A 45,888-nucleotide genomic window follows, 5' to 3' on the forward strand; every position below is an offset into this window, starting at 1 on the left:
GTCGTCTCAAGCGCCTGAAGCAGCGGGGATGCGCTGTTCTCAAGCAGCACTGCCGCCAGCAGTTCAGCCTCGAGATTCTGCTCCAGATCAAAGCTTTCACCGAGCAGCCAACCCATAACCACGTGGGTGCGGTTTTCAGTGCCTTCACCGGGATCCACACCGTAATGCTCCTGAACCCTTACCGGCGCGTAGTAGCGCTTCTCATTGCGCACACGCAGATCAATCTCTGCCGCCGAGAATCGGTTCAATGCCAGCGATTCGAAACGCTGCTGGTGCTCGTGCGCGGGAATATCACCGAAGGTGGCAAAAATGGCGTTGCTGGGGTGGTAATGGCGCCGGTAGAACTCAACCAGCTGCTCATAGGTCAGGTCGACGATGTGGTCCGGCTCACCACCACTGTTATAGTGATAGGTGGTAGTCGGGAAAAGATGCTTGGACAACGTCTGCCAAAGCTGGGATACGGGAGAACTCATAGCTCCCTTCATCTCATTATAGACCACGCCCCGGTGCACCAGAGGGGTGCTCGGGTCATCCGGCGTTTCAAACTCAAGCCGATGCCCTTCCTGTGCAAAGTCGAGAGGATCCAGATTTGAAAAGAAGACGGAGTCCAAGTAGACCGACAACAGGTTATCAAAATCTTTCCGGTTACGGCTGGCGAAGGGATATGCGGTCCAGTCACTGCTGGTCAGGGCGTTCATGAAGGTATTCAGCGAACGCTGAATCATCATGAAGAACGGATCACGCGTGGGGTAGTTTTCGCTACCACACAGTGCCGTGTGCTCCAGAATATGCGCAACGCCTGTGGAGTCCATGGGAAAAGTTCGAAGCGCCACCAGGAAAACATTCTCGTCGTTATCCGAAGCAAGATGCAGATGACATGCTCCGGTGGCCCGATGACGATACTCCTCCACCTCAAGGTGAAGTGTCTCGATCCGGTGATTGCGTACCCACTCGAAAGCCGGGTGAACCTGCGGTTCCGCCTGATCCAGCATGCCCTCATCCTGTCTGTTAAATGTGTGGCCATTCTAGCGGTTGCAGCCCTGTGTTCCCACAGCCCGAGCCAGCTCACTCTGGCAACCACGCACATCTTGTTTATAGTAAGGGGACACTGGACAGCTATAGAATGGACTATCCTTGACCAGCCAAAACCAGCACACCGACACTTCCGGGTCCCGTCCCCGGGTTGAAGCCTACTGGGTTGAGCGCAAGCGCTATCTTGAGGAGATTCGAAGCATACCGGAGCTGCGACGACGTTACGTCAACGCCCTGATGGTCTACCTGCTCCGCCGTATCCTGTGGTCCTTCGGGTTCTTCCCGATATTTCTTGGGTTCTGGATCCCGCTGGTGTTTGCCCGGTTCAACCCCGTCGCACTGGTGGACAATGCGCTGCCCCATCTTGAGCGTTTTGTGGATGCAACCGCCGAGGTTCAGGCCACCACTCTGGAAACACTGGTACTTTCCTGGGTTTCTGTAGGCCTGCTTTTCGCGGTTTTTGACCTTGTTCTCACCCCTTTTAAGTCACCCTATGAATACGAAGCAGACGTTCACATGCGCGCCTGGGAGGAACTGCAGCAGCACAGCCGCACGGGAAACCACTGAAAAGTGCGTCACTTCACGCAGCCATCACGCGTTCTCAGATAATATGAGACCAGATTGACGGGTTAGCCTCCGCGCCGGCCTGTCACTACAGACCCGGCGTACCGGAACGAACGGAGTGGCCTACAATGATCGACTATAAACCACTGCTGTTTGCGAACTTTCTCGCAATCATGCTGCTGGTCACGGCCGGCTTTGCCACCATCCAGCGCTCTCCGGAACTGGTGGGTTCACGTATCCCGCCCGTTTCCCAGCCCAACACTGATGCCACTGAGAGCAACAGCGACAGCAACGCTGAGCTCGCTACTGAAGCGATACCCCGGGTCATACCGACCGTTCGTATCCCCGAAACCGGCACAAGCGCACTGAGACAGGAGCCCCGGAGTTCGAACACGGAGCCGACCCGGGCCTCTGCCGAGGCCGCAGTGGAACAAAAACCGACACAGGCACAGCTGACGCTGCGATCCAATGTCTACAATGACCAGGTGCGGATCAACGGCGAACCCAGGGGCTCGACAGCAATGGATCTGGAGCTGGAGCCGGGAACCTATACCGTAGAGATCAGTAAGCCCAAGCACAGCACGTGGCGGGAACAGATCCATCTAGACGCCGGTGATTCCCCCACCCTGATGGCGCGTCTTGACCGCTATACCACTGTGCGTTACCGCAACGGCACCTGGAAACATGGTGTAAAAACCGGCGAAGGTACCTACCGGGACAGCGACGGCCTAACCTATGAGGGCGAGTTCCGTAGCGGCGAATTCCACGGCCAGGGGACGGCCCACTTTCCGGACGGGCGTATCTACGAGGGCGAATGGAAAGACGGCACGATGCATGGAGAAGGCAAGCTGCAGCGGCCCAATGGGGATGTCTATGAAGGCCAATTCCAGGATGGCGAATACCACGGGCGGGGCACCCTCACCGCGAGCAACGGCGACACCTTCACGGGTAACTGGGAAGATGGGGAACTCAACGGTCATGGTACCCTGACCACCGCTGATGGACTCATGTACGTGGGTGATTTCCGTGACGGTGAGCTCCATGGTGAGGGGCGCCTGACCTACCCTGATGGCAGCTATTATCGTGGTGATTTCGCCAACAACCGGTTTCACGGTGACGGCGTCCGGACGTTCGCCAGTGGCCGCCAATACCAGGGAGAGTTCGTCGATGGCCGTTTCCACGGCAAGGGCGAGATCCGTCATCCCAGCGGAGCGCGCATTGAAAGCACTTTCCGGGACGGTGAGCCCTATGGCGAAGTCCGTATGACGACACCAGAAGGCGAAATCTTTACCGCACGGACCTCAGAGCCAGGGGTGTGCTATCGCGAGGGCAGCTACCGGGCAACCCAATGTCCATCAATGGAGGCGTGGTGAATCATGGCAGCCGATCCGGCAACAACGCAGTACGCAAGAGGAGATCAGATGGCTATCAATACCGCCCTGCTGGTGGACGACTCCAAGGTCGCCCGCTTCGCTCTGAGCAAGCTCCTTGAGAGCCGGAACATGGACGTAGGCATGGCCGGTTCAGCTGAGGAAGCACTGGATCTGCTCAACAGTGAGCAGCAACCAGACGTTATCTTCATGGATCACCTGATGCCGGGCATGAACGGTGTTGAGGCTGCCAAGGCGATTAAGCGCAATCCTGCCACAGCGCACATCCCCGTGATCATGTGCACTTCGAAGAAGTCGGATGATTTCATCCAGGATGCGCAGAACTACGGTGTCTACAAAATCCTGACCAAGCCGCCCCAGGCTGATGGACTCGACAGCATCCTTACCGCTCTGACCGAGGACCTTAATCAGGGAACACTGCCAGAACCACCAGCTCCGGAAGACGTGGCTGAGACACCGGATGAGTCAGAGCCGCTTGAAACCCAGGCCAATGTGCGCCTTACGGACGACGCCCAGAGTGCTGAAAGCGGGGACGAAACCGTTCCTCTAACCACAGAGCTGATCGAACAGATCGCGCGCTCGGCAGTGAAAACCCATATCCATAACCGGCTGCATGAACTGCTTTCAAGCCTCTTCGATGAACAGCATGACCATGTCCGCCGCCTGATCGAGGATAGTGAGCGACGACGCGAGGAGGTCATTGAAAAGCAGACAGCGGATTTCCGCGAACTGGTGGAAGGCCGACTGGAGTCACTCCAGAATGAAGTGGCGGCTGAGGTCACACTCAACCTGGGCAATGAACTCAACGAGTTGCGAAGGGAGATCCGTGAACAGAGCCGCCAGGGCCTTACGGAAAGCGACCTCAACGCACTCAAGGATCACCTCACCGCAGCACAGACTGTGGACACGGAATTCTGGCAGTCGCTGCAATCTGAAGCAGTTCAGCAAGCTCATGACATCGCGCGGGATACGTCAGAGGAAGTAGCCCAGCGCACTCTGGACCTGTACCGGCGTGAGCAGAAGACCACAACCGCACGGCTTTACACCGTGGCACTGGCTGTGAGCCTCGGCATCTTCAGCCTCGGTATCGCCTGGCTGGGGGGCCTGATTGGCTGAGCGTCTGCCCGTAGAATGCGGTGATCTGCTATCATTGTGACGTTTAACGCCACAGGCAGCCACCGCATCATGAATCGTCTCTTCGTGGACAACCTCACCGTCATTGACTTTGCCTACCTGGACCGCCACCGGGGCCTGGTAGGCGAAAGCTGGATCGTGGATATCGAGCTTGCCGGCGACCTCAATGAGGCCGGTATGGTCTTTGACTTCGGACATGTCAAAAGTACCATCAAAGCGCATATTGACCATCAGGTGGATCACCGGCTGCTGGTTCCAGCGGACTACCCCGGCCTGCGATGGCCGGATCCCCAGAAACCGGCCGATCTCCGTTGGCGCCTAGATGACGGCACTTGGATCGAACACCGAGCACCTGCCCAGGCAGTCGCCGCAGTCCCCGGCGAGACGATTGACCGCCATACGATCGCTGAGCAGCTTTCTCAAAGCCTGGAACGCATCCTTCCGGACAACGTACAAAGCGTGGCCGTCACCCTGCGTCTCGAGGCTATTGAAGGCGCCTGGTACCACTACGCCCATGGGCTGAAAAAACACGATGGCAACTGTCAGCGCATCGCCCATGGCCACCGTTCCCGTATCCGGATCCTGCGCAACGGCCAGCGAGCTCCAGATCTGGAGCACTACTGGGGCAATCGCTGGTGTGATATCTATCTGGCAAGCGCGGCGGATCGCGTTGAGACCTTTGAGGACGACGGTTTGACCTACCATCGGTTCAGCTACGATTCGGACCAGGGGCATTTTGAAATCGCCCTGCCCGCCGCGCGCACCGAAATCATGGAGACGGATACCACGGTGGAGTGGATTGCCTGTTATCTACGGGATGAAACACACAAGCTTGAGCCAGAAAACCGCTTCGAAGTTTACGCCTTTGAAGGCGTGAACAAGGGCGCCATCGCGGAGACCTGACTGCTATTCTCAGGAATCAGGCATAAAAAAAGCCGGCCTTATGGCCGGCTTTTTTGAATCTGGCGTCCCGTAGGGGACTCGAACCCCTGTTACCGCCGTGAAAGGGCGGTGTCCTAGGCCTCTAGACGAACGGGACGGAAAGAAGTGGTGGAGCCAGGGAGGCTCGAACTCCCGACCTCGGCGCTGCCAGCGCCGCGCTCTCCCAACTGAGCTATGGCCCCACTGCGTCCAACGAGTGCGAATATTAGAGACGTTCCGGGCACGCGTCAACCCCTGATTTCCGTCTTTATTCATGCGCCGCCAGCGCAGCGTATTCTTTCTCAATTTTCTTCGTCTGTTTTTTCGAAAAGCCGCCCAGCACATTCAGCGCATGGCGCAGGCGCGCTCGGCTCACATCCGGTCCAAGAAGCGCCATGGAGTCCACCACCGACCAGGAGTTCGGAGTACCCGCAACAGCTACAAAGATCGGGAACATGAACTCGCCCACTTTGATCCCCATGGCGCCCGCGAGGGTCTTGAGATCGGCAAAAACCGTTTCACGGCTCCAATGGCGCTCGGCTTCAAGCCGCCACAAGGCAAACTGCAGGATCCGGCGCACCGTTTCCTGTTCCAGCTTGCGATGCGCGAAGTCTTCCGGTCGCACATCCAACATACCTGAGAACATGAAATTGGCCATGGGAGCAATGTCTGAAAAGGTCTCGATTCTACTCTTCAGATGCGGCACCAGTGGTGCCAGCTGCTCCGGATTGAACCACCAGTTGCCGACCCGCTCCATGAAGGCGTCATCGCTCAGCGTCTCGCGGATCCACAGACCATTGAGCCACCGCAGCTTGGCCTGATCGAATACCGGACCGCCGAGGGAAACGCGATAAATATCAAACGCCGCCTGCATCTGCGCCAATGTAAACCGCTCCCGCTCGTCCGGCATGGACCACCCCATACGCCCGAGAAAGTTCAACACGGCCTCGGGCATGAATCCGAGGCGCTCATACAGACTGATGCTCGTGGGGTTCTTACGCTTGCTGAGCTTTGTGCCATCCTCATTACGCAGAAGCGGCATATGGCAAAGCTGTGGCATTTGCCAGCCGAAATACTCATAGAGCAGCTTGTGCTTGGGCGCTGAATTGATCCATTCTTCACCACGGATCACATGCGTGATGCCCATACGGTGATCATCCACCACGTTCGCCAGGTGATAGGTGGGCATACCGTCAGACTTAAGCAGGACCTGGCAGTCAATCTGGGCCCAGTCGATCGTGACAGTCCCCCGCAGCATGTCATCAATCTCGCATACTCCCTGATCCGGCACTTTCATCCGGATCACACAGGGCTCACCAGCCTCCCTACGGCGCTTTACTTCCTCCGCTGGCAGCTCCAGCTCGCCCTTGATGCCTGGATTGAGCCCCTGCTCCTTGCGAGCATCACGGATGGCATCCAGCTCCTCAGGCGTCCGGAAGCAATAGAACGCATAGCCCGTTTCCACCAGCTGCTCCGCGTAAGCCCGGTACTCGTCAGACCGCTCAGACTGGCGGTAGGGGCCGTACTCACCACCTACATCGGGCCCCTCGTCCCATTCCAGTCCGAGCCAGCGCAGGGAATCCAGTATGGCCTGCTCGGACTCAACTGTGCTCCGTACCTGATCAGTATCCTCAATACGCAGAATGAACTGCCCTCCGTGTTGGCGGGCGAAACACTGATTGAACAGTGCAATGTAAGCGGTCCCCACATGGGGGTCGCCGGTGGGCGAAGGGGCGATTCGGGTTCTGACGGTCATGTCTGTTTCCTGGCTCCTGGAATCGGTCGGCATCGGCTGCATGAAAGCGCGTATTATAACGCTTCCACCGGTATGGGTCGTCCTTTCGTATCCTCCCCTATAGCCTGCTCCGTTTTGATTGGATAAAATGCCATTTTTCCGAATACGTTATGTTATAACACATTTATGATGAAGCGCTGCCTGCACCATGTCCTCATCCTGCTCCTGAGCCTGGCGAGTACGCCTGCCTGGGCGCAGCGCCCGCTGATTGCTACCAGCATCCACCCTCTCGCCTTGATCGTGAAAGAAGTTGCTGGCGATGAGGCTGACGTCCAGTCGCTGGTTCCGGCCGACGTCAGCCCTCATCATTACAGTATGCGCCCCTCCGAGCGCCGGCTGCTTGCGGAGGCGGATCGGATCTACTGGCTGAGCCCGGAGCTAGAACCCTTTCTGCAGGGCATCATGAGCGATCAAGCACTTTCACAGAAAGCACTCGCGCTGGCAGAAGCACCTGAAAGCAGCACCGCAGGCAACGGCCATGAGGCACATCATCACGGTACTGGTATGGATCCGCACATCTGGTTAGCTCCGGACCGTGCCCAGGCCATGGCAAAGCGTGTCAGGGAAAGCCTAGCGGGCGTGAAAGATCTCGACCAGGAGCAGATCGCACGCAATCACAACCAGTTCAGACAACGTCTCGCCGACACCGAGAGCGACATTGAAAAACGCCTTGCCCCCCTCGCTCGGATCAGCCTGTTCACTTATCACGATGCATTTCACTATTTTGCGGACCACTTCGGCCTCACTATTGCGGCAACGCTGACAAACAACCCAGAACGCAGTCCCAGCGCCAGACACATTGCTGACTTGCAGCAGGCTCTTGAAGAGGCCCGTTTCCCCTGTATCATGACTGAATCGCAGCTTGGCGGAAACTGGTGGCGCGGTCTGGACTTACCGCAATCACTTAATGTGAGCCGCTGGGATCCGCTGGGCGGGGAGATCCGTATCAAAGTTGGTGGTTACACAGCTTTCCTGGAATCGCTGACGGACGCCGTAAGCCGCTGTCAACCCGACAATTCCAAGAAGGAGTAGAACCGGCATGCAGAACCTGGAACCGGATCGTCGCTTCAGTATTGCTCCTATGATGGATCACACCACTCGGGACTATCGCCGGTTTGCCCGCAACCTGACGCGTCATGCCCTTCTCTACACCGAGATGGTCACCACAGGCGCGCTTATCCATGGCGATCGGGCACGCTTTCTGGACTATGATGCGCAGGAACACCCGATTGCCCTTCAGCTTGGTGGCGCCGACCCTGCTGAACTCGCAGAGTGCGCCGCCATGGCGCAAGCTTGGGGCTACGATGAAGTCAACCTGAACGTGGGTTGCCCCAGCGACCGGGTTCAGAACAACCGCATCGGCGCATGTCTTATGGCCGAGCCGGAAACCGTTGCCCAGGCGGTTGCCGCCATGGCGGACAATACCCGATTACCGGTTACTGTTAAGCACCGCATCGGCATCGATGGCCACGAACAGTGGCAGGACCTTGTCCGGTTCATTGAACGGGTTGCAGAAGCTGGTTGCCAGACTTTCATCGTGCATGCACGAGTCGCTATTCTCCAGGGGCTCAGCCCAAAGGAAAACCGCGATATACCGCCACTGAAGTACGACTGGGTTCATGCCCTGCGGGAACAGTTTCCACAGCTAGAAATCATCATCAACGGTGGATTCTGGCAAGTGGATGCCATCCGTGAGCAACTCAACCATGTGGATGGGGTTATGGTGGGCCGTGCGGCCTACCAGCAACCCTGGCTGCTCAGCCAGGTGGATCCGGAAATTTACGGCGTTGGGGCCCCCTGCACCACTCGCAGTGAGGTGATCGAGCGGTTTATGCCCTATCTGGAATGGCGCCTTGCCGAAGGCGTGCCATTGCAGGCCATGACCCGTCATATCATGAACCTGTTTCATGGCTGCGCAGGAGGCCGCCGGTTCCGCCGCCACCTCAGTGAAAATGCGCATCGCCCAGGAGCCGGCATTGAGGTTGTCCGAGATGCGCTTGCACAAGTCCAGGAACCAGCGGACGTCGCCTGAGAGGCGGACACCGCGCTTGTGACGCCGGCGACAGCGCGCTATCGTGACTCGGGCTACTTTCTATAGTTCCAGAAACCCGGATGCACAATGGACGCGACCAGCCGATGACTTCCAAACTTGATCAGCTCCGCCACATGACAACCGTGGTCGCCGACACTGGTGACCTGGACGCCATCCGCCAGTGGCAGCCCAGGGATGCCACCACCAATCCGTCGCTGCTGCTCAAGGCGGTGGCCTCAAACGCCTATCGCCATCTTATCGAACAGGCCCTGGCTTGGGCACAGGAACGCGCGAAGACCGATTCACCAGACCCGGTGGCGGTGGGCGACTGCCTCGCAGTTCTGGCAGGCGCGCAGATCCTTCAAAGCGTTCCCGGCATGGTTTCCACCGAGGTGGATGCCCGGCTTTCGTTCGACCGTGACGCCACCATTGCCCGAGCACGCCACCTCACTGACCTTTATCGCCAAAAAGGGGTGGATACTGACAGGGTCATGATCAAGATCGCCGCCACCTGGGAAGGAATCCAGGCCGCGCGGGTCCTGGAGCGTGAGGGTATTGCCTGCAACCTTACCCTGCTGTTTTCATTCACTCAGGCAATGGCCTGTGCTGACGCTGGCGTGACACTGATTTCACCCTTCGTTGGACGTATTCTGGACTGGTATCTCGCCCAGACAGGCCAAGCATCCATTGATCCGGCCAATGATCCCGGTGTTCAATCCGTACAGCGGATCTACAACTACTACAAAAGCCATGGTTACCCGACCATTGTCATGGGGGCAAGTTTCCGCAACCAGGGCGAAATCGAACACCTGGCGGGCTGTGACCGGCTGACAATCAGCCCGCAGCTGCTGGAAGCACTTTCACAGGATACCGATACGCTGGAGCAGCAGCTCACCCCCGATAACAGCAACCGCGCTGAAACCCACCCTTGTATGGATGAACGCGAATTCCGGTGGCATCTCAACGAGGATGCCATGGCCAGCGATAAGCTGGCGGACGGAATCCGGCGGTTTGCCGCCGACCAGCGTCAGCTGGAAGCGAATCTGGAAAAATGGATCCAGGGCGACAGCACGCCATAGCGACACATGGAGGGCCTATGTTACTGATACTCCACCCGGATACGGATCGCGACGGCGATGCCTACCGCGAAACCATGAATTTCCTCGACCAACTGAGCAACATCGAGGTGCGCGTTCATGACGTACTGGGCAGTCAGCAGACCCTGACCGAAATCTATCTGCTCGGCGATACCAAAGCCCTGGATGCCGGCGACATCGAAGCACTTCCCGCCGTCGAGCGGGTCATCCGCATTTCAGACGATTTCAGGATTCTGGGCAGGCACAGTGATGCCAAACGCCAGACTGGCTTCGACTATAACGGGGTCCACTTTGGCCAGGACAACCTCAACGTTTTCGCCGGTCTGTGTGCTGTCGATAACCCAACCCATGTAGAAGAGACACTGCGTGCGCTGAAAGACAATGGCCAGCAGTGCACACGCATGGGGGCCTATAAACCACGAACCAACCCCTACTCGTTCCAGGGCCATGGTGCGGACTGTCTGCCTTGGGTCTTCGAGCTGGCGGGTCGATACGATATCCGGGTGATCACAATGGAAGTCACCCATGAAAATCATGTGCGCGAAATTGAAAAGGCACTGCAACGGACCGGCTATCCCACAGGCGTGATGCTCCAGGTTGGCACCCGAAACACACAGAACTTCGAGCTGCTCAAGGCGCTCGGCCGCCAGACGGAATACCCGGTACTGCTTAAACGCGGCTTCGGGATTACTCTCAATGAATCGCTCAATGCGGCCGAGTACCTGGCTACTGAAGGCAACACTAATGTCGCCTTCTGCCTGCGGGGCATGAAAACCGAAGCCGGCAATCCTCACCGTAACCTGGTGGATTTTGCTCATATTCCGGTAGTCAAGCGCCTGACGCGGATGCCTGTCTGCATCGACCCCTCCCACTCCGTGGGCGTTCGCGACCGGGCACCGGATGGCATTTCCGACATTACCCACGCAGCCGCCCAGGGCGTGGTAGCGGGTGCGAACATGATCCTCGCGGATTTTCATCCGAACCCCGAAAAAGCGCTGGTCGACGGCCCCCAGGCCCTGCTGCCGACCGATCTTCCCCGGTTTCTGAAGGATGTTGAACTCTGTCACGAGACGTACCGCAAACGGCGCGCCCTCTATAACGACAACGGATGAAGGAGGCATCCGCCTACATGTTGATCTACGGTCACCGTGGCGCCAAGGGGGAAGCCCCCGAAAACACTCTGGCAGGATTCCGACACGCCTACCGGCACGGTATCCGACGCTTTGAAATGGACATCATCCTGTCACAGGACGGCATCCCTGTCGTCATCCATGATCGGTCGCTACTGCGGACCACCGGCAACGACCGGGCTGTCAGCGCAGTCTCTGCCCAGGAGATGAGCACCCTGGATGCGCGTCAAAACACAGCCACCTGGCATCATGTCACAGGCATCCCCTCACTTGACGAGGTCGTTCAGGCCTGCCCGGAATACGAGCATCTTCAGCTGGAAGTAAAATCGGACGAGAGGGGGCGACTGAACCGGCTCTGTAACCGCTTGGTCGAATGGATCCAGCGCGAGAACCTTTACCAGCGGATTACCCTGACTTCGAGCAATGCCGGGTTCCTGCGTGCAGCGCGGAGGCTGGACCGCCGGATAAGCCTGGGGTACGTCGCTGAACGGCGCTTCCCATCGCCTGTGCGGCAGGCGAAAACACTTGACTGCCAATACTTATGCTGCAACCACCGGATCTGTACCTCCGCCATGGTTACAGATGCCGATCGCAAGGGCCTGAGGCTTTCAACCTGGACGGTGAACCGCATCCACGACATGCTTGAGCTTGAAAAGATGGGAGTGGAGTCCGTGATCACGGATTATCCCACCAGCGCCCTCATCTATTTTGAAAACCGTCGTCGGCTGGGCCATCATATCGAAACTCTCCGTGGCCCCGAACCGGCCACAGCCACTGAGTCACCAGCGGGCCCGTCGTCGCCCACTGGCTGACGCCAGTGCTCAGAAAACCCGATTGAGGCCGTTAAGGGCCGCCACTCGGTAAGCTTCCGCCATCGTGGGATAATTGAAGGTGGTATTGATGAAGTAATCAAGCGTGTTGGCGTCACCGGGCTGGTTCATGATGGCCTGCCCGATGTGGACGATTTCCGCAGCCTGATCCCCGAAACAGTGGATACCAAGCAGTTCCTTGGTTTCACGGTGGAAAAGAAGCTTAAGCATGCCCACCGGATCACCGGAAATCTGGGCCCGAGCCAGGTCTTTAAAGAAAGCTTGCCCTACTTCATAGGGCACCTTGGCCTCTGTCAGTTCGCGTTCCGTCTTACCAACCGAGCTGATTTCCGGGATGGTGTAGATCCCTGTGGGCACGTCATCCACATAGCGGAAATATTTGTCCGCCATGATATCCGAGGATGCGGACCGGCCCTGATCATAAGCGGCACTGGCGAGACCGGGCCAGCCAATCACGTCACCAACGGCATAGATGTTTGGAACCTGGGTCCGATAGTGTTCATCCACAGCAAGCTGCCCACGGTAGTTGGTTTCCAACCCAACGTTTTCAAGGCCAAGTGAACCAGTATTACCGCTCCGACCGTTACACCAGAGGAAGGCATCCGAGCGGACTTTCTTGCCTGACTCCAGATTCAGAACCACGCCGTGCTCATCGCCTTCCACGGACTGGTATTTTTCGTTATGCCGCACCAAGACCCCGTTGTTGCGCAGGTGATAGCTCAGCGCATCCGAGATCTCATCATCCAGAAAGGACAACAGACGACTGCCGGGATTGATCAGATCCACCTTCACGCCCAGCCCGCAGAAGATGGAGGCATATTCACACCCGATCACACCCGCGCCGTAGATGGTCATGGTCCGTGGTGTATGTGACAGCGTAAGGATCGAATCACTGTTATAGATCCGGTCGTGTGAAAAGTCCACATCGGGAGGTAGATACGGAGACGAACCGGTCGCGATCACGAAACTATCCGCTGTGATACGCTTACCGCCGTAGTCGTCGCCAAGCAATTCCAACTGATTCTGATCCATAAAACGCGCACGGCTGTGGAAGCGCTGGACCCGATTGCGGGCGTAGAACCCGGTGCGGAGTTTAACCTGTTTGTCACGCACCCGTTCAGCGTTCTGCAACACCCGCGGGAAGGAGAACCAACGGGGCTCGCCAATATCGCGGAACATCGGATTGGTGTTGAAGTTGATGATCTGCTTGACCGAATAACGCAGTGCCTTGGAGGGGATGGTTGCCCAGTGGGTACAATTGCCGCCAACAGTATCCTTATCGTCAACAATCGCAACCCGGCGACGGTGCTTGGCCGCATTCATGGCCGCACCTTCTCCAGCAGGCCCGGCACCAATCACAACAACATCAAAATGCTGGTCCGACATCCGCTCTATCACTCCTCTCTGTCTGCCTCAATACAGTTACCGGCGCTGCTATGCTTGGCGCTCACTGTCTGCGTTATAGGTAAACTTCTGTGCATCGCCAGCTTCCGGCGCGTCTTCATAGTCCGCGCAATTTCCGGATTCACGGCCGCACACTGAGCAGCCGCTGCCACCGCCAACCTGGTTGCCGACACCGCCGCAGGAGCCGCTGATGGGTTTACGCCCAAAGATGACGCCAATCGACATCCCCGCAATCAGCACCATCACTAAAACCAGTGCCAATAAAAATGTCTCAAACATACTGTCCTCCACACGTGTCGATATTGCCATGGTGACTCCCTATCGACCGTGAGTTCAACCAAAAAAACACCCGGCCGGAGCCGGGTGTCTTTGGGGCCAGTCAGCCCCCGAAATCGTCGAGGGCGATATTCTCATCCTCGACACCAAGATCCTTGAGCAACTTGATAGTGACCGCATTCATAATGGGCGGCCCACACATGTAATACTCAATATCCTCGGGCGCCTCATGATCCTTCAAATACCGCTCATAGAGAACGTTATGGATGAAACCGGTATCACCCTCCCATTCATCCTCAGGCAACGGATCAGATAGCGCCACATACCAGGTGAAGTTGGGGAATTCCTCCTGCAGCTGATTGAAGTCATCGACATAGAACATTTCCCGCCTGCTGCGTGCGCCATACCAGAAGGTGATCTTGCGGTTCGTATTGATACGCTTAAGTTGATCAAAGATATGCGCTCTCATGGGCGCCATGCCGGCACCACCGCCGATAAAGCACATCTCAGCGTTGGTATCCTTGGCGAAGAATTCACCAAACGGACCCATGACCCTCATGGTATCGCCCGGCTTCAGGGAAAACATATAGGACGACATCTGGCCCGGAGGATGGTCGGTTCCGGGCGGCGGCGTCGCAACCCGGATATTGAAACGCAGCTCACCCTTTTCTCCGGGATAGTTGGCCATGGAGTAAGCGCGCACAATGTCTTCTTTCACCACGGACTTCAGGTCCCAGAGACCGTGCTTATCCCAGTCTTCGTGGTACTCTTCCTCGATGTCAAAGTCCTTGAAATGGACTTCATGCGGCGGCGCTTCAAACTGCACATATCCGCCAGCCCGGAACTCCACCTCTTCGCCTTCAGGGAGATCGAGGATGGTTTCTTTGATGAATGTCGCCACGTTGTGGTTAGAGCGTACTGTGCAATCCCACTTACGCACCCCAAAGAACTCTTCGGGCACTTCAACTTTCATGTCCTGCTTGACAGGCACTTGGCAAGAAAGCCGCCACCCTTCACGCTGTTCCCGCGGGGTGAAGTGGTTTTTTTCCGTTGGCAGCACGGCGCCACCACCTTCATGCACCTTGCATACGCACTGGCCACAACTACCGCCCCCGCCGCAGGCCGAGGACAGGAAGATACCCTGCTCGGCGAGCTTACCCAGTAGCTTGCCACCACTCTGTGCCTCGAAGCTGTGTTCCGGATCGCCGTTGACCTCGATCTCGATATCACCGGAACTGACCAGTCGCGCCCGCGCACCAAGAATGATCGCGACCAGCGACAGGACAATCACGGTGAACATCACCACGCCCAGTATGATCTCTGTAACCATGACTCCGCCTTCTGCCTTGAATCCGAATACGCTGTTTTACAGCGAAATGCCCGCAAAGGACATGAAACCGAGCGACATCAGTCCCACGGTGATGAATGTGATACCGAGACCACGCAGTCCCGGCGGAACGTCACTGTATTTGAGCTTTTCCCGAATGCCTGCCAGTGCCACGATCGCAAGGGCCCAGCCAACGCCGGCCCCAAAACCATAGGCCACACTCTCACCAAATGCATAATCCCGCTCGACCATGAAAAGCGAGGCACCCAGAATGGCACAGTTCACAGTGATCAGGGGCAGGAAGACCCCCAGCGCGCTGTACAGCACCGGCACGTAGCGATCCAGGAACATCTCCAGAATCTGCACCAGCGCAGCGATCACGCCAATATAGGTCAGAAGCCCAAGAAAACTCAGATTCATGTTGGGCAACCCGGCCCAGGAAAGCGCCCCATCACGCAGGACATAGTTATAGATGAGGTTGTTCACCGGCACTGAGATCGTCAGAACCACAACCACGGCGATCCCAAGGCCCAGCGCTGCCTCCACTTTCTTGGAAATAGCCAGAAAGGTACACATCCCAAGGAAAAACGCCAGCGCCAGGTTTTCAACAAAAATAGCCTCGAGAATAAGGCTGATATAGTGTTCCATCAGAATGCCTCCCGTACTTTATGGGGCTGCATCTCGAACTCTTCTTCTTCAACTTGATCCGGATCCCAGATCCGTACGGCCCAGATGAAAAAGCCAATCAGGAAAAAAGCGCTCGGAGGCAGAAGCATCAAGCCATTCGGCACATAGAAGCCGCCTTCACTTGCCAGTGGCAGGACGGTATAGCCCATCCATGTTCCGGCGCCAAATATCTCACGGAAGGTAGCGACCACAATCAGGATAACGCTGTAACCAATCCCGTTACCCAATCCGTCAACAAAACTCAGCCACGGACCATTCTGCATAGCGAAGCCTTCAGCGCGGCCCAGAATGATGCAGTTGGTGATGATCAACCCCACGAATACCGACAGCTGCTTACTGATCTCATAGGCGAACGCCTTGAGGAACTGATCCACAACGATGACCAGCGAAGCAATAACCGTCATCTGGACAATAATCCGGATGCTGCTGGGAATCTGCTTGCGGATGAGTGACACCGCAAAGTTGGAAGCACAAGTCACCGCTATCACAGAAGCACACATTACAAGACTCACCGTGACGCTTGACGTAACAGCCAACGCCGAACAGATGCCTAGGATCTGAAGAGCAATCGGATTATTGTGCAGTATGGGTCCAAACAGGACGTCTTTGGTTTTCATTTCCGCCATGGATCAGATCTCCCCGTTGCGCACTTTGGCGAGGAACGGCGCATAGCCCCTCTCACCAAGCCAGAAATTGATCGTGCTCTCAACGCCCCGGGACGTCAGTGTTGCCCCGGACAGCGCATCAACCTTGTGTTCGCGGCGGTCCGCATTTTCGCCCACACCACCCTTGACCAGCCGGAAGTTGGGGGACTCCCAGTTGCCCGGCTCGTAGATCTTCTTGCCTTTCCATTGGGCCACCCAGTCAGGTTTCTGAATCTTGGCACCAAGCCCCGGCGTTTCGCCGTGCTCATAGAAGCGCAGGCCTGCTACAGTATTAGCATCTCCCTCGAGGGCAAGGAAACCATACATGGTCGACCACAGGCCATAACCATGGATCGGCAATACCACGCGTTCAACCGAACCATTATTCCTCAGAATGAAAGCCTTGCGGTACAGCGCCTGACGCTTGATGCCCGCCGGATCTTCTTTGAGGGATCTTGAGATTTCGGGATTCATGGCGGCCTGCCGCATCTCATAGTCGGCGGCGGAGGAGACATTGACTTTTTCAGGAGGCACAATCTCGCCCGTCCCCATCTCAACCAGGGCAACTTCAAAGCGGTCAAAGGCCTGGGCAACCTGATCATTGGAGGCGTTGGTCTCAATAACGTCGGAGGCAGCTAGCATGTTGGAGCGCGTACTCAATGCCTCATTGCGTTCCTGAGCCGGGCGCAGCGTCACTGCTGCGCCGGACACAATAACTGAAAAGACAATACTGAGCGCTATGGCGACGATCAGGATCCTGCTGACGGTATCGTTAGACTGCGACACGGGCCTGCCTCCGTTTGATATTCGCCTGAATGACAAGGTGGTCGATGAAGGGCGCGAAGAGGTTCGCGAACAGGATCGCAAGCATCACGCCTTCCGGAAACGCCGGATTCACGACCCGGATCAGTACCGTCATCACGCCGATGAATATGCCGAACACCCAACGCCCGGTATGGGTCATGGAGGCCGACACCGGATCCGTTGCCATGAACATCATAGCGAATGCGAAACCGCCAAGCACAAAGTGCCAATGAGGCGGAACCTCAAACATCGGATTGGTATCGGAACCCACTGCATTGAACAGCAATGAGGTGCCAATAAGGCCTATAAGAGTGCCAAACACGATGCGATAGCTGGCGATCTTCATCAAAAGCAGTACCGCACCACCGATCAGCACCATCAGGGTTGAGGTTTCGCCGATGGACCCCTGCATCACGCCCCAGAAGGCGTCAAACCAGGTCAGGTGATCACGCAGTCCTTCCATGCCATCTGAAGCTGCAACACTGAGCGCTGTCGCTCCACTGAAGCCATCCACGGCCGTCCATACCTCATTACCCGAGATCTGCGCCGGATAGGCGAAGTAAAGAAATGCGCGCCCAGTCAATGCCGGGTTCAGGAAGTTCTTGCCGGTACCCCCGAAGATCTCCTTGGCGACAACCACACCAAAGGTAATGCCCAGCGCGACCTGCCACAATGGAATCGTCGGCGGCAGGATAAGCGCAAACAGAATCGACGTAACAAAAAAACCTTCGTTGACCTCGTGTTTGCGCACGGTCGCGAACAGCACTTCCCAGGCGCCGCCAACCACAAAGGTCACAAAATAGATGGGCACAAAATAAGCCGCACCATAAATGATGTTATCCCAGATACTTGAAGGATCATTGCCCGCAAGAGCTGAAATGAAGGCGGCACGCAGGCCCTCGTCCGCCATCGCCATGCCCTGTTCGGCCAAATAGGTGTTCGCCTGGTAGCCGGCATTCCACATCCCGAAGAACATAGCCGGGAAGACGCAGAACCAGACGGTGATCATGATCCGCTTGAGATCAATGCCATCACGTACATGAGCGTTGGTGCGTGTCACCGACGGTGGCGTATAGAAAATGGTGTCCACAGCCTCGTACAAGGGGTACCAGCGCTCAAAACGCCCGCCCTTTTCAAAGTGTGGCTCAACCCGGTCGAATATCTGTCTCAACCCCATGATTCAGCCCTCGATCTCAATGCGCGTCAGATTCTGCCGGAGAATCGGTCCGTATTCGTACTTGCCGGGGCACACGAAAGTGCAAAGAGCAAGATCATCCTCATCCAGCTCCAGTGCCCCAAGCTGCTGAGCCTGCTCAGTATCCTGTACGATCAGCGAGCGCAACAGCTGGGTGGGCAGAATATCGAGAGGCATGATCTCCTCATAAGCGCCGATCGGGACCATCGCCCTTTCGGAGCCATTGGTGGTGGTCGTGAAACTGAACCGCTTCCCGGGCATCAGCTTTGACAGGTAAATGTTAAGACGGGAAAAGCGATTCGGCCCCGGAGACAGCCACCCCATGAAGTAGCGGCGGTAGCCTTCCTCAAGTGCGGTAATCTGTGTGGCGTTACGTGCCAGGTAATTGACCGGGCCACGAGCCGCACGCCCACCAAGTACAGAACCGTTAACCAGCCGAATGTCCAAATCACCCTGATCAAGCTCGCCCTCGACAAGCTCTTCCAGGCTGGCGCCAATCCGGGTGCGCAGTAGTCGGGGCTGGGCGGCACAGGGACCGGTAATGGCCACGATCTGTTCCGTTGGTAGCATGCCCGTAGTGAATAGACGACCGAGGTCTATGACGTTCTGATATCCAACTGTCCAGACGACTTTATCGCCACCCACAGGATCAATGAAGTGGATGTGGGTACCCACGTTGCCAGCGGGGTGAGGGCCATCAAACGTATGCTGCTGGAACTGTTCGCCGGACGGCATCGGCACTCTCGCACCCGGCCCACCACAGAGGTGTACGGCACCACTGGTCAGCCGCGCCAGCACTCGCAGACCGTTCTCGAACGCTTCCGGGTCCTGGTTGATGATGGTCTGCGGGTCTGGCGCCAGCGGATGAGTATCCATCACCGATACGAAAATTGAATGTGGTTCCGGCGCATCGATGGCAGGCACCTTACTGTAGGGACGAGTCCTCAGGACTGGCCACATTCCGGCATTGACGAGATAGTCCACCACATCCTGACGGGCAAGACCGTCGATCTCGGTGGCGCTGTAACGGCTGAAGGTCTCAGCCTCTTCATTCTCATCAACTTCGATTACAAGAGACTGGAATACCCGCCGTTCACCGCGGTTGATTTCCCGGACGGTGCCGCCGGCCGGAGCTGTATAGACAACGCCTTCGTTCTTCTTATCCGTAAAGACAGGCTGCCCCCGTTTGACCCGTTCACCCTCGCGAACCTTGAGGGTCGGCTTCATGCCAACATAGTCAAAACCGGTCAGGGCAACGTGGCGCACAGCCCGCCCTTTGTCGATCGTTGGCTCGGGCGCGCCAGTCATCGGAAGATCGAGGCCTTTCTTGATCTTGATCATTCGCTTTGCCCAATCAGAACTGGATGGAGTGAAAAACCTGCCCAATTATAGAGATACCGGGCTCAGGATTCCACACAGTACCGGCCCGGAGCGACTACCCAATAAGTAGGAGGCAGCCTTGCGGGCCGGCCTTGTAGCGGAGCCTATCAGTGATCTGCGGCGGTTCCGCGCTCCGGAAAGATAGGGAAGGACATACCGGCCATCTCGCTGACCAGCCGGATAACCTGAGCACTGTATCCCGCTTCATTGTCATACCAGACATAGAGCACGGCACGGTTACCATTGGCGATCGTAGCCTGGCCATCGACCACGCCCGCATGGCGGGCTCCCACAAAATCGGAGGAAACCACTTCCGGGGAGCTGACATAGTCAACCTGCTTCTGCAGGTCCGAGTGAAGGGCCACATCCCGCAGATATTCGTTCACTTCATCACGCGTCGTCGCTTTTTCTAGGTTAAGGTTGAGAATAGCCATGGAAACGTTGGGCGTGGGTACGCGGATGGCGTTGCCCGTCAGCTTACCGTTGAGATCCGGTAGCGCCTTGGCAACCGCCTTGGCGGCCCCCGTTTCAGTCAGAACCATGTTCAATGGTGCGCTACGGCCTCGGCGTTCCGATTTGTGGAAGTTATCAATCAGGTTCTGATCATTGGTGTAGGCGTGGACGGTCTCCATATGCCCATCAACAATACCGAACTCATCCTTGATCGCCTTCAGCACCGGCACAATGGCGTTGGTCGTACAGGAGGCAACACCCAGTATGCGATCCTCATCCGAATACTGTTGATTATTGATGCCCGGGACAATGTCCTTGACATTGCCCTTGCCCGGCGCCGTCAGAACCACTCGGCTGACTCCAGTCGACTCCAGGTGGCGCCCCAGGCTCTCCTCATCACGCCATATACCGGTGTTATCAATCACAATCGCATTGTCGATGCCATGCTGGGTGTAATCCACCTGATCCGGGCCATCCGAGTAGATGACCTTGATGTAATTACCGTTGGCGATGATCGCCTCGTTCTCTTCATCCACAGTGATTGTGCCGCGAAAAGAACCATGCACGGAGTCACGCCGCAGCAGGCTAGCCCGCTTCTCAAGGTCGTTGGATGCCCCTCTGCGCACCACGATGGCACGCAGGCGTAGGTTATTGCCGCCCCCGGCCTTCTCAACAAGGATACGGGCCAGATAGCGCCCGATCCGGCCAAAACCGTAAAGGACGATATCTTTTGTCTCACTCTCACTCGCCTGACGTGCTTCCTCGTCATAGCGGTCAACCACCGGACCAACCGCATCACGCAGGAAATCCTCAAGGCTCTGCTCGTCACGCACACGGTTGTACTGGCTCGCGAGCTTACCAATGTCGATGTGCGCTTGCCCCAGATTCAGGCGATCCAGTGCCTCAAGGATGGGATAGGTCTCGTGAACATCCAGCTCTTCCGCCTCGATCTGGCGCGCGAATCGGTGTGCCTTAAGAATGTTGATGACCGACTGATTGATCAGCGCGCGCCCATAGATGGACGTCACCACATTGTTCCGGCGATACAAGCGGCCGATCAGCGGAATCATGGATTCGGCGATGGCTTCTCGCTGAGTCCAGTCGGAAAAGTAGCGGTTGAGTTGCTCCTGGCTCACGATCAGGGTCCTCTGAAACAGGGTGTATGTCGGGCCATGGCCTCTGACCCTTAAAAGCGCCCATATTATCCAGCTTAAAGCGGCCCGGCGCAATCGACTCCGTTGTGCCGGGGTAGCAGCCAGGGCAACTCGGCCTTAGAATGACGTATCCGCACACCGACCATGCAGCATTGATGAACCAGACCAATTCCCAGCCCCAGCTACTGCCCGCAGATCCGCCCACCAGCGGGGGTGATCACCGACACTGGGCATCACTTCCGGGCAGCGCCCGCTCACTGGCAGTACTTGAGGCCAGCCGGCAGTTCCCGGGGCTGACGCTGGTCATCACTGGCACCACCGACGAAGCCCAGACGCTCGAGCAGGAACTGGCCTTCTACCGTGATGACGATCAGGACGATGCCCTGCTCTCGTTACCAGACTGGGAGACGCTGCCCTACGATGTGTTCTCCCCTCACGAGGCAATCATCTCCCAGCGTATCCGGACCCTGCACCATCTGCCCCGCATGAAGCGCGGGCTTCTGGTGCTGCCTGCGCGAACCCTGATGCACCGTTTGCCGCCACCAGCCTTTACTGAAGGTAACACGCTGCTGCTAACCACCGGTGACTCCTTGCCCATTGATGACTGGCGCCAAAGGCTGGAAGCAGTTGGGTACCGGCATGCAGACAACGTGCAGGAACATGGTGAGTACGCGGTTCGCGGGTCGGTTCTGGATATCTACCCCATGGGCGCGGATCTTCCCTACCGCATCGAACTCTTTGATGAAGAAGTGGAGACGCTGCGGACCTTCGACCCGGAAACCCAGCGCTCAATCGACCAGGTCGAGCGTATCGAACTGCTCCCGGCTCATGAATTCCCCTGGGATGAGCGCTCCCGGCAGCGCTTCCGCCACCGCTGGAATGACGCCTTCCCGGAAGCACCGCGTGAAGCCCCTGTCTATCAAGACGTCGCTGCAGGCATACGGCCTCCCGGCATTGAATACTTCCTGCCACTGTTCTTTGATGAGACGGCGACTCTCTTTGATTACCTGCCGGACCATTCGCTGGTAATGACGGGCCCGGAGCTTAAGGGCGCCCTGGATCATTTCCAGGCGGAAGTTGACGAGCGTTACGAGGAACGCCGTTACGACAGGTACCGCCCCATACTGTCGCCGAAAGAAGTCTTCCTGCGGACCGAGGAATGCTTTCGCCATATCGGCCGGCTGCCCCGTATCACATGGTTTGCGGAGCAACGGCCGGCGTCTGCCGGCGTTGTCAACATGGCGTGCATGCCGATGCCGGATATCGCGCTCGACGCCCGGTCTGAGGACCCTGCGGCGAAACTGCGCAGCTTTATGGAAGACCGCAGCCCACGCGTGCTTTTTGCAGCCGATTCCGCCGGTCGCCGCGAGGCCCTGTTGGAGCAGCTCCGCCAGTACGGCTGGCACCCCAGTGAGGTCGCTGACTGGCAGCGATTCCGCGCCGGCGAAGAAACAGTGGCCCTGTGCACAGGGCCACTGGAACACGGAGCCTGGCTTGAAGAGGCTGGCCTCTGTGTCATTGCCGAAGCGGAGCTTTATGGCCAAAGAGTCATGCAGCGCCGCCGCCGTCAGCGCGCCACGGATTCGGATACCGAAAGCGGCATCAGGGATCTGTCCGAGCTTCGCGTGGGCGCGCCGGTGGTTCATATCGATCACGGCATCGGCCGGTATCAGGGTCTTCAGACCATTGACGTCGATAACCAGCCCACCGAGTTCCTGACCCTGGAATACGCCAACGGCGCCAATCTCTATGTGCCCGTATCCAACCTGCACCTGATTTCGCGTTACAGCGGCATGAATGATACCGCGGCCCCCCTGCACAGACTGGGATCGGAAAAGTGGAATCAGACCAAACAGAAGGCTCTGGAAAAGGTCCGGGATACTGCCGCGGAGCTTCTGGACGTCTATGCCCGCCGCGAAGCCAGCCAGGGATACGCCTTCCCCCAGCCGGATGACGCCTATCAGGCCTTTTGCGCTGAGTTCCCGTTCGAGGAAACGCCGGACCAGATGGCAGCTATTGAAGCGGTAGAGCAGGACATGGCCAACGAACAGCCCATGGACCGTCTGATCTGCGGCGATGTTGGCTTTGGCAAGACAGAAGTGGCCATGCGTGCGGCCTTCCTGGCGACCCATGCCGGCAAACAGGTGGTGGTACTGGTGCCCACCACACTGCTTGCACAGCAGCATTACGACTCGTTCCGTGACCGCTTTGCCGAGACCGGTGTACGCATAGAGCTGCTCAGCCGGTTCCGCAGCCAGAAACAGCAACAGGCGACCATGGCCCGCGCCGCCGAGGGCGAAACCGACGTCATTATTGGCACCCACAAGCTGCTCCAGGGCGACCTCAACTTTCCCAGGCTGGGCTTGACGATCATCGACGAGGAACACCGCTTCGGCGTTAATCAGAAGGAAAAGCTCAAGCAGCTGCGCGCTCAGGTGGATGTACTCACCCTGACCGCCACGCCCATTCCACGCACACTGAATATGGCTATGGGCAACCTCCGGGATCTATCCATCATCGCTACGCCGCCGGCGCGGCGGCTGTCGGTAAAAACCTTCGTACGTCGCCGTGAAGACGCTCTGGTCAAGGAAGCGATAATGCGCGAGATCCTGCGCGGCGGCCAGGTCTATTACTTGCACAATGATGTGGAATCCATCGAACGATTGGCCGAGGAAGTCCGCGCACTGGTACCGGAAGCCCGCGTGGGCGTGGCGCATGGGCAGATGCGCGAGCGTGAGCTTGAGCAGATCATGTCCGACTTCTATCACAAACGCTTCAACGTGCTGGTCTGCACCACCATTATTGAAACGGGCATCGACATTCCCAGCGCCAACACCATCCTCATCGAACGCGCCGACCGCTTCGGCCTGGCACAGCTCCATCAGCTCCGTGGCCGGGTCGGTCGCTCCCACCACCAGGCCTACGCCTACCTGCTCACACCGGAAGGCAAGAAGATCACTGGTGATGCGGAGAAGCGCTTGGATGCGATCGCTGCTGCCCAGGATCTGGGCGCCGGCTTCATGCTCGCCACCCATGACCTGGAGATCCGTGGCGCCGGCGAGCTTCTGGGCGACGACCAGAGCGGCCAGATCCAAGGGGTTGGGCTGACGCTCTACATGGAGCTTCTGGACGAAGCGGTCAAGGCTATACGGGAAGGGCGCACCCCCAATGCGGAACTGCCCCTGCGCCACGGCACCGAGATCAACCTGCGCATCGCGGCGCTGATCCCGGAGGACTACCTGCCGGATGTGCACCAGCGTCTGATCCTTTACAAGCGCCTGGCCAGCACCCAGAGCCAGGAACAGCTGAACGAGTTACAGGTCGAAATCATCGATCGCTTTGGCCTGCTGCCGGAGCCGCTGAAGAACCTCGTGCGCCAGACCGAGCTGCGTATCCGAGCCGAAGCGCTTGGCATCAGCAAGGTGGACGCCGGTGGCCCCTGGGCCTCGATGGCATTCAATGGGGATACCCGCGTCGATCCGATGGTGCTGATCGAGCTGGTTCAGGGTGCACCCTCCGACTATATCCTGGAAAGCGGCGACCAGCTGAAGTTCCGGCTGAATGGCGAAACCGCCGATGATAGACTCAATGATCTCGACCGTTTCCTGACATTTCTGGAAGAACGCGCCACAGGAAACCGGGAAGCCCAATAAGGAGACCTGCCGTGCCGAGTCGCGGAATCAACGCCCTATTGATCAGCATGCTTGTTCTCGTCGCAGCCGCCATGCCGGCAACTGCGGCGGAGCTGTATCGGGTGGAGCTGTTGCTGTTCGAACGCCTGGACGGTGAGCCTGAGCAGCTGCCTGAACGCCACCAGCCTGTCGCTCTGCCGCAGACTGGTGTTCCCCTTTGGATGAGCGATGGTTGGGAAAAGGTCTCAGAGACGACACCTGACGGCACTCGTAAACAGAATGCCCCCCTCGAGCAGAGCGGTAAACAAAAGGAACGAATACCAAAAATACTGGCGCTACCGCCTGAAGACCTGCGCCTGAACAACATCGCCAGAGCACTGGACAACGCATCCGACTACCGTGTTCTGGCGTTTACCGGCTGGCAGAACCCATTCCCGGACGGTTACCGCACTGTACCCTTGATGGTGGATCTTGTGGTTGATGAGGAAAGCGGCAAGCGAATCCAGGGCAGCCTGCAGATCGAACGACGACGCTATCTGCATGTAGAAGCTTCGCTCTATGACACCAGACTGCCGGAGCCCGCGCTGGACGTCGCACCCATCCCCCGGTTACCAATTGCCTCAGGGCTGATTCTGCCTTTGCCCTCTTTCCTGAGTCCCGATACACCCGCGCACCGGGAGACGGCAACCTGGCTAAGGCAGAACCGGCGTATGCGCAGCGAAGAAGTACATTATCTGGACGCGCCCACTTTCGGCCTGGTGGTCTACTTCCAGCCAATCACCATCGCCAGCAGTGGAGATGAGGAACAAGGGAGCGACTGAGGGGGCGAGACGCCCCCAGATTAATTCACGCCCGGCTGAGCGATGTCTCCAGAACCTGCAGCACCCGTCCAATCCCGGCATTTAGGTTGGTATGGATATCATCCATGGTAATCACCTCACTGGTCTTGCCCGCGGCCCAATTCACCACCAGGGCGAGACAGGCATAATCCAGGTCTGCCTCGCGGGCCAGAACCGCCTCCGGCATCGCTGTCATACCCACAATATCCGCCCCATCTTTTTCCAGACGCCGGATTTCTGCCGCCGTTTCCAGCCGCGGGCCCTGAGTGCAGGCGTAGACGCCTCCCTGATGAAGCGCCACCCCCCGGGCCGCGGCTGCCGCCATCAGGTTCTGACGAACCGACTCCGCATAGGGCCAGGTAAAGTCCACATGCACTGTGTGCTGCAGATTGTCGTCATGGAAACTGGAGGAGCGCCCCCATGTGTAGTCAATAAGCTGGTCCGGCAACACCAGACTGGCGGGCGTCATCGCCGGATGAATAGCTCCAACGGCGTTGACCGCGATAATCCTGTCCACTCCGGCCTGCCTGAAAGCGTCGATATTGGCCTGGTAGTTCACCCGGTGGGGCGGTATGCGGTGCGGATCACCATGGCGCGCCAGAAAAGCCACGCGCTGGCCACCAAGATGCCCCATGTGAAGCGGTGCCGAAGGCGCCCCCCATGGGGTCTCCGGCATCCAGGTTTCATCGACCACCAGCGATTCGATCGCCGTCAGCCCGGTGCCACCAATAATTCCCCAGATTGATTCCGTGTTATCCATTGGACTGTTCACCTGTCGTCGCGGGCTTTTCGTCTTCCGCTGCCATGCCCTCGCCCAGTAGTGCCTGCTGCCCGTCGCCCGCGATATGCAGCGTACGTGTAGGGAAGGCCACTTCAGCCCCATGTTCCCGGATGATGCTGCTGATCCGCAGCATCACATCCTGTTTGACCTGCTGGTAGACCCCCCACTCCCGTGTATGTGTAAAGGCGTAGACCATGATATCCAGAGACGAAGCGTTGAAAGCTGTGAAGTTGACGATCAGGAACTGATTAGCATCAATCTCCTGATGCTCCTCCAGCATCGTGCGTATATCGCTCACGATCGGATCAATCACCTCAACATCGTCGTAACGCACCCCGACCATCTCGTAGATACGCCGATTCATCATCCGGGAGGGATTCTCGACAGAAATTGTCGTGAAAATGGAATTAGGAACGTAGAGCGGGCGTAGCTCAAAGGTCCTGATCCGTGTCACGCGCCAGCCAATATGCTCCACCACCCCTTCAATGCTGGCATCCGGCGAGCGCACCCACTCCCCCACTTTGAAGGGTTTATCCATGTAAACAACGGCGCCGCCAAAGAAGTTAGCCAGCATATCCTTGGCGGCAAAGCCGATCGCGATGCCACCTACACCACCAAAGGCCAGCACCCCGGAAATGCTGTAGCCAAGGTTCTGGATGATGACCAGGCCCGCGATCACGAATATGCTGAGACGTGCCAGCTTGCCGATGGCCGAAACCGTAGTGTAATCCATGGGCTCGGCAATCCGGCTGGAAACCAGCAGTTCCTCGGCTCCCTTTATGAATCGCAGCAGAGCCCAGACCAGCAGCACAATGAAGCCAAACCGCAACCCCAGTGTGTTGAGATTGAGCAGGTTAAGTTCGTAGAAACGGGCCCCGGCCTCCGAGGCGAAATAAAGCCCCAGCAGCCATATGTACCAATAAAGCGGACGCCGTATGGCGTGAATCAGAATATCGTCCCAGAGATTGCGATTGTTCCGCAGCTTACCTTCCACCACCGTGATCACCCACCAGATGACAAATGCCATGACGAAGGTGACCACAAGAATGACAGCGGCCCAAAGCACTCCCTGGAGCTGCGGTGCAATACCGAAACCGGCCAGCCATGCCTCTATAGAGGAGAGATTCACGCGGATGCCTCATCAAGCATGCGCAACAGCGCCGCCCGTGTATCACGGTAGCGGGCAGTGCTTCGGAAAGCGCCGCGCGGCCCTGGTAGTGGCTTGCCCCGCAGTGATACCAGTCCTGCCGAGGCACGGGCTCCGGCTTCGCTCAGATTTGCCGCCACGGAATCAGCTGCGTCGGGATCGTTACACACCAGCAGCAGATCACAGCCCGCATCGAGGGCTGCTTGTGCCCGCGCCGGCGGCTCCCCGGCAAGCGCAGCACCGGCCATGGTCAGGTCATCACTGATAACGACCCCCCGGAAACCGACTTCGCGGGAAAGCACGTTCTTCAGCCAGAACGGGGAAAAGCCGGCAGGCAGCTCATCCACTTCGGGATAGACGACATGGGCAGGCATCACTGCATCCAGCTTATCCGCCAGCTCCCGGAAAGGCATCGCATCCTGCTCCAGAATCCGTTCCAGAGTGCGCCCGTCGCTGGGCAGTTCATGGTGAGAATCCTCAGCAATCGCGCCATGCCCCGGAAAATGCTTGCCCACTGAAGCCATACCGCCTTCATGCATGCCATCGATCCAGGCACCGGCAAGCTCTGCAACCGCCTTCGGATCCGAGTGAAAGCTGCGATCCCCAATCACACTGGAGACGCTATGATCCACATCCAGAACTGGCGCAAAACTGAAATCCACATCCATATCCCGCAGTTCGGAAGCCATCAGCCAACCGGCAGCGTAGGCAATAGCGCGAGCATTACCGGGATCATGATCCCAGGCATGACCAAAACTGCGCATGGGTGGAATACGGGTCAGGCCGGACTGGAAGCGCTGCACACGACCCCCTTCCTGATCCACGCCAATCAGAATGCGCGGCCGGATCTGGCGAATAGACTGCACCAAGGCGCGCAGCTGGGCTGGTGACTCATAATTGCGGGCGAAAAGGATGACGCCGCCCACCGCTTCATGGGCGAGTCGTTCACGCTCGGGAACGCTGAGCCGCGCCCCCTCGAGATCGATCATCAATGGTCCGCTCACTGGGCCTCCCTACTAGCACAGAAACGGCCCGGACAGGCCTCAGTGAACAATGACAGGCATGCCCGGGTATACCCATTCCCAGAGCTGGAGAATGTCATCATTGCGCATTCGGATACAACCATGAGAAAGAGGCTGCCCCATGGGTTCCGTATCCGGTGTGCCGTGGATATAGATAAAGCGGCGCATGGTATCAGCACAGCCGCCGCGGTTATACCCGGGATCATCACCGCAGAGCCAGAGAATCCGAGTCAGTATCCAATCACGCCCGGGGTACTGGCAATGAAGCTCAGACGTCCAGATTTCGCCCGTAGGTCGCCTGCCACGGAAAACCGCCCCCCGAGGCTGGCCGGCTCCAACACAGGCTCGTATCCGGTGCTGACCCAGTGGCGTTCCGCCTGAGCCATCCTGCTGCCCAGCCCCCGCACTGGCGGTGGAAACGCGGTAACACAGCCAGGGCCCGCTTGGCCGATTGAGGGTCATTACCTGGCTGGCCAGGTCGACGTCGATCCGCTCAACAGTGCCAGCCGTGTCAGACACCGCTATCCGATTCTTTCGTGTTGCCATACGCGACAGTATGCGCCTGCATGCCAGAAGCAAGGAAGGGGACGAGCTGATCCACGATCTCCTCGATGGGAGTATCGACGCCCAGCTTATTCCACAGGATCTCGGTGAGCGCGTCGCTGCTGGAAAGCGTGAAAGCTGTTGCGCCTAGCACGAACTGATTCCGCCAGTAACGCTCCACGGCAGACAGTTCCGGCGTGGCATTCTTCAACAGCCGCATGAAACGACCGAAGGTGTGACTGTACTCGGACTCAAGAAACCGCCGGAGATGACCCTGTGATTGGGTATAGGCAAGGCCCTGAAGACGCATGTAGATGGCAATGCTGCGGTCATGCTGGCGCGGCATTTCCACCAGTGTACTGGTGAGCACGCGGAGCACTGATTCCAGACAGGGTGGCTCCGGAGCGGATTCAGCCTCAAGCCGATCGAACGCCTCTTCCAATGCAGTACAGAAAGGCGTCAGAAAACGTGCAAACACCGCCTGGATAAGCGATTTCTTGGAGCCGAAATGATAGTTGACGGCGGCCAGATTGACCCCCGCCTTGCCCGTAATCATTCGCAGAGAGGTTTCGGAAAAGCCTCTTTCGGCGAACAGCTCCTCCGCCGCGTCCAGAATCCTGTCCACTGTATCCGACTGCGCCATGGAATTCCGCTCAAACGTTTGACCAAACAATTGTTTGAAACATACGTTTGAAACACAAAGGTGTCAAGGTGATCCCGCAGCGCGCTGATTTCCATGCCCCGTCTCTGGCTCGGGCGCAGGTACCAGGCTCGGGTCCGTGGCGTCGGCTGCCGAGTTGAGCGGTTCCGTCTCCCCCTCCTCCAGCATCTGTTCGTGAGTGCGCAGATACTCATCCCTGAGACGGTTGTAGGCCTTTTCCGCTTCAAGTGCAAAGATGAGATAGAGTTGAGCCTGAGCGCGATTGCGGATGCTGTCCACCAGCTGCCCTCGCTCTGAAAGCCTGTAGAGCCCGGTATAACGGCTGCGCCGCAGGGCCGGATTGTATTCGGCGAGGGAGCGACAGGCCGCTGCCAGGCCGATAGGCCCCTCCAGATGTTCCACATGCCTGCGCGCCCGATGGAGCAGGCGCCGCCGCCTCAGCAGCAGTTCCATGTGAGACGGTTTCTGCGTGAAGATGTGGCGCACCGCCGGAAGGCCCCAGAGACCAGCCAGCGCGAGGGCCCCAAAAGCCACCCCGCCTACCAGCGCTGGCACCAGGCTGGCCATACCCGCCAACACCACTGTCGCGAGCACGCTCAGCGTCAACACCCAAGTGTCACGCCGGCGCCGCGCCTGATTAACCTGATGATGATCCGGCCACCCTGGCATTGCCAGAGTGTCGAAATCCAGCAGTAGCAGGCGCTCACAAACATGAAGCAGCTTGCGTCGGCGTTGCTGACGGTGGCGCACGGCTTCACGTGCCGCCTCTTGGGCCGCTTCCGTATCCAGCTCTTCGGATTCCTGCTCATCCGCAGACTGACCGGAGTCACCGGTAACCGAATCGCCCGAAGCGGCAGGATCGTCCTGTTCCCGGGACTCCGGTTCCTGAGCCTGAATCGTTTCCAGTCTACCACCGGGGTGAACCCGCGGTTCCTCCGGCGGTTCGGGCTGCTGCTGCGCCATCCCACTCTCCGCGTCAGTGTCCCTGTATTGGGTAACGGCTGTCATTAAGGGACCTTGAGCGTGCCAGAGACCTCCTCCTCTGGCATGTCTTGGCAGCGTAGCGTATTCTGACCCACCCTGTATCCATTGAACAAAAACCTTTACACAGAGGCATGGCTCCATGACCACCGCACCGAAAATCCTGGTTCGCGACTATATGCGCTCGCTGTCACTCTGGTTCTCGCCTTCCGATCCGGTTGAGAAAGTGGCGGCAACGCTGGTCAAGCAGGGCGAGTTGGGCGCACCGGTTCTCGACGAACACAAGCGACTCATCGGCTTTGTCACGGAACAGGACTGCATCAAAGAAATGCTCAACGACTCCTACTACGCTCAGGAGCACCAGCTGGTAAGCGACATCATGTCCCGGCGAACCGTTTCCGTCGTTCCGGATGAGGATGTTACTCACCTCGCCGAGGAGATGCTGGGAGCCAAGCCCAAGATTTACCCGGTTGTCGACAACAGTCGGGTTATCGGTGTTATCACCCGTGGCGATGTTCTGCGCGCCCTGAGCCGTGTGCGTAATACGGGTCACGGCCACATCTGAGAGGGCGCTGATATGTTCACAGGCATTGTTCAGGGCATAGCACGCGTTAACGCCATTGAGCGGCTGGCCGGACTGCACCGCATCCGCCTGGATTGCCCCGAAGGCTTTATCAACAATGTTGAGATCGGCGCTTCTGTGGCGGTCAACGGTGCCTGCCTGACGGTTACGAGCGCCTGGCCGGCCGACCACCAGGCCGCCTTTGACGTCATGATGGAAACGCTGGGGGTCACCACTCTGGGGGAGCTACAGGAAGGCGATCCCGTCAACGTCGAACGAGCAGCCCGGATAGGTGATGAGATTGGTGGGCACCTGCTATCTGGTCATGTCCACTGTATGGCGTCAGTCAGTAGCGTCGAAGCGCCCGAAAACAATCGGCGGCTGGCCTTTTCGGTGCCATCAGCCTGGCGCCCCTACCTCATCAACAAAGGGTACATTGCAGTGGATGGCGCCAGCTTGACGATTGCAGAACTGACTGACGACGGTTTTGCCGTCTACCTCATACCGGAGACATTGCGGTCCACGCGCTTTGGCTCGCTCCATGAAGGGAATCGGGTGAACATCGAGATTGACCACCAGACCCAGACCATCATCGACACTCTGGCGCACCTTGATCTCACTCCGCGCGGGGCCGACTGACCCCGCACGCGGCAGCCTTTCAGCGCTGATAACCGGGCTGCAGAAATGGCATAGAGGATACGGTCATGCTCCGGCGCTTGCCGCGCACATCCGCTTCAACCGTGGTGCCGTTTGCCGCCAGATCCGTGCGCAGATAACCCATCGCAATGGGAGCACCGACACTCGCAGCAAAGTTACCACTGGTCACCTCACCAATGGCCTCTTCTCCGCCTTCAGCATAAAGTACCGCGCCTTCTCGCACCGGCGCCTTGCCCTCGGCAACCAGCCCAACACGCTTGCGCTCCAGCGAGCCCTCGCGCATCTGCTGCAGAATCCGCTGCGCGCCCGGGAAGCCACCCTCACGTTCGCCACCGATCCGGCGCGGCTTGCCTACAGCCCAGCCGAGTGAGGCCTCAACCGGGGTGGTATGGACAGTAATGTCATGACCGTAGAGACAGAGCCCAGCCTCAAGGCGTAGCGAGTCCCGTGCACCGAGGCCCACAGGCTCAACGCCATCGTCTTCAAGAAGACGTCGGACCAGCGGCTCCGCTACCTCGTTGGGCACGGAAATCTCATAGCCATCCTCGCCGGTGTAACCGCTGCGGGAGATGATTGCCTGGCTGTCGAGCAGCGTCATGAACTTGTTGTCCATGAACTTCATATCCCTGACCTGGGGCTGCAGCTGCGCCAGCGCTTGCTCAGCCTTCGGGCCCTGCAGCGCAATCAGCGCCCTGTCGGTCATTTCGGTCAGGGTCACGGAAGACGGCAGACCAGCGCGTAGATGGGCAATATCCTCGGCTCTGCAGGCGGCATTGACCACCAGATAGAAGCCGTCCTCATGCCGACTGATCATCAGGTCGTCCAGAATGCCGCCATCCTCGTTGGTGAACAGACCATAACGCTGCCGATGCACGCCCAGCCCGACGAGATCTGCCGGGACCATGGCCTCCAGCGCCTCGGCGATGCCCTCACCGCTGAGCCAGACCTGCCCCATGTGCGAGACATCAAAAAGCCCTGCCGCTTCTCGTGTGTGGAGATGCTCCTGCTTAATTCCCGCAGGATACTGCACCGGCATGCTGTAGCCCGCAAAGGGCACCATGCGCGCACCAAGTTCCTCATGAAGGGCCGTCAGCGGCGTTGTCTGCATTGCCTGATCATTCGCCATGAGCCTGTTTCTCCTGTTGCTGTTTGAGAGCCCGTTCCGCTGGCAGCTCCGGTCGGACTGCTATGGATAGCACCATGATGCCGCATTTCCAATCGGAAACAAAGTTTCCTGTCAGGCAGTCACCCAGAGCACTTCCGCATCGTCCTCGCTAACGGAAACCAGCATATGGCCCATTGTGCAGTCGTAATAGGCACTGTCACCGGTTTCCAGGCGCACCGGTTCGTAAAACTCGGTGTAGAACAGGATGGCGCCACTGAGCACGTACAGAAATTCCTCGCCGTCGTGCCGGATCCATTCCGGAAAATCTTCAAACGCTCGCGCGCGTACACGTGTCGTAAAAGGGACCATCTTCTTGTGGCTGAGGTCCGTTGCCAGAAGCTCGTGCTCATAAGTGGCAGTCGGATGAGGCCTGCCCTCACTGCGGCGCGTGATATCACGCCGGCCCGATGGCTGCGCACTGTTGCTGGGCTCTGTGAACAGCTGCGGCAGGTCAATACCAAGGCCCGTCACCAGCTTGTTCACGACTGAAAAGGTGGGTGAGATCTGCTCGTTCTCGATTTTTGACAGCGTTGACCTCGCCAGTCCTGTCAGCTTGCTGGCCTCCTCCAGTGTCAGACTCTGACCCAGCCGGAGCCCCCGGACACGTTCGCCCAGCCGCAGCGGCTGTAGAGTGGCTTCGGTCTCGCCGCGCTGGACCTGCAGGGTCTCATGGAGCGGCTCCCGCATGTTGTCGCTGTCCTCGGCCATGATTCGCGTGTTTCCTATAGGAAATTTACGTTGTTTGTGGGAAAATCCGTTGTTAATCTAACACACACAGCACGACAACCACATGACCGCGCAGCAGGAGGACGGAGCGATGACAACGACGCCTGAGGAACTTCTCTACACCCCGAGCCACGAATGGATCCGTGACAATGCCGACGGCACAGTCACCATGGGCATTACCGACCACGCCCAGGACCAGCTTGGCGACGTCGTCTTCGTGGAACTGCCTGAATCTGACGAGAGCTTCGCCAAGGGCGATGAGCTGGCGGTTGTGGAATCCGTAAAGTCCGCATCCGATATCTATTCGCCTGTCAGCGGCACTATAGAGAGCGTGAACGAAGCGCTTGAAGATGCTCCGGAAACGGTCAACGAACACTGCTACGGGGACGGCTGGATGGTACGCATCAAGCTGGACAACCCGGATGAACTCTCTGAACTCCTGTCGGCCGAGCGCTATCAGGAGCTCGCCGACGACGAAGCCTGACCCAGGAGGTAGCTTATGAATGCGAAGTCTTCCCTGGCCAATGCAACACTGGCCCAGATGAACGACCGGCCCTTCAGTGACCGGCACATCGGCCCACACGCCGATGATCAGTCGGCCATGCTGGCCAGCCTGGGACTGTCATCCGTCAAGGAATTGGTGGACCAGATCATTCCGGGATCCATCCGCATGCCCGAGGAACTTGCAATCGACTCCGGTCGCGCGGAGCACGAGGCGCTGACCGAACTGCGCGGCATGGCCCAGCGCAACCAGGTGTTTCGTTCCTACATCGGCCAGGGCTATTACCCGACTCGCATTCCATCGGTCATTAGACGCAATGTTCTGGAGAACCCGGCTTGGTACACGGCCTATACGCCCTACCAGCCCGAGATTTCCCAGGGGCGTATGGAGTCGCTGGTCAACTTCCAACAGATGGTGATGGATCTAACCGGTCTGGATCTGACCAATGCGTCTCTGCTGGATGAAGCGACAGCGGCAGCAGAGGCCATGGCCCTGTGCCGGCGCGCCAACCGCAAGAGCAAGAGCAATGTGTTCTTCGCGGCGGAGGAGCTTCACCCACAGACACTGGCCGTGCTGCGTACCCGCGCTGACTATATGGGTATTGAGCTGGTAGTGGCTCCTTCTGAGTCCATCGGGGAATACGAACCTTTCGGCGCCGCTTTCCAGTACCCGGCGACCGACGGCAGCATCCCGGATCTGGAAAAGCTGGTTGAAACCGCCCGGAACCAGGGTGCCATGACCGGGGTAGCATCGGATCTTCTCGCGCTGATGCTGCTGCGCTCGCCCGGTGAACTGGGCGCGGATATAGTCTTCGGCTCTGCCCAGCGCTTCGGGGTTCCCATGGGTTACGGCGGTCCGCACGCCGCCTTTTTCGCCACCCGCGATAACCTCAAGCGCCAAGTTCCAGGCCGTATCATCGGCGTCTCCAAGGACAAGCGTGACCAGCCCGCGTTGCGCATGGCCATGCAGACCCGCGAGCAGCACATCCGCCGCGAGAAAGCTACCTCCAACATCTGTACGGCCCAGGCGTTGCTGGCCAACCTGGCGGCGTTCTACGCCGTCTACCACGGACCCGAAGGCCTGCGGAACCAGGCCGAACGCGTACACCGACTGACCGCCATCCTCGCTGAAGGATTGCGTGCCGGTGGCGTCAAGCCCCAGGAACGCTATTTCGACACACTGAGTTTCCAGGCTGATCAAAGCGTTCACGAACGGGCCCGCGACGAACAGTGCAATCTGCGCGCTCTCAGCGACGGCCGCACCGGGATCAGCTTGGACGAGACTACTACCGAAGACGACGTGGCACGTCTGCTGCGAATCGTCCTCGGCGACAATCATGACCAGTCAGTCGCGACCCTGGATGAGCGGATTACTAAGGAAGCCGAAACCGGCATTACTGATGCCATGCGCCGCCGGGACGCTGTACTGACCCATCCGGTATTCAACCAGTACCACAGCGAGACTGAGCTGCTGCGCTACATCCGGCGACTTGAGAACCGGGACTTTTCGCTGGTACACGGTATGATCCCGCTGGGCTCGTGCACCATGAAACTCAATGCCGCCGCACAGATGGAGCCCATCACCTGGCCCGAATTCGCCGAGATCCACCCTTTCGCGCCCCGTGAGCAGACGAAGGGTTATCAGCAGCTTCTGGAGGAACTCGACCGGCAGCTGCGTGAGATCACAGGCTATGAAGCTTTCTCCCTGCAGCCGAATTCCGGCGCTCAGGGCGAGTACGCCGGCCTTCTGGCCATCCGGCGTTATCAGCAGGCAAATGGAGAGGCGCACCGCAACGTGTGCCTGATCCCTGACTCGGCTCACGGCACAAACCCCGCTTCGGCCATGATGATGGGAATGAAAGTGGAGATCGTTGACTGTGATAAAGCGGGCAACGTCGATCTGGAAGATCTTCGGACCAAGGCCGAAAACGCCGGCGAGAACCTTGCCGCCTGTATGATCACCTATCCGTCCACACACGGGGTCTATGAGGAAGGTGCGCCGGAGATCTGCCGCATCGTGCACGAACACGGTGGTCAGGTGTATATGGACGGTGCCAACCTCAACGCCCAGGTGGGCCTGGTGCAGCCGACACTGGTCGGGTCCGATGTGTCCCACCTGAACCTGCACAAGACCTTCGCCATCCCGCACGGCGGCGGCGGTCCCGGTATGGGGCCCATTGGGGTGCGCGCTCACCTCGCGCCCTACCTGCCCGGCCATGACGAGGATGAGTCCAGTGAGGGCGCGGTTGCAGCCACGCCTTTCGGCTCAGCGGGCATTCTGCCCATAACCTGGATGTACAATCGACTGCTTGGTCGTGAGGGCCTGCGTCACAGCACGGAAGTCGCTATTCTGAGCGCCAACTACATCGCCAGTGCGCTGATGGACCACTACAACGTGCTGTACAAAGGACGCCATAACCGCGTAGCCCATGAGTGCATCCTCGATCTGCGTCCGCTCAAGGAATGGTCTGGCATCACTGAAGAAGACGTGGCCAAGCGCCTGATGGACTATGGTTTCCATGCGCCGACCATGTCCTTCCCGGTTCCAGGCACACTTATGATCGAACCAACGGAATCCGAGTCCCGGGAGGAGCTGGATCGTTTCATCGAAGCGATGAGAGGCATCCGTCAGGAGATCGATCGGGTCGCCAACGGCGAATGGCCAGCGGATAACAACCCTCTGGTACATGCACCCCATACCCAGAGTGATCTGGTAGACGAATGGGACCGCCCCTACAGCCGTGAGCTGGCGGTATTCCCGTCCCAGGCGGTACGCGATGCCAAGTTCTGGCCAACCGTTAACCGTGTGGATAACGTCTACGGCGACCGCCACCTGATCTGCAGCTGCCCCAGCCCGGACGCCTACCGGGAGTAGAGTTTTTACTCCGATTAGGGTGATTATTCTAAATTTTCACCCTAATCTGGGCACAGAACTCAACAGCAGCAGGGCGAGTTTCCCCATAGCTGATGAGAAGTCCCCAGAAAGGCAGGGTGCGACCATGAGCGATCTCAAACGCAGGATTCAGGAACAAACCGGCCAGCAGTGGCAAAACGCTTCCCAAGAGTTTCAACATGTACTCAGGGAGCTTGGCGCCAAGGATGCGGAAAACGAATCGTTTCAGGATATGATCCGGGCTATTCGGGAGAAAAACCCCTCCTTGCGTGACCTCATGTTCAACATGGACGCAGCTACCTATGACACGCGCAAGCGCCTGTCATGGAATGCGCATATGACCTCCGCCTATATCATGAACCAGGTCGAGGCTTCATACATCAATGAGCTCAAGCCGATGGTGGCCAATTACCGCCAGCAGGCAACTCAGCGCCTTGAAGCCCTACTGAGTCAGGTGCGCAGCATGCGCGAGCGTTTCCAGGCTGCCGCTTCAGAAGATGCTGGTACAGTTGGTACACAAAATTAAGCGCCTACCTGGTTCCTCCAGGTATACCCCTCCTCCCCGTGCCTTTTAGCACGGGGTTTTTTATGCATAAAGAACGCCGGTGCCCCCCAGTCCGCAATAACCTCCAGGGTTTTTATGCAAGTACTGCTGATGCCAATCTTCTGCATAATAGAAAACCACGCCCTGAGCCAGTTCAGTTGTGATAGCGCTCTGCCCAGCGGTCGCCAGTGCCTTGCCATAGGCCACCATCGAAGCGTCCGCAACCGCCAGGCTCCGGTCATCCGGCAGATAAAGAGCGGATCGATACTGCGTCCCCACGTCATTACCTTGGCGCATCCCCTGGGTTGGATCGTGATTTTCCCAGAAAACTTTTAGAAGCGTTTCCAGCGCCAATGTGTTCGGATCATACAGAACCCGGACTGCCTCGGTGTGGCCTGTACGGCCACTGCAGACCTCGTCGTAAGTAGGGTTCGGCGTGTAACCACCGGCATAGCCGACCGCTGTTGTATACACCCCATCCAGCTGCCAGAAGCACCGCTCCGCGCCCCAGAAACAGCCCATGCCAACAACCAGTTCCCGGCAATGATCCGGAAAAGGCGGAAGCAGCGGCGTACCCAGAACCGCGTGCCGGTTGGTTATACGCATTTCAGTTGCGCGTCCTGACAACGCCTCGTCCGGCGTTACCATTCGCATTTTCTCGCTGTTGAAAAGGTGCCACATAACCGGATCTCCTAAAGACCTGTGAAAGTTCAAGGATAACGGACAGCTACCCACAAAAAACCCCCTGCCGGAATCCGACAGGGGGTTCTGTATCGACGCGGCCCACGGGGGCCGCAACACCGCAACCGTTCTTAGAACTGGTTCATGGTGTTGTCTTTACCACCCGCCTTCAGGGCTGCTTCGCCCGCGAAGTACTCCTTGTGGTCGTCACCGATGTTGGAGCCGGCCATATCCTGGTGCTTGACGCAGGCCAGACCCTTACGGATCTCCTGGCGCTGTACGTCGCGCACATAAGCCAGCATACCTTCCTCACCGAAGTAGCCCTTGGCCAGGTTGTCCGTGGACAGGGCCGCGGTGTGATAGGTCGGCAGCGTGATGAGGTGGTGGAAGATGCCCGCGTGCTGGGAGCCGTCCCTCTGGAAGTTCTGGGTCCAGCGGTCAGCTTCGGCAGCCAGCTCAGTGTCGTCGTACTTGCTGTTCATCAGATCAGCACGGTCGTACTGGGATACGTCCCTGCCTTCTTCTTTCCATGCATCAAACACTTGCTGACGGAAGTTCAGAGTCCAGTTGAACGACGGGCTGTTGTTATAGACCAGCTTGGCATCCGGAACCTCTTCCTTGATGCGGTTGACCATGCCCGCGATCTGGCCGACATGCGGCTTCTCGGTTTCGATCCACAGCAGATCCGCGCCGTTTTTCAGGCTGGTGATACAGTCCAGAACCACGCGATCTTCGCCAGTGCCTTCCTGGAACTCGTACAGACCGTTGGGGAGACGTACCGGCTTGTGCAGCTCGCCCTTCTTCTTGATGACCATGTCACCTTCCAGAACGTCCTCGGCGGACTTGACCGGCTCGGTCTTCAGGTAACTGGTGTACGTGGCCGCGAGATCGCCGGGCTCTTGGGAAACCGGAATCTTGTGGGTCAGGCCAGCGCCCAGGGAATCGGTACGCGCAACGATGACACCGTCTTCAACACCCAGCTCGAGGAATGCGTAGCGAACCGCGTTGATCTTGGCGATGAAGTCCTCGTGCGGGCAGGTCACCTTGCCGGCCTGGTGGCCGCACTGCTTGGCGTCGGATACCTGGTTCTCGATCTGGATGGCGCAGGCGCCCGCCTCGATCATCTTCTTGGACAGCAGGTAGGTCGCTTCTTCGTTACCGAAACCGGCATCGATGTCTGCAATGATCGGAACAACGTGGGTCTCGAAGTTGTCGATCTTATCGATCAGCTCCTGAACCTTTTTGTCATCGCCGGCTTCACGCGCTTCGTCCAGCTCGTGGAACATATGATTGAGTTCACGTGCGTCTGCCTGCTTGAGGAAAGTATAGAGTTCCTCAATGAGCGAGGGCACGGCGGTCTTCTCATGCATGGACTGGTCCGGCAGCGGGCCAAACTCGGAACGCATAGCCGCAACCATCCACCCGGAAAGGTACAGGTAGCTGCGCTTGGTGGTGCCGTGATGGCGCTTAACGGCCATCATCTTCTGTTGGCCGACAAACCCATGCCAGCAACCCAGAGACTGGGTGTACTTGCTGTGGTCCTTATCATACTCGGCCATGTCTTCACGCATGAGCTTTGCGGTGTAACGCGCGATATCCAGCCCGGTCTGGAACCGGTTCTGGGCACGCATGCGAGCCACATACTCAGGCGTGATGTGATCCCATTTGCCGCCCTGCGACTTGCGCAGCGCCGCAGCTTCTTCAATATCCTTCATGTAGTTCGACATGATTCACCTATGCTTGAGGGGTGGAACAACACGATTGGTCAACGACTCCCAATTTAGGGGAACCGTACCTCGAGCGTTGATTGATTCTATCCGGATTCACTCCATAATTAAAATCAATGCAATCAATTCCCACCATTTCGGGAATGAATGCTATGAGTGACTGAATAGACCCGGTAACGGCCATCATCCGAGAACACGCGGACCGGACCTATGTAAAGCGTTAAGGGATCCTGGTAAGGCAGAAAGGCATTGGCCACGAGCCTGATCTCAGAACCTGGCTCAAGGAAGGCCGATAACTCACTGAACCAGCGGTTTATGGGGTCCAGATTCTTCTTCTGCCCCTGGTGAAAGGGGGGGTTGCTGAAAACACTGGCGTAACGGTCGGTTATGTCGGAAAGACCATCTGATGGCACCACACTCACGCCTTCCTCACCGTTTAAAGCGGCCTGGGCACAACGAAGAGCCTGCCAATGAACGTCGGCCAGTGTCACGGTCAGCCCTGGCCAGTGGTGTCGCAGCCAGGCCCCAATCACCCCATTGCCACAAGCAAGGTCCAGCGCGGGGTCCGCGGGCTTGTCCGTCACTGTTTCAAGGAGCTGGCGGGTTCCTTCATCCAGGCGGCCTTCACTGAACACACCGGGAAGGCTGAAGAGCTCAAGCACAGCCCCCGGCGTCGCCACCCGGACAGGCTCCAGCCACTCCTCAACACGGAATGGCGGGACCACGGCTTCCGGTACCGCACACCAGAGCTGACAGTGGCGAGCATTATCCATCTTGTAGGCGCCGGGGAAACGCTCCTGGAGCTGACGGCTGCCGCGCCCAATGCCCTCGCGTTTAGCCCCCACCAACCACAGCTCTCCCCCTGGCGCCAGCTTCGGCGCGGCCCAGGCCAGGCGCATTGCCAACTCGGAGCGCGCCTTGGGCATGAAAACCACAATCGTATCGAACGCCGCTGGTGTTGCCGGGTCGTCATAGCCAAAGAGTCGCCCCCCAGCAGTGCCTCCCGCCTGTTCCCAGACGCCATAGTGGGTGGTGAGTGCATGCAGTTGCCGGCCTGGCCAATGAGGCATGGGCCCGTCATGACCCACAAGGCAGACTCGCTCGCCCAGCCGATCCAGAGATCGTTCCAGAAGGGTGAGCGCCGGGCTGGCATCAGTTGTCATTGGTCAGTGGTTCTCCTGAATAGGTGAATCGCAGGTTCTGGTAATAGCGGCGCACAATGGATGGCGAATCCGGGACCTTGAACCGCTCCACGGATCGCACCGCCCGCAGCGCGCTCTCATCCAAGGTGCTGTGACCACTGGGCAGGTGCACCCGGGACGTCTGGAGATAGCCGCGCGCATCCACCGAAAACCGGACCTCGCCCTGGTGGCGTTCATCCGCGCCCGCCGGCTGCTCCCAGCGGGCCATGATCTGGCGCTTCATGCGGGCCAGATACTTATTCGCCATGCGGATGCGCCGTTCTTCAATCTCGCTGACCATGGACTCGCCCCGGACTGCATCCATCTCGCCCTCATCCAGAGCCTCCATGCCGGTGTCACCACCGATCTCCGGTCCAGGGCTGGGCTCAGGCACCTTCTCCGGCTCCTCCTTTTCGTCACCCAGAGACATACTGGCACTGGCGGGATCAGGCTTGCGCTGCTCGTCGCCCTCGGTGGCCGCATCCGGGCTCACGCTGCCCGTCTCAGGCTCAGGGCGTTCATCCGCCCCCTCCCGGCTCTCCTCACTGGGTTCAGGCTGGCTGGGTTCCTCGGCTGCTTCGGGGCTGGGCGCCTCGCCCGAGGCCTGGGGATCCTCCGGCGCCGCAGCAGGTGCCTGTTCGGTCTCGGGGGCATCCCGGCTGGTGCCCTTGAGGTCCGTCACCTCGTCCGTATCCCGGGGCATGTGTTGCTCATCCGGCTCAGGTTCAGGCTCGGGTTCAGGTTCCGGCTCCGGTTTGGGCTCCGGTTTGGGCTCCTCCTGAGCTTCTGGTTCCGGCTCGGGCTCAGGCTCCGGTGGTGGCAGGGAAACGCGCACATCCCGCTGCATGGGCGCCACCTCCGGCGAGCGCGGCAGAATCGGCGGCATAAAGCTGACCAGCAGCAGGTGCAGGGCAAGGCTGAGCCCGAGAACAAGCCACCAGAGCCGGCGGGGCGTGGACATCCGGTTTGCCATGGCACCACCGTCTCAGCAGCTGGGCCCGAAGTCGGACCCGGAAAGGGATTCGCTTCCCGGGATCCAGCCACACAGGGCGCCTGTGCTATCCTCTGCACGCCTTAAGGGCCGCGGCGTGGCCAGGTTGACCTCAACGATGTTCCGGGAGACTTCTTGCATGGTAATGATGATAACCGGTGATCCTCAGGAGAGCGAATCAGCCAGCATCCTCTACCAGGACGATCACCTGGTGGCGATGTACAAGCCCTCCGGCATGCTCGTGCACCCCACCAAGGTAGACCGCCACGAGCAACGCATCGCCCTGCCCCTGCTGCGTGACCAGATCGGCCAGCATCTCTACCCGGTGCACCGGCTGGACAAACCAACCTCCGGTGTCCTGATCTTCGCGCTGGACCCCGATACCGCCCGGCATCTGGCCAACGCCTTCCAGGCGCACCAGGTGCGCAAGGACTACCTGGCCGTGGTCCGCGGCTGGCCGCCGTTGGGAGGCATCATTGACCAGCCCCTGGCCCCGCGGGACCCGGACAGCCGCAAGCGCAAGCGCCGTAAGGCCTCCCAGTCGGCCATGACCCTGTATCACCGTCTGGCCTGTACCTCCATCCCGATTTCCGTGGACGGGCGCTATACCCACACCCGCTACAGTCTGGTCCGCCTGCGCCCGGTAACCGGCCGCCGCCACCAGCTGCGGCGCCACCTCAAGAGCCGGAATCACCCCCTGATCGGGGACGTCAACTACGGCAAGGGCATTCACAACCGTTTCTTCCGCGAACAATACGGCCTCAACCGCCTGATGCTCTGTGCGGTCAGAATGTCATTTGAACACCCGGTAACGAGTCATCCCATTGAGATCCAAGCGACGCCGGACGAGGACTTCACCTCGGTTGCCGAAGCGGTGGGGCTGCCATCAGGAGCCACCGGGATTAGTTGTCCGGTACCGGATGATCCGAAAATCAGATAAGCCATTGATATAGCGCAAAACAGCTAACCACGAATGATGCCAAGACCCAAACCCCGAACAAAAAAACCTGTGTACCACGAGGAATACCATCTTCAATTTCACCATAACGAAAGAATTCATCAACCCCAAACCCTTTTCGAACATATCTCAATCGCAAGAATATAACTGGCGCCATAACAGAAAAGGACCATCCAAGTGCTACAGGCCATGCACTGTCTTCGCTAATAGCAAGCAAATCATAGAAGCCAATAGGCGCAACCAAACCAAACAAAAACAAGATACCGACGATTTTATATGCAGTTTTTTTTCGACGAATTGTTTCATAGTCGGTATAGGTAGTTATTTTCACCTTTTGCCTAAACAGACGACTCAAAATGGATATGATAAGCGGGGTGCCTATGGCACTTACAAGAGCTGGTAATAGTATGTTATCTAGTTCCATGACGATAAAACGTTTGACGAGACTTTAGAAAACCCGTTTCCAGGCCCACTCCACAGCCTTCATTGTGGTTGATTTCCCCCGCATACTCGCTGGTTTTTCGGTTTCGTTACGGCCCCGGTTCCTGGATTCAAGCAATTTCTAAAGCTGAAGGGCTTCTTATTCAATCGTGATTTGGATATAAGTGAAGGAGTTTTCCGGACGTAAAATCACGCAGTGTCGGTAGTTTTCTACCCGGTAGCGACACTCCCCCTTCATCGAAGCATATTGTCTACGAGCTTTGTTTTCGATGCTTTACCGTTTAACGCAAATATTCAGCGGCGGCCTTTGCGTAGCCGCAAGCGGAGAAAAGGCCGTCCGGTGTAGGCCCGCCAGGGCTCGAATGAACCGGGATGGCTTGTTATAGCGTGCCATTAAACATACTACCCACGCTAGCAAGCAAAGCAACCGTAACTCCCGACCACCTCATTAAATACCAATACTTCTCCAACGGGAGAGCGAACCTCTTAGTGCGTTGTCGTCCCATTAAAAGAGCTATCCAGGAAAGTCCCAGAATACTTGGCACAGCATAGAAAACACCATCAGCAATTGCTGCTAAAGAACTAATTAAAAGCAAAGTGGCCAACATAACCCATGTTGCTGACATCATTCGATTGGCCTCGACTGTTTCATTACGCTGCATCGACTTCCTTCCTTGCTAGTTCTGTGCCATGCCTGGCAAACACGTCGCAAACAGCGGCGGGAGAGCGTCCGCTATTGCTTTGCCTTGTTAAGGGACTTTCTTTCTAGCACGAAAAAAGCCCCGTCCCATAAGATGTAAATCTCATTATTCGATTTCTTTAACGCATACGCTCCAGGAGCGGTCCAGTTATCAGGACACTTTACCTCTACTATTCTTATCTTTTTTGAACCCGGTTTGATACTGGACAGAGGAACTCTGAATCTTTCCAAGAACTCTTTCTCGCTCAGCGAGCTGGCTTTATAGTCAGGTTATTCGCAAATCGCTCCATGGAATGAAGCCTTGTTCTGGGAATATGTTGCAATTTCGCCAACCCACCTCTCGGCATCTTCTGATCCAATAGCACTGATGCCAGAAAATTCAGCCCCTGTTACGCGCCATTGTCCCAAATACCATTGTCCCGCCATGCAGGATGGAGCAACGAACAATAAAAGCCAGAAAGCTGCTTTCATGGATTCCCTTAACGCTGCCAACACGGGCAGCTTTGTAGTGAAGGTGAAGCCGCAACGAAAAAGCTGTCGCTGTGATTGGCCTTGTTAGCGCTATTTCGGCGACTCATGTTAACTCTTTTGTAGCTGAGAAACTGGGATTCTTAGATTCCCGTCATATCTCCTGAAATGGCGTTGCTCAAGCTTTTCGATTACATCGTCATCATACTCACCGAACCACAAATGGTATTCCGTCGGATCCTGCTCTCTGATAGGTGAGTAAAATGCTCCATACAAGCAATGTCCGTCGTACTCATTTAAGTCAGACAATATTTCTTCCTTCACGACGAAGTTATCGTCTCTATTATCTGGGCATAATATATCTAACAGCTGTTCAGCATACCTGTTTTCTTCGTACATTTTTTTAATGCGGCAATTCACATCATTTTCCCAATGATACAAGACATGTTTCTCGATAGCTGGGTTCAGCTGTGTCAAGTAAACCTTTTCATAAGAACAGGAAATCTTTTTTATGTACCCATTTTTTTCTAAGATCTCGTTTTCATTTTCGGAAAAATCTATATTTTTCATTCCTTTGGAAAGCGACCGAAGCGTACGTAGTCGCTCTTGCGAAACCCGCCTTTCAGGCAGCTCCCGGTGTGAGCTGTTGCTTTGATCTTGGATTCAAGTAATAACTGCAGCACCACCCGTATCCAGTGCTCCTGAGTATTGTAAGCGGTCCACGAACTCCATCTTAACGGCCTGAGCCGGATTCGCCAGACTGCCTCCGTGGTTTCAACGGAGGTAATCATGACGCACCGACTGACCGACACCCAGGCGTTCTGGCTGGGGCACCTG

The 45,888-nt window shown here is 57.8% G+C and carries 44 protein-coding genes and 2 tRNA genes (1 of these 46 cut by a window edge); 17 read left to right on the plus strand and 29 right to left on the minus strand.

Annotated elements, in window-relative coordinates; genetic code table 11:
- Window positions 1–992, minus strand: the 5' end (the start) of a protein-coding gene (locus tag AAF659_RS05520) for an insulinase family protein (protein WP_349750682.1). 1,933 nt of this gene lie to the left of the window's left edge; 992 of the gene's 2,925 nt are visible here — the first part of the coding sequence; its start codon is at window positions 990–992; the stop codon falls past the left edge of the window.
- A 142-nt stretch (window positions 993–1,134) separates the two neighbouring features.
- On the opposite strand from AAF659_RS05520, the gene AAF659_RS05525 reads away from it, so the two are divergent.
- The 4 genes from AAF659_RS05525 (at window position 1,135) to AAF659_RS05540 (ending at window position 5,024) form a co-directional block, all read left to right on the plus strand.
- Window positions 1,135–1,599, plus strand: a complete 465-nt coding sequence (locus AAF659_RS05525; RefSeq protein ID WP_349750683.1) for a hypothetical protein — start codon at window positions 1,135–1,137, stop codon at window positions 1,597–1,599.
- Between the two features lie 125 nt (window positions 1,600–1,724).
- On the plus strand, window positions 1,725–2,969 hold the full coding sequence (locus tag AAF659_RS05530; RefSeq protein ID WP_349750684.1) for an MORN repeat-containing protein: 1,245 nt from the start codon (window positions 1,725–1,727) through the stop codon (window positions 2,967–2,969).
- 48 nt (window positions 2,970–3,017) lie between these two features.
- Complete coding sequence (locus AAF659_RS05535) at window positions 3,018–4,103, plus strand: response regulator (protein WP_349750685.1); 1,086 nt, start codon at window positions 3,018–3,020, stop codon at window positions 4,101–4,103.
- 69 nt (window positions 4,104–4,172) lie between these two features.
- Window positions 4,173–5,024 carry a 6-carboxytetrahydropterin synthase gene (locus tag AAF659_RS05540; RefSeq protein WP_349750686.1) on the plus strand — a complete coding sequence of 284 codons (852 nt, stop codon included), beginning with the start codon at window positions 4,173–4,175 and terminating at the stop codon, window positions 5,022–5,024.
- A gap of 60 nt (window positions 5,025–5,084) precedes the next feature.
- Here the strand turns inward: AAF659_RS05540 and AAF659_RS05545 are convergent.
- The 3 genes from AAF659_RS05545 to gltX form a co-directional block, all read right to left on the minus strand.
- Window positions 5,085–5,160, minus strand: a tRNA-Glu gene (locus tag AAF659_RS05545).
- 9 nt (window positions 5,161–5,169) lie between these two features.
- Window positions 5,170–5,245, minus strand: a tRNA-Ala gene (locus tag AAF659_RS05550).
- Window positions 5,246–5,310: 65 nt separating this feature from the next.
- The gene (gene gltX, locus AAF659_RS05555; protein WP_349750687.1) at window positions 5,311–6,798 is read right to left on the minus strand and encodes a glutamate--tRNA ligase; all 1,488 of its coding nucleotides are present in this window, start codon (window positions 6,796–6,798) and stop codon (window positions 5,311–5,313) included.
- Window positions 6,799–6,963: 165 nt separating this feature from the next.
- Between gltX and AAF659_RS05560 the strand changes: the two genes are divergently transcribed.
- From AAF659_RS05560 to AAF659_RS05580, 5 genes are all read left to right on the plus strand, one after another.
- The gene (locus AAF659_RS05560; protein ID WP_349750688.1) at window positions 6,964–7,869 is read left to right on the plus strand and encodes a zinc ABC transporter substrate-binding protein; all 906 of its coding nucleotides are present in this window, start codon (window positions 6,964–6,966) and stop codon (window positions 7,867–7,869) included.
- Window positions 7,870–7,876: 7 nt separating this feature from the next.
- Window positions 7,877–8,869 (plus strand): tRNA dihydrouridine(20/20a) synthase DusA, encoded by a 993-nt coding sequence (gene dusA / locus AAF659_RS05565; protein ID WP_349750689.1) that lies wholly within the window; start codon window positions 7,877–7,879, stop codon window positions 8,867–8,869.
- Window positions 8,870–8,973: 104 nt separating this feature from the next.
- Window positions 8,974–9,948 carry a transaldolase gene (tal, locus tag AAF659_RS05570; protein ID WP_349750690.1) on the plus strand — a complete coding sequence of 325 codons (975 nt, stop codon included), beginning with the start codon at window positions 8,974–8,976 and terminating at the stop codon, window positions 9,946–9,948.
- Window positions 9,949–9,965: 17 nt separating this feature from the next.
- On the plus strand, window positions 9,966–11,078 hold the full coding sequence (locus tag AAF659_RS05575) for a 3-deoxy-7-phosphoheptulonate synthase (RefSeq protein ID WP_349750691.1): 1,113 nt from the start codon (window positions 9,966–9,968) through the stop codon (window positions 11,076–11,078).
- Complete coding sequence (locus AAF659_RS05580; RefSeq protein ID WP_349750692.1) at window positions 11,075–11,908, plus strand: glycerophosphodiester phosphodiesterase; 834 nt, start codon at window positions 11,075–11,077, stop codon at window positions 11,906–11,908. The genes AAF659_RS05575 and AAF659_RS05580 overlap by 4 nt, the downstream gene beginning before the upstream one ends.
- Window positions 11,909–11,917: 9 nt before the next feature.
- Here the strand turns inward: AAF659_RS05580 and sthA are convergent, their stop codons facing one another.
- The 9 genes from sthA to AAF659_RS05625 form a co-directional block, all read right to left on the minus strand.
- Window positions 11,918–13,312: a Si-specific NAD(P)(+) transhydrogenase gene (gene sthA / locus AAF659_RS05585; RefSeq protein WP_349750693.1), complete on the minus strand. Its 1,395-nt coding sequence runs from the start codon at window positions 13,310–13,312 to the stop codon at window positions 11,918–11,920.
- A gap of 48 nt (window positions 13,313–13,360) precedes the next feature.
- Window positions 13,361–13,639: a (Na+)-NQR maturation NqrM gene (gene nqrM, locus AAF659_RS05590; protein WP_349750694.1), complete on the minus strand. Its 279-nt coding sequence runs from the start codon at window positions 13,637–13,639 to the stop codon at window positions 13,361–13,363.
- Between the two features lie 70 nt (window positions 13,640–13,709).
- Window positions 13,710–14,936, minus strand: coding sequence for an NADH:ubiquinone reductase (Na(+)-transporting) subunit F (gene nqrF / locus AAF659_RS05595; protein ID WP_349750695.1), 1,227 nt, complete (start codon window positions 14,934–14,936; stop codon window positions 13,710–13,712).
- A gap of 36 nt (window positions 14,937–14,972) precedes the next feature.
- On the minus strand, window positions 14,973–15,581 hold the full coding sequence (nqrE, locus tag AAF659_RS05600) for an NADH:ubiquinone reductase (Na(+)-transporting) subunit E (protein ID WP_349750696.1): 609 nt from the start codon (window positions 15,579–15,581) through the stop codon (window positions 14,973–14,975).
- Window positions 15,581–16,246, minus strand: coding sequence for an NADH:ubiquinone reductase (Na(+)-transporting) subunit D (locus AAF659_RS05605; protein ID WP_349750697.1), 666 nt, complete (start codon window positions 16,244–16,246; stop codon window positions 15,581–15,583). The genes nqrE and AAF659_RS05605 overlap by 1 nt, the downstream gene beginning before the upstream one ends.
- 3 nt (window positions 16,247–16,249) lie before the next feature.
- A complete protein-coding gene (locus AAF659_RS05610) occupies window positions 16,250–17,050 on the minus strand; it encodes a Na(+)-translocating NADH-quinone reductase subunit C (RefSeq protein ID WP_349750698.1) in 801 nt (266 codons plus the stop codon).
- Complete coding sequence (locus AAF659_RS05615) at window positions 17,037–18,245, minus strand: NADH:ubiquinone reductase (Na(+)-transporting) subunit B (RefSeq protein WP_349750699.1); 1,209 nt, start codon at window positions 18,243–18,245, stop codon at window positions 17,037–17,039. The genes AAF659_RS05610 and AAF659_RS05615 overlap by 14 nt, the downstream gene beginning before the upstream one ends.
- A gap of 3 nt (window positions 18,246–18,248) precedes the next feature.
- Window positions 18,249–19,604, minus strand: coding sequence for a Na(+)-translocating NADH-quinone reductase subunit A (locus tag AAF659_RS05620; RefSeq protein ID WP_349750700.1), 1,356 nt, complete (start codon window positions 19,602–19,604; stop codon window positions 18,249–18,251).
- 146 nt (window positions 19,605–19,750) lie between these two features.
- Window positions 19,751–21,232: a glyceraldehyde-3-phosphate dehydrogenase gene (locus AAF659_RS05625; protein WP_349750701.1), complete on the minus strand. Its 1,482-nt coding sequence runs from the start codon at window positions 21,230–21,232 to the stop codon at window positions 19,751–19,753.
- A gap of 173 nt (window positions 21,233–21,405) precedes the next feature.
- Here AAF659_RS05625 and mfd point away from each other — a divergent pair, with 173 nt between their 5' ends.
- Window positions 21,406–24,903 carry a transcription-repair coupling factor gene (gene mfd / locus AAF659_RS05630; protein ID WP_349750703.1) on the plus strand — a complete coding sequence of 1,166 codons (3,498 nt, stop codon included), beginning with the start codon at window positions 21,406–21,408 and terminating at the stop codon, window positions 24,901–24,903.
- 11 nt (window positions 24,904–24,914) lie between these two features.
- The gene (locus tag AAF659_RS05635) at window positions 24,915–25,703 is read left to right on the plus strand and encodes a CsiV family protein (RefSeq protein ID WP_349750704.1); all 789 of its coding nucleotides are present in this window, start codon (window positions 24,915–24,917) and stop codon (window positions 25,701–25,703) included.
- 25 nt (window positions 25,704–25,728) lie between these two features.
- Here AAF659_RS05635 and AAF659_RS05640 read toward each other — a convergent pair whose 3' ends face one another.
- The 6 genes from AAF659_RS05640 to AAF659_RS05665 all read right to left on the minus strand — a co-directional run bounded on the left by AAF659_RS05640 (window position 25,729) and on the right by AAF659_RS05665 (window position 30,838).
- Window positions 25,729–26,481 carry an S-methyl-5'-thioinosine phosphorylase gene (locus AAF659_RS05640; RefSeq protein WP_349750705.1) on the minus strand — a complete coding sequence of 251 codons (753 nt, stop codon included), beginning with the start codon at window positions 26,479–26,481 and terminating at the stop codon, window positions 25,729–25,731.
- Window positions 26,474–27,631, minus strand: coding sequence for a mechanosensitive ion channel family protein (locus AAF659_RS05645; RefSeq protein ID WP_349750706.1), 1,158 nt, complete (start codon window positions 27,629–27,631; stop codon window positions 26,474–26,476). The genes AAF659_RS05640 and AAF659_RS05645 overlap by 8 nt, the downstream gene beginning before the upstream one ends.
- Complete coding sequence (gene nagZ, locus AAF659_RS05650) at window positions 27,628–28,653, minus strand: beta-N-acetylhexosaminidase (protein ID WP_349750707.1); 1,026 nt, start codon at window positions 28,651–28,653, stop codon at window positions 27,628–27,630. Before nagZ ends, AAF659_RS05645 begins: the two co-directional genes overlap by 4 nt.
- A gap of 39 nt (window positions 28,654–28,692) precedes the next feature.
- Window positions 28,693–29,190 carry a L,D-transpeptidase family protein gene (locus tag AAF659_RS05655; RefSeq protein WP_349750708.1) on the minus strand — a complete coding sequence of 166 codons (498 nt, stop codon included), beginning with the start codon at window positions 29,188–29,190 and terminating at the stop codon, window positions 28,693–28,695.
- Window positions 29,183–29,857: a TetR/AcrR family transcriptional regulator gene (locus AAF659_RS05660; RefSeq protein WP_349750709.1), complete on the minus strand. Its 675-nt coding sequence runs from the start codon at window positions 29,855–29,857 to the stop codon at window positions 29,183–29,185. Before AAF659_RS05660 ends, AAF659_RS05655 begins: the two co-directional genes overlap by 8 nt.
- A 63-nt stretch (window positions 29,858–29,920) precedes the next feature.
- A complete protein-coding gene (locus tag AAF659_RS05665) occupies window positions 29,921–30,838 on the minus strand; it encodes a hypothetical protein (RefSeq protein ID WP_349750710.1) in 918 nt (305 codons plus the stop codon).
- A 160-nt stretch (window positions 30,839–30,998) separates the two neighbouring features.
- Between AAF659_RS05665 and AAF659_RS05670 the strand changes: the two genes are divergently transcribed.
- Entirely contained in the window at window positions 30,999–31,421 is a 423-nt protein-coding gene (locus AAF659_RS05670) for a CBS domain-containing protein (protein WP_349750711.1), read from the plus strand.
- Between the two features lie 12 nt (window positions 31,422–31,433).
- Complete coding sequence (locus AAF659_RS05675) at window positions 31,434–32,057, plus strand: riboflavin synthase subunit alpha (RefSeq protein ID WP_349750712.1); 624 nt, start codon at window positions 31,434–31,436, stop codon at window positions 32,055–32,057.
- A gap of 19 nt (window positions 32,058–32,076) precedes the next feature.
- On the opposite strand, the gene gcvT is transcribed toward AAF659_RS05675, so the two are convergent.
- Both gcvT and AAF659_RS05685 read right to left on the minus strand, forming a co-directional pair.
- Window positions 32,077–33,201 (minus strand): glycine cleavage system aminomethyltransferase GcvT, encoded by a 1,125-nt coding sequence (gene gcvT, locus AAF659_RS05680; RefSeq protein ID WP_349750713.1) that lies wholly within the window; start codon window positions 33,199–33,201, stop codon window positions 32,077–32,079.
- A 111-nt stretch (window positions 33,202–33,312) separates the two neighbouring features.
- Window positions 33,313–33,927, minus strand: a complete 615-nt coding sequence (locus AAF659_RS05685; protein WP_349750757.1) for a helix-turn-helix domain-containing protein — start codon at window positions 33,925–33,927, stop codon at window positions 33,313–33,315.
- Between the two features lie 130 nt (window positions 33,928–34,057).
- Between AAF659_RS05685 and gcvH the strand changes: the two genes are divergently transcribed.
- The 3 genes from gcvH (at window position 34,058) to AAF659_RS05700 (ending at window position 37,886) form a co-directional block, all read left to right on the plus strand.
- On the plus strand, window positions 34,058–34,450 hold the full coding sequence (gcvH, locus tag AAF659_RS05690) for a glycine cleavage system protein GcvH (RefSeq protein WP_349750714.1): 393 nt from the start codon (window positions 34,058–34,060) through the stop codon (window positions 34,448–34,450).
- A 15-nt stretch (window positions 34,451–34,465) separates the two neighbouring features.
- The gene (gene gcvP, locus AAF659_RS05695) at window positions 34,466–37,342 is read left to right on the plus strand and encodes an aminomethyl-transferring glycine dehydrogenase (RefSeq protein ID WP_349750715.1); all 2,877 of its coding nucleotides are present in this window, start codon (window positions 34,466–34,468) and stop codon (window positions 37,340–37,342) included.
- Window positions 37,343–37,466: 124 nt separating this feature from the next.
- Window positions 37,467–37,886 carry a hypothetical protein gene (locus AAF659_RS05700; RefSeq protein WP_349750716.1) on the plus strand — a complete coding sequence of 140 codons (420 nt, stop codon included), beginning with the start codon at window positions 37,467–37,469 and terminating at the stop codon, window positions 37,884–37,886.
- A 60-nt stretch (window positions 37,887–37,946) separates the two neighbouring features.
- On the opposite strand, the gene msrA is transcribed toward AAF659_RS05700, so the two are convergent.
- The 4 genes from msrA to AAF659_RS05720 all read right to left on the minus strand — a co-directional run bounded on the left by msrA (window position 37,947) and on the right by AAF659_RS05720 (window position 42,466).
- Window positions 37,947–38,585, minus strand: coding sequence for a peptide-methionine (S)-S-oxide reductase MsrA (msrA, locus tag AAF659_RS05705; RefSeq protein WP_349750717.1), 639 nt, complete (start codon window positions 38,583–38,585; stop codon window positions 37,947–37,949).
- A 131-nt stretch (window positions 38,586–38,716) separates the two neighbouring features.
- Complete coding sequence (locus AAF659_RS05710) at window positions 38,717–40,312, minus strand: isocitrate lyase (RefSeq protein WP_349750718.1); 1,596 nt, start codon at window positions 40,310–40,312, stop codon at window positions 38,717–38,719.
- Between the two features lie 122 nt (window positions 40,313–40,434).
- Window positions 40,435–41,475, minus strand: a complete 1,041-nt coding sequence (locus AAF659_RS05715) for a class I SAM-dependent methyltransferase (RefSeq protein WP_349750719.1) — start codon at window positions 41,473–41,475, stop codon at window positions 40,435–40,437.
- Window positions 41,465–42,466, minus strand: a complete 1,002-nt coding sequence (locus AAF659_RS05720) for a TonB family protein (RefSeq protein ID WP_349750720.1) — start codon at window positions 42,464–42,466, stop codon at window positions 41,465–41,467. Before AAF659_RS05720 ends, AAF659_RS05715 begins: the two co-directional genes overlap by 11 nt.
- 157 nt (window positions 42,467–42,623) lie before the next feature.
- Here AAF659_RS05720 and AAF659_RS05725 point away from each other — a divergent pair, with 157 nt between their 5' ends.
- Window positions 42,624–43,424 carry a pseudouridine synthase gene (locus AAF659_RS05725; protein ID WP_349750721.1) on the plus strand — a complete coding sequence of 267 codons (801 nt, stop codon included), beginning with the start codon at window positions 42,624–42,626 and terminating at the stop codon, window positions 43,422–43,424.
- Here AAF659_RS05725 and AAF659_RS05730 read toward each other — a convergent pair.
- From AAF659_RS05730 to AAF659_RS05745, 4 genes are all read right to left on the minus strand, one after another.
- The gene (locus AAF659_RS05730; protein WP_349750722.1) at window positions 43,417–43,866 is read right to left on the minus strand and encodes a hypothetical protein; all 450 of its coding nucleotides are present in this window, start codon (window positions 43,864–43,866) and stop codon (window positions 43,417–43,419) included. The genes AAF659_RS05725 and AAF659_RS05730 overlap by 8 nt on opposite strands.
- A 397-nt stretch (window positions 43,867–44,263) precedes the next feature.
- Window positions 44,264–44,545, minus strand: coding sequence for a hypothetical protein (locus tag AAF659_RS05735; protein WP_349750723.1), 282 nt, complete (start codon window positions 44,543–44,545; stop codon window positions 44,264–44,266).
- Between the two features lie 617 nt (window positions 44,546–45,162).
- Complete coding sequence (locus AAF659_RS05740; RefSeq protein WP_349750724.1) at window positions 45,163–45,621, minus strand: hypothetical protein; 459 nt, start codon at window positions 45,619–45,621, stop codon at window positions 45,163–45,165.
- The coding region (locus tag AAF659_RS05745) for a hypothetical protein (RefSeq protein WP_349750726.1) at window positions 45,618–45,888 on the minus strand (271 nt) is incomplete at its 5' end. The genes AAF659_RS05740 and AAF659_RS05745, both read right to left, overlap by 4 nt.

It is taken from the genome of Salicola sp. Rm-C-2C1-2, from assembly GCF_040196175.1.
Lineage (GTDB): Bacteria > Pseudomonadota > Gammaproteobacteria > Pseudomonadales > Oleiphilaceae > Halospina.

What these genes read in the sequence shown, in the direction of transcription:
- AAF659_RS05530 (WP_349750684.1), top strand. Translation starts at nt 1,725, where the DNA reads ATGATCGACTATAAACCACTGCTGTTTGCGAACTTTCTCGCAATCATG.
- AAF659_RS05535 (WP_349750685.1), top strand. Translation starts at nt 3,018, where the DNA reads ATGGCTATCAATACCGCCCTGCTGGTGGACGACTCCAAGGTCGCCCGC.
- AAF659_RS05540 (WP_349750686.1), top strand. Translation starts at nt 4,173, where the DNA reads ATGAATCGTCTCTTCGTGGACAACCTCACCGTCATTGACTTTGCCTAC.
- gltX (WP_349750687.1), bottom strand. Translation starts at nt 6,798, where the DNA reads ATGACCGTCAGAACCCGAATCGCCCCTTCGCCCACCGGCGACCCCCAT.
- AAF659_RS05560 (WP_349750688.1), top strand. Translation starts at nt 6,964, where the DNA reads ATGATGAAGCGCTGCCTGCACCATGTCCTCATCCTGCTCCTGAGCCTG.
- dusA (WP_349750689.1), top strand. Translation starts at nt 7,877, where the DNA reads ATGCAGAACCTGGAACCGGATCGTCGCTTCAGTATTGCTCCTATGATG.
- tal (WP_349750690.1), top strand. Translation starts at nt 8,974, where the DNA reads ATGACTTCCAAACTTGATCAGCTCCGCCACATGACAACCGTGGTCGCC.
- AAF659_RS05575 (WP_349750691.1), top strand. Translation starts at nt 9,966, where the DNA reads ATGTTACTGATACTCCACCCGGATACGGATCGCGACGGCGATGCCTAC.
- AAF659_RS05580 (WP_349750692.1), top strand. Translation starts at nt 11,075, where the DNA reads ATGAAGGAGGCATCCGCCTACATGTTGATCTACGGTCACCGTGGCGCC.
- sthA (WP_349750693.1), bottom strand. Translation starts at nt 13,312, where the DNA reads ATGTCGGACCAGCATTTTGATGTTGTTGTGATTGGTGCCGGGCCTGCT.
- nqrM (WP_349750694.1), bottom strand. Translation starts at nt 13,639, where the DNA reads ATGGCAATATCGACACGTGTGGAGGACAGTATGTTTGAGACATTTTTA.
- nqrF (WP_349750695.1), bottom strand. Translation starts at nt 14,936, where the DNA reads ATGGTTACAGAGATCATACTGGGCGTGGTGATGTTCACCGTGATTGTC.
- nqrE (WP_349750696.1), bottom strand. Translation starts at nt 15,581, where the DNA reads ATGGAACACTATATCAGCCTTATTCTCGAGGCTATTTTTGTTGAAAAC.
- AAF659_RS05605 (WP_349750697.1), bottom strand. Translation starts at nt 16,246, where the DNA reads ATGGCGGAAATGAAAACCAAAGACGTCCTGTTTGGACCCATACTGCAC.
- AAF659_RS05615 (WP_349750699.1), bottom strand. Translation starts at nt 18,245, where the DNA reads ATGGGGTTGAGACAGATATTCGACCGGGTTGAGCCACACTTTGAAAAG.
- AAF659_RS05620 (WP_349750700.1), bottom strand. Translation starts at nt 19,604, where the DNA reads ATGATCAAGATCAAGAAAGGCCTCGATCTTCCGATGACTGGCGCGCCC.
- mfd (WP_349750703.1), top strand. Translation starts at nt 21,406, where the DNA reads ATGAACCAGACCAATTCCCAGCCCCAGCTACTGCCCGCAGATCCGCCC.
- AAF659_RS05640 (WP_349750705.1), bottom strand. Translation starts at nt 26,481, where the DNA reads ATGGATAACACGGAATCAATCTGGGGAATTATTGGTGGCACCGGGCTG.
- AAF659_RS05660 (WP_349750709.1), bottom strand. Translation starts at nt 29,857, where the DNA reads ATGGCGCAGTCGGATACAGTGGACAGGATTCTGGACGCGGCGGAGGAG.
- AAF659_RS05665 (WP_349750710.1), bottom strand. Translation starts at nt 30,838, where the DNA reads ATGGCGCAGCAGCAGCCCGAACCGCCGGAGGAACCGCGGGTTCACCCC.
- AAF659_RS05670 (WP_349750711.1), top strand. Translation starts at nt 30,999, where the DNA reads ATGACCACCGCACCGAAAATCCTGGTTCGCGACTATATGCGCTCGCTG.
- AAF659_RS05675 (WP_349750712.1), top strand. Translation starts at nt 31,434, where the DNA reads ATGTTCACAGGCATTGTTCAGGGCATAGCACGCGTTAACGCCATTGAG.
- gcvT (WP_349750713.1), bottom strand. Translation starts at nt 33,201, where the DNA reads ATGGCGAATGATCAGGCAATGCAGACAACGCCGCTGACGGCCCTTCAT.
- AAF659_RS05685 (WP_349750757.1), bottom strand. Translation starts at nt 33,927, where the DNA reads ATGCGGGAGCCGCTCCATGAGACCCTGCAGGTCCAGCGCGGCGAGACC.
- gcvH (WP_349750714.1), top strand. Translation starts at nt 34,058, where the DNA reads ATGACAACGACGCCTGAGGAACTTCTCTACACCCCGAGCCACGAATGG.
- gcvP (WP_349750715.1), top strand. Translation starts at nt 34,466, where the DNA reads ATGAATGCGAAGTCTTCCCTGGCCAATGCAACACTGGCCCAGATGAAC.
- AAF659_RS05700 (WP_349750716.1), top strand. Translation starts at nt 37,467, where the DNA reads ATGAGCGATCTCAAACGCAGGATTCAGGAACAAACCGGCCAGCAGTGG.
- msrA (WP_349750717.1), bottom strand. Translation starts at nt 38,585, where the DNA reads ATGTGGCACCTTTTCAACAGCGAGAAAATGCGAATGGTAACGCCGGAC.
- AAF659_RS05710 (WP_349750718.1), bottom strand. Translation starts at nt 40,312, where the DNA reads ATGTCGAACTACATGAAGGATATTGAAGAAGCTGCGGCGCTGCGCAAG.
- AAF659_RS05715 (WP_349750719.1), bottom strand. Translation starts at nt 41,475, where the DNA reads ATGACAACTGATGCCAGCCCGGCGCTCACCCTTCTGGAACGATCTCTG.
- AAF659_RS05720 (WP_349750720.1), bottom strand. Translation starts at nt 42,466, where the DNA reads ATGGCAAACCGGATGTCCACGCCCCGCCGGCTCTGGTGGCTTGTTCTC.
- AAF659_RS05725 (WP_349750721.1), top strand. Translation starts at nt 42,624, where the DNA reads ATGGTAATGATGATAACCGGTGATCCTCAGGAGAGCGAATCAGCCAGC.
- AAF659_RS05730 (WP_349750722.1), bottom strand. Translation starts at nt 43,866, where the DNA reads ATGGAACTAGATAACATACTATTACCAGCTCTTGTAAGTGCCATAGGC.
- AAF659_RS05735 (WP_349750723.1), bottom strand. Translation starts at nt 44,545, where the DNA reads ATGCAGCGTAATGAAACAGTCGAGGCCAATCGAATGATGTCAGCAACA.
- AAF659_RS05740 (WP_349750724.1), bottom strand. Translation starts at nt 45,621, where the DNA reads ATGAAAAATATAGATTTTTCCGAAAATGAAAACGAGATCTTAGAAAAA.